Below are 41,326 nucleotides of genomic sequence, written 5' to 3' on the forward strand. Positions count from 1 at the left end.
CCATGTCTCTATTATATCACATTTTGGCTCGTTTGGCAATTGTGCGGTGTTGCCTACCGTATTTTTGCTGACTTTCAGTTCATTTGCCATGGTGCGGATCGGCGGCAGCGCCGTATTTTTGGGCAGCATACCGCAAAGAACATTCTGTCGGATGGACTCGTAGATTTGCAGATAGAGCGGTTTGGTATTGTCATTATCAATGTAAATCACACTGGTCACTCCTTGCTGAAATGATCTGGATGGGTACAATTCTGACGATTTTTTTGTAAAATTGTACCCATCGGACTTATTTGCTGAATAAAATTAAGCTGTCCTACCGAAAAGGTATGAAATATTGTCGCTTTGGCTTTGATTTATTATACAATATGATTCAATCGATTTTATCGCTTTTTTGTAAAATAAAAAATAACATAATTCGACAATCGCAGGATACTCCCGAAACCGGTGTCCGGGGATAGTCATGGTGTTCGGATGCTGCCTTGAAAAGTGTGAATGACAATCTGAAATTGTACCGTTCAGGCAATCGGCAATTGTATCTTTTCAAATGCCGGAAAATGCGGTATAATGTTATACATCAGAACGGCAATGCAAACGGAGGTGCTGTCAGATGAAGAACCAGGTGATCGCATGGGACAGTTTACTTGGAAATGCGCTGATCGAAGATCATTTCATCCACATGTGCGGACTGCATAAGGACAAGGCGGCTTTGCAGAAGAAAAAGGCATATGCCATGCAATGTCTGAAAAATGTGCTGGAGCAGTCTGTGATCTATACACTGGTCTCTTCGTATGACGCTTCCTGTATCTCCGGCAGAGAGATCCGCATTGCAGATCAGGTTTTTGTCTGTCCGGCACTGGAAACCGTTCCACCGGAGAGTGTGATTGCTCTGTATACGTTTGCGCTGACCTGCGGTGATGCTGAGGCGCCGGACTCCCGTGTACTCCAGCAGGCATATTATGATATCAGCGGTACGGCAATAGCAGATACTGCAAGAGATTTACTGCGGCATTGGATTCAAAAACAATACGAAGCAGAAAAGTACGTTGTTTCCGATGCCTTTGGCCCGGGATTTTACGGAATGCCGGCGGCAGATGTGGAGAAATTCTTTCAGTTCATGGATTGTGAGCGCATCCATCTGTCGCTGATGCCCAGCGGATTTATGCTGCCGGCAAAAAGCTGTGTCGGTTTTTTTCTGGTAACAAAGACTGTGGCAGACCTGCCGGTGCTGGACTGTACCCATTGCCTGGGGCACGGAAAGATGTGCAATTATTGCAAGGCAGGGCGCATGTAAAATAAAGGCAACACCGCACAAAGAGCGCCTAGCGGCTTTGCACGGTATTGCCTAAACAGACTCCGTATTTTATGGAGGTTTTATCGGAGAATATTATGGTACTGTCAAAGGCGATGGTGCAGAAACAGAAAGGAGGAGATTGCATGGGACTTGTGCATATTTATTGCGGAGATGGAAAGGGAAAAACCACATCGGCTGTGGGACTTGCCGTCCGCTGTGCCGGTTCAGGAAACCGGGTACTGTTCTACCAGTTCATGAAGCCCGGCACTTCCGGTGAGCGGAACGTATTGGAACAGATTCCGGAGGTGACAGTTCTGTCCGGGTATACCATTTCAAAGTTTTCCTTTGCCATGACGGACGAAGAAAAGGCAGAGGCGGCTGTCGGATATCAGAAGCAGTTTGATGATATCGTACAGCTGATGGAACGGGACGAATATCAGATGATCGTTCTCGATGAGATCATGTCTTGTATCAACTGCGGATTTTTACCGCTGGAAACTGTGCTGGACTGGCTTAGGAATCGTCCGGACGGATTGGAAGTCGTGATGACCGGACGGGATCCGGATCCGCTTCTGGTTGAATGTGCGGATTATGTTTCAGAGATCCGGAAACAGAAGCATCCCTTCGATCATGGCGTGGGCGCCAGAAAAGGGATCGAATTCTGATAGATTAGAAGAAGAGAAACGGCAGTGTGCCGGACTTGTACATCAATGGCGATGTACAGACCGATACGCTGTCGTTTTTTGATATTATAGGAGGCGATTTTATGGCAGTTAACAGCTATATTCTCGAGGAATTGTTTCCGGATCGGATTGCCGGAAAAATCACAAGCAGCAAATATCAGTATCCCATAAAATACGCTACCATTTACAATCCGCTGCTGCGGATCAAGCCGGATGCGGTTTATCTGGTGGTAAATCCGAAGGAATTCCCACGGGACTGTCAGAACGTCAGAAGTACCTTTGTGATCCTGGGACATCTGAAACCGGAGATACTGGAAGAAACCTGCCACGATGTGATCTGTGTCAGCAGCGACTGCGGTCTGGGAAAGATCTATGAGACTATTCTGGAACAGATCGACCTCTACGGACGCTGGGAAGAGGAAATGAACCGGATCCTGCTTCAGGGCGGCAGTGCAGAGGAGCTCTGCCAGACAGCAGTACCCTTTTTCGACAATCCCATGCTGATCGCAGCAAGTGATTTCAAGGTCATTGCAGTAGGAGAGTCCAAACTTCATCCGTTCTCCAAAAAGGTACAGGATGAAAACGGATATCTCAGCGAACCACGCATCGTCAGCCTGCTTTCGGGAACTGTCTCCGCACAGCGCAGCGAGAATGTGCACTTCAATATCACCTTTGACAATAAGATCAGCACCCTGCGCATGACCATTGAATCCCACCAGCAGGTGCTGGGTTATGTCTGTATTGACGATACTGCCCGCCCCTTTACCGATGCGGATTATACACGGCTCTGCATGATGGAACAGTATATCCGGAAATATGTGCAGATCTCTCCCAATTTCCGGAATGCTGCATTCCAGAACCTGAAAAGCTGTCTGTCGGAATCTCTTCATAGCGGTCAGGTCAATGCCTTTGAATTACGTTCTGCACTGAATGCCATGCAATGGAAAATGGAAGATACATACCTGTGCTGTACGCTTCGGGTACGTGACCGTCAGGCGAAACAGCATGTTGCCAATTATCTGTGCGGCTATATGGAACATCACGCCGGCGGTCTGGTGACCATCCGGCATAATGATAACGTCTATGCGCTCTGTAATCTGGAGCAGATGGAGCTGGGTCAGGAGCAGTGGCGTGTATATCTGGAGAAGCTCGGCACAGATTACGGCGTTTCTGCCGGACTGAGCACGCCCTTTGAAAATGCCGTATTCTTGTGCGATTATTTCCGCCAGGCAGAGGCAGCGTTGCAATTCTGTTCAGAACAGAAACGGCAGATGGGTGTGTTTTTCTTTGAGGAATGTCGGCTCCCTTATATTTTGCAGCACGGTCTCGGCTCGCTGCCCCTGAGAGTGCTGCTCACTCGGGAAATGCAGATGTTTCTGGAGACAGATGCGGAAAACAACTTCGAGAACTATAAGATACTTCGCTGTTATATCCGCAACAATTTGAACATTTCTGAGACAACGGCAGAGCTTTTCCTGCACCGCAGCTCGCTGATCTACCGGCTGGATAAGATCAAGAAAATGCTGGGATCTGACCTTTCTCAGAAGGAGGAACAGCTGTATCTCCGGCTGGTTTGTTACGGTATTGATGCGTGCTACCGGGAACAGCTTGAGTCAGGCGATGCAGCGGAAGAGACAGAGGATGCCTTGCTCCGGCAGAACCGTACCAGCGCATGAAAACAGCCTGTTTGTGAAAAATGACAGAAACGAATGCCGGTTTCGTCAAAAATAAGGAATGTACCGAGAAAACGTTGTCACCCATGACGAGGTTTGCTATAATAGAGACATCAAAAGGGAACAGCACCGGTTCGCTTTGGATATCAAAATGATGATTTGAGGAGGTTCTTACAATGAGCAAAGAAGAAATTTATGAAAAGCTCAAGAATGCGATCGTTGAGATGGATGAGGACATGGCAACAGAAGCTGCAAATGCAGCGCTGGAAGCTGGTCTGGATCCGCTGGATTGCATCTCTGGCGGTCTGTCCGCTGGTATGCAGGTCATGAGCGACCTGTTCGACGAGGGCGAGGCTTTCGTTCCGGAACTGCTGATGGCGTCTGAAGCATTTGACGCAGCAGTTACCATTCTGACAAGCGGCATGAGCGATGAACAGAAAAATTGCAGCTCTGCTGGTAAGGTTGTCATTCACACCGTTCAGGGTGATATTCATGATATCGGCAAAAACATCGTAAAGACCATGCTTTCTGCGAACAATTTCGAAGTGGTTGACATGGGCAGAGATGTTCCGGTGGAGGACGTTGTTGCAAAGGCAAAGGAGATCGGCGCAGACCTGATCGTAGGTTCTGCTTTGATGACCACCACTATGCCGGCACAGAGAGATATCATCAACCTGCTGAAGGAGGACGGTGTGCGTGACGACTACATTTGTATGTTCGGCGGCGCTCCGGTTTCGGAGAGCTGGTGTGAGCAGATCGGCGCAGACGGTTATTCTGAGACTGCAACCGATGCTGTTACCGTTGCCAAAGAACTGATTGCAAAGAAGAAGGGAGCATAAGGAAACATGAATGCAGTTGGAAAAAATGTCACTGTTTTCGATGTGTATGACCGTGCAAAAAGCGGCCCGAAGATGGACGAGAAGGAGTGGGACTTCAAAGTTATCCCGCAGACTGCCCGTGCTCTGAAGAAAAAGTACAACATCAAAATGGACAAGTCCGTGATCGTTCCGGAAGATAAGGAACTGATCAACAATCTGTTCCAGGCTGGTCTGGAAATGCTGGAGACCTGCGGTGTATACTGCATTGATACCGGCAGAGTCATCAAGTATACCAGAGATGAAATCCTGCACGCTATTGCATCCGCACCGGATCATTTCCAGTACGGCGAGGGTCAGGAGGCGATCCAGGTAGTACCTCGTTCCTATGACAGTGCAAAGGCGCCTGTCATCCAGGGCGGTCCGACTGGTTCTCCGTGCTCGGAACAGCTGTTCCTGCCGATTCACCAGGCATATGCACAGGAACCCATTGTGGATACTATCGTTGACGGTGTTATGCAGACCGTCATGGGTAAGGATCCGGTCCCGGGTTCTCCGTGGGAACTGATGGCAGTTCGCTCCGAGGCTCTGCAGGTACGTGAAGCGCAGATGAGAGCCGGCCGCAGCGGCATGGGATTGTAGGGGAACGAGACTTCCCTCAGCGCAGCTGGTGTAATTGAAGCAGACTTCCCGGGCGGCATGAGAACCAATGACTCCCACGAAGTTTCCCAGCTGAATGAGCTGAAAATCGACGTTAGTGCTCTTTGTGTAGGTGCGCATTATGCAATGGAAGGTGCTTGTGTCATGGTCGAGCAGATGCCGATCTATGGCGGCTATTCCGGCGGCCTGGAAGAGACAACCATCGTCGATGTTGCAACAACTCTGAACTCTTTTGTCATGATGCAGGGTTCCTGGCATCTGGACGGCCCGGTACATGTCCGCTGGGGCATTACCACTGCAAGAGAAGCGCTTGCAGTTGCCGGTCACGCAGCAAGAGCAATCGAGGAGAACACACACCTGATCCTGGGTAACCAGTACTACACATTGGCTGGTCCGTGCACAGTAATGTGCCTGCTGGAAACTGCAGCTCAGGCGATCACTGACACCATCAGCGGCCGTGAGATCCTGTCCGGTGTTGCGTCCAGAAAGGGCGTATTCACTGACCAGTTCACTGCAATGGAAGCCAGAATGATGGGTGAGGCAGCACATGCCGTTGCCGGTATGGATCTGCATGAGGTGAATGTTCTGCTGGATAAGCTGGTTGCGATGTATGAGAAGGATTACAAGACTGCGCCGGAAGGCAAGACTTTCCCGGAATGCTACGATGTTGTAAAACTCGTACCGACCGACGAGTACATTCAGGTGTATGATGAGGCAGTCAAGATCCTGACCGATCTGGGTCTGACCTACTGGAACAAATAACTGACGCTTGCATGAATACAGTGCTCCTGTGCCCGGATCTGCCTGCTCAGGGAAGTATGGGGATCTGATGGCATAGGAAACGCTTTGAAAACGAAATGAGAACGGTTGCTTTGTGCCCGATGGCTTGCCTGCTCAGGGAAGTACGGGAGTCATACGCACACTGCTTGCAGTCTCATTTCGTTCATGCGGAGGGTGAATCGAAGTGATTATATGGACTCTAAATCCGTACAGCCGGGTGCAACACCGGGACTCTTCGCCAAGAAACAGCAAGCATCTTCAGGTATTATCATGACGAAAGGAGAAGTATCAGAGGATGCTTCTCCTTTTTTCATAAGGAAGGTGAAGAAAATGGGAAATAAGATCATCTTTCAGCCCTTTGGCGTGCAGTGCACAGATGCTTCTCCGGAGGAAACACTGCTTCAGATCGCCCAGCGTGCAGGTGTTGGGATAGATGCTGCGTGCGGCGGTGCCGGCGCCTGCGGAAAATGTAAACTCCGGGTCGTTTCCGGAACATTTGAAGGATATGGCATCCGCAGTGACGAAACACATCTGACGGAAATGACAGCAGAGGAATACAAACTGCTTTCCGAAACGGAACGGCAGGATGGTATTCGGCTGGCTTGTATGACTTGTCCCAGAGGTGACCTTGTAATCGAAGTGCCGCAGAAAAGCCGCCTGGCACAGCAGGTTGTGCTTTCCGATGGAAAATCGAAAACGATTCCGTTACATCCGGCAGTGCAAACCTATTGTGTGACGCTGCCCAAGGCAACGTTGGAGGATCACCGGGATGATGCCAGACGGCTGTGCGATACCTTGCACAAAGCGTTCCCGGCACTGTCGGAAACGATGGAACTGGATCTTGCCGTGCTGCGGCAGTTGCCGCATGCAGTGCGCAAAGGACAATGGCGCGTCAGCGTGACAGTGTGGCAGAATCGGAAGATCATTGGTGTTCAGCCGGGAACAGAGAATGGATGCTACGGCGTGGCAATTGACATCGGAACCACCACCATTGCCACATATCTGTGCGACTGCAAAACCGGCGAGACGGTGCAAGTTGCCTCTATGATGAATCCCCAGGTGCGGTTCGGAGATGATGTGCTGGCACGTGTTTCCCATTGTATGCTGCAAGAAGATGGTTTGGAACAGCTGCATGAGATCCTCATAGACGGGCTGAACAAGCTGACCAGAGAAATGGCAGAGAAACAAGGTATCTCCCCGGAACAGATCGGGGAATTTGTACTGGTGTGCAATCCGGTAATGCACCACATTGCGCTGAATATTCCGCCGGATTCTTTGGGCGCATCGCCCTTTGCGGCGGTTTCCAATGCCGCCATGGATGTACCAGCAAGGGAAATCGGACTTGTTGGCATGGCTGGCGCCAATGTGCATGTGCTGCCCCTGGCGGCAGGCTTTGTGGGGGCAGATCATTTGGCGGTACTGATCGCTGAGGAACCCCATGGGCAGGAAGAAATGCAGCTGATCATTGATATCGGCACAAACAGCGAGATCTGCTTCGGAAATCGGGAGCATCTTTATGTCACATCCTGCGCCACAGGTCCGGCACTGGAGGGAGCCCATATTCAGTGCGGTATGCGTGCGGCATACGGTGCCATTGAACGGGTGACCATCGACCCGGAAACTCTGGAGCCAACGCTGCAGCTGATCGGAAATCAGAGGATTCCCCAGGGCATCTGCGGTTCGGGGATATTGGATGCAGTTGCCCAGATGGCACGTACCGGGATCCTGGAACCCAATGGCAGATTTTCCAGGACGCTGCAATCCGGACGTATCCGAATGGACGCAAAGGGAAAACCGGAATATGTACTGTATTTTGCCCGGTCTCCCCGGGAGCATGATATTGTGGTCACGGCGAAGGATGTCCGTGCTGTACAGCTTGCAAAAGCGGCGCTCTATGCTGGTGCAAAAGCACTTATGCAGCAGTGCGGCGTGGAGCAGATCTCCGCAGTGACTCTCGCCGGAGCCTTCGGCAGCTATATCGACCGGAATTCCGCACTGCAGCTGGGTATGTTTCCCGATTGTCCTGCGGAGCAGATCTTTGTATCGGGCAATGCAGCCGGCGTTGGCGCACGATATGCGCTCCTGAATGTGGAGAAACGGCAGGAAGCACAATGGCTTGCGGAACACGTGACCTTTGTGGAGACAGCTATGGATGCAGAATTCCAGATGATGTTCTCCGATGCTATGTGGATTCCCCATAAAAAGGATCATTTTACAAATGCATAAGGCAACACCGCACAAAGAGCGCCTGTGGGCTTTGCACGTCATATGCTTGCATATTTTTCGTCAGATGAAACCAAAATGCTCGTAGAGTACATCTGACGCACAATCTTTGTACGGTATTACCATAAGCCGGACAGGCACTCACAAGAAAAGAGGAACAAAACCATGATAGAAACTATATTGAATCAATACGAAAATGGAATGCATACGCTGACTGATATGGAAATTGCAGAGCTGTTGTCCGCACAGGGGTCAGACCGGGACGCCGTTTTTGCAGCAGCAAGGCGTGCACGTGCTGCACATTTCGGCAACAATGTGTTTTTATATGGTTTTGTCTATTTCAGCACATATTGCCGGAATAACTGCAATTTCTGCTATTTTCGCAGGGAAAACAACCATCCGCCCCGTTATCGCAAATCCCCAGAGGAGATCATTGAGACAGCGGTGCAGTTGAGAAATTCCGGCGTGCATCTCATTGATTTGACCATGGGTGAGGATCCGTATTATACTGACCACCCGGAACGGCTGGCGGAATTGGTGCGCATGGTAAAACAGGAGACCGGTCTGGCGGTCATGGTCTCGCCAGGTGTTGTCTCCGATGACTGCATCCGCCAGCTCGCCGAAGCCGGTGCGGATTGGTACGCTTTGTATCAGGAAACACACGATCCCGAATTGTTCCGGACACTCCGGGCTGACCAGTCCTATGAAGAACGGATGCACTGCAAGACATTGGCACGGTCTCTGGGAATGTGTATAGAAGAGGGACTGCTCACCGGAGTTGGTGAGACAGTTTCCGACCGGATCCACTCGTTCCGGGAAATGGAACACATGGGTGCCATGCAGGTGCGTACCATGACCTTTGTTCCTCAGGAAGGCACACCAATGATGGCACGGCAGCAGTCGGAATTCTCCGATGAACTGCTGAATATTGCAATAATGCGGCTGCTGTTTCCGGAACGCCTGATTCCGGCGTCCCTGGATGTGGATGGACTGCATGGTCTGGAATCCCGGCTTATGGCAGGTGCCAATGTGATCACATCGATTATTCCGCCCCGGGAGGGCTACGCTGGCGTGGCACATGCCAGTCAGGATATCGACGAGGGATATCGAACCGTGGCAGGTGTACAGGATACGGTTCTGGCGTGTGGATTACAGCCGGCATCGGCTGAACAATATCAGGCATGGCTGAGGGGGATACGGAAATGAAACTGTTGGTAGTGGGATGCAAATTGCAGGGCACAGAAGCCATTTATCTGGCAAAACAGGCAGGTTTTTTTGTGACAGCAGTAGATCATCGGGCAGATGCCTGCGGCAGCGGTCTGGCTGATCGGTTTGTGCAGGCAGATGTTTATGACGAGGAAATCATGCTGCCCCTATTCCGGGAAAATGATGCAGTTCTGCCGGTCATCGAAGATCTGGAAGTATGCCGGACGCTGGAGAGATACGGCAGACAGACAGAAACTCCTGTAATATTCGACACAGCTGCCTATGCCGTTTCTTCTTCCAAAAGGCGTTCCAATGCGCTGTTTCGGCAGCTGGGACTGCCTCTGCCAGAATCCTATCCGGTGTGTGGATTCCCTGTGATCCTGAAGCCGGACGACCAGAGCGGCAGCGCAGCAGTACAGCGTGCAGAGTCACAAGCTGAAGTAGATACATATCTTGCCAGGGCAAATGGAAATGTGGTGATACAGCAGTATCTGGAGGGAAGATCGTTTTCTCTGGAGGTACTCTCCATGAACGGTGAGATATGTTGTCCCATGATCACAGAAGTGTGCATGGACAGCAGCTATGATTGCAGCCGGATCGTTGCGCCTGCAAAGGTGACTGCATATGAGGCGCAGCAATTGTATAAGATAGCGGAAAAGCTGGCGGCAGCGCTGCATATGAACGGTATTTTTGATATTGAAGTGATCAGTCATCATGGGAAGCTGAAGCTATTGGAAATTGATGCACGGCTGCCCAGTCAGACGCCCATTGCGGTCTATCATGCCAGCGGTTTTAATATGGTAGAGTGGTTGGTGCGCCATGGAGTAGGGCAATCCTACGATTTACAGCCTGTGCCGAAGCAAATTTGCTGGTATCAGCAGATACAGGTCTCACCCAGTGCAATCCGGGTGCTGGGAGAACATATTATGTCAGATTGTCCGCCTTTGCGCCATATGACTGGATTTTTCGGCGCAGAAGAAGCCATGACCGATTTCACGCCGGACTGCGGCGGCAGGTTTCGGGCAATCGTCATTCTCTACGGTAAGACCACCGAGGAAGTCCGACAGAAAATGCAGAGGGTGCTCCGGCGTATCCAGAAAGAATACAGTATCCCCAGAATAGAAGATGCTTATCTGACGGAAACATGCAAACAGACGGAAAGGAAGTATTATCATGTCAAGATTGATCCCAACAGACATTTCGCATATTCCAACCTCCATGCAGGCGTATGACGCTACGTTTCAGAAGCAGACCGGTATGACCATGGCGCAGACGGCTTGTCATGGACTGCATATCTCGGAGCATTCTCCAGTGAAAAAGACGGCAGTGATCCCCGTGACAAGCGGTCTGGGGGTGATCAGCAGATTTTCCGAATCAGTCTGTGCCATTTTGCAGCACATAGGTGCGGATGCCTTTGTCACCGAAAAAACAGATGTAGCCGGATTGCAGGAGGCATATGCTGCCGGAGCAGAAGTGATATTCCTGGCGGATGATGATGTTTATGCGGCATTTTCCACCGGCGGTGCATGGCAGTCCGACAATGGCTTTGCCACGGGAATTGCCTTTGCGGCGGCACTGGATGGTGCAGTTTCCTGCGCCGGAAAAAAAGTTCTGGTACTTGGCGCCGGTCCGGTGGGAAGTGCGGCGGCGAAATGGCTGGACAATGCCGGGGCGCAGGTGGCAGTGTATGACCCTTTGCTGGGAAAGGCGAAGGCTGCGGCGGAAAAATGTGTCCATGCCACTGTGCTGTGTGATACGCCGGATCTAAGACAATATGGCTATATCCTTGACGCTACACCCAACGGCGGATGGATCTCAGCGGAGGATGTGACAGAGGGAACTGTATTTTCCGTGCCGGGAATGCCTTTGAGCCTTACCTCTGAGGCGGCAGAGAAGGTGACGCTGATCCATAATCCTCTGGAGCTTGGGACGATTGCCATGTATTACGACTGCATCCGGCAGATGGAGGGATAAGGCTATGGGAAAAATGGAACAGATGATGAAAAACATCAAGCCGGCGCCCCGGCGTTTTATCTACAAAAAGCAGCGGCTGTCCCAGCTGGTGGGAAAGGTAAAGCTCTGGCCATCCCGGTCGGGCGTACTGCATGGCGTAAAGGATATTCAGTATCAGGGCAATATGCTGGTAATTACCACCCACTGCGGCGAACAGTTCACCTGTTGGGATTCCAAAAACAGCCGAAGCGCACGTTGGCTGCGGAATCGCTGGTGCAAGGTGCCCTGCAAAAAGTGCAAGATTCCCCAGTGGAAGCTGGAGAAATATTCTTCTACTATTTTTACAGATTCCAAAAAAGCATTGAAATAAGGGAGATGGGTATCATGACTGGATTGACCGAGTCGCAGAAAAACCGACTGACAGAGCTGGGACTTTCGGCAGAGGAACTTCCCGGAGACTTTGAGACGATCGCTGAACGGGAAAAATACTTCAAGCAAAGGGAAAAAGCGCTTGTGGCAAAGAATCGGCAGATCCTGAACCGTCTTCTGACAGAGACCCATCAGCCTGCGTTATGCCAGCTGCAATTCCAACTGGCGCAGACGCTCTGCGCAAACGGTTTTACGCAGGTGACGACGCCCACCATCATATCCCGGAAATTTCTCGACCGCATGACCATTGACGGAACGCATCCTCTGAATGAACAGGTGTTCTGGCTGGATTCCAAAAGCTGTCTGCGTCCCATGCTGGCGCCTAATTTGTACAGCGTATCCAAAGATCTGATGAATGTGGCAAAGCTGCCGCTGCGTATCTTTGAGATCGGTAGTTGCTTCCGAAAAGAATCGGAGGGAAAGTCTCATCTGAAAGAGTTCACCATGTTGAATTTGGTGGAGTGGGGCACACCCATGGAGGAGCGCCGCAAGCGTCTGGAAGAACTGGGACGCCTGGTGCTGGATGCCGCTGGAATCATGGACTATGCAACAGAGGCGGAAAATTCCGTGGTTTATGGTGACGGGCTGGATTTTGTGGGCGCAGACGGATTGGAACTGGCATCCACTTCCATGGGACCCCATCCGCTGGATGCCGCCTGGAAAATCAACTGTACCTGGGTGGGAATCGGTTTCGGACTGGAGCGGCTTTTGATGTACCGGGAACACCAGCAGGGCATCCATCGTCACTCTAGAAGCATTTCCTTCCTGGACGGCGCACGGCTGAATATTAAGTGATACTCCAGGACAACCATATTGTCACCTATAATTTTTTTAAAATTGGTACTTGCAAAAAAATAGAATATGTGGTATAGTAGAAAAAAGCAATACTGCACAATGCGGTATTGCCAAAGGAGAAATCTGTCATGATAGAAATGACAGTGTTTCCTTGAATAGGTGACAGGATAGTCCGCAGCAGATAACAGGGAAGCCGGGTGAGAATCCCGCACAGTTCCGCTACCGTATACCGGGGAGTTGAAATACAGATGCCACTGATATCATGTCGGGAAGGCGTATTTCCGTGATGATCCGAAAGTCGGGAGACCGGTCTGCATTGCGATTCTACGAGAATAGAGTGTACTATTTTGGCGTAAAGGTGCGCTTTGCAGGATTCTGCAAAGGCTTTCTTTTGGTACGCAAAAATCAGTTATCCCATGTTCTCGCAGACGAGTGTTCTCGCAGACGAGACATGGGATTTTTTGTATCAGGCAGAGGTGAATGTTTATGCAGCTGATGCTGATCCGGCATAGCTTAACTGCCGGGAATTTGGAGCACCGCTATGTGGGACGGCGTACAGACGAATGCCTTTGTCCGGCTGGGATACAGCTGGCACAGGAACAGGCAGCGTTGCTTTCAGACACGGTTCCGGACGTGGTTTTTGCAAGCCCCATGCGGCGGTGCCGGGAAACGGCTGAGATCCTATTCCCCAGTCAGCCGCAGATCATTCACCCAGACCTGGCGGAATGCGATTTCGGACAGTTTGAGGGGAAAAATTATCAGGAATTGACCGGCGCTCCGGCATACCAGGCTTGGATCGACAGCGGCGGTACGCTGCCTTTTCCGGGAGGAGAATCCCGGGAGGCGTTTATCGAACGGTGCTGCCGGGCGCTGGAGGAACTGGTGCTTAGTCATTCCTTTGAGACAGCAGCGGTGGTTGTCCACGGCGGCACTTGCATGGCGGTGCTGTCGGAACTGGAGGCATCTCATACGCCTTATTTTGACTGGAAGATTCCGCACTGTGTACCGTTTTGCTGTCAGGTGACAAGGACGGTGCCTTTGCGTTTGAAATATGAGAAAAGGAAGTGATCATATGCCGCTTATCATGGCTGGACTGGATTATCGGACGACTCCTATTGCACTGCGGGAACGGTTTTCCTTTTCTGAGAAGAATGCGAAAGCGTTCATGACCAGGGTGCAGGAGATGGATGGTGTGCAGGGCTGTGTGCTTATGGCGACTTGCAACCGGACGGAACTGTACCTTTCCATCGAACCGGACTGTACGGTCTGTCCGGAACAACTGCTTTTGGATGCAGCCGGAGTGGATAAAACGGAAATGCGAGAACGTTTTTTCCGGAAAAGGGAATCTGAAGCAGTGCTGTATCTCATGGAAGTAGCCTGTGGACTGCACTCCCAGATTCTGCATGAGGAGCAGATCGTTACCCAGGTAGGACAGGCAATTGCATTGGCACGGAACTGTCATGCAGCAGATGCGGCACTGGATACCTTGTTCCGTACTGCCGTTTCTGCCGGGAAATATGCCCAGACTAATGTCAGTATAACAGCTGTGCCCCTTTCTATTTCCTATAGCGCAGTACAGATGCTGGAACAGAACTGCGGTGATCTCACCGGTAAAGTATGCGTCGTAGTGGGCAACGGCAAAATGGGACGGCTTGCGGCGGAACTGCTTGTGGAGCGTGGATGTCAGGTATATGTGACCCTGCGCACCTATCACCATGGGGAATCCATTGTGCCCTTTGGCACAACGCCAATTCCCTATGAGGAACGTTTTTCGAAAATTGATGGTGCAGACATCGTGCTCAGTGCAACCCGCAGCCCACATTACACAGTTACCGCAGAACAGCTGGAGGCATTGGAGAAAAAGCCGGCGTGGATCATGGATTTGGCACTGCCCAGAGATGTGGAAGAGTCATGCCGCCAGGTGCCGGGTGTGGAGTGCCGGAATCTGGATGACTTCGAAAACGGCACGGAGCCGGATAGGGCATCTATGGAGGCGCTGCATCAGACGGCAATGCGGTATGCAGAGGAATTCCGCATGTGGCGCAATTATCGGGATTCTGTGCCCTATATCCGTCAGCTGAAAACCTTATCTGCTGATCGGCTTATGCATAGTACGGCTCTGGATGCCTATCGGGAAAATGCCGAACTGGAAGAGATCGTCCGCCTGGTGACGGAGAAAACCATTGACATGATCCTGGGCGGTATCAAGCCGGAAGTGACACCGGATCTGATGCGCAATTGCTGCGAAAAAGTACACGATCGGGCTCGGTCGTTAAAGAGATAGAGGGACTGAAATATGGGCAAGAATATCATACGCATCGGCAGCCGTGCCAGTCGGCTGGCGGTCATACAGAGTGAACTCATTATGGCGCAGATTCGGCAGATCGCACCGGATGTGACACTGGAACTTGTGACCATGACTACCACCGGCGATCAGGTGCTGGACAAGACGCTGGACAAGATCGGCGGAAAGGGATTGTTTCTGAAAGAACTGGACGCTGCCTTAGGGGAACATCGAGTGGATCTTTGTGTGCACAGTCTGAAGGACGTGCCGGTTGAAGAAAATTCTGCAATGCCTGTGGGTGCCTATTCTGCGAGAGAAACGCCGGGGGATGTGCTGGTTCTGCCTCAGGGTGTTTCAGAACTGGATCCGGCTCTGCCCGTGGGATGCGCCAGCGCCAGACGGACGCTGCAATTTCACAAACTACATCCTGAACTGGAGATCAAGCCGGTGCGCGGCAATGTGCTGACCCGACTGGACAAACTGGATCGAGGAGAATACAGTGCGCTGATTCTGGCAGAAGCCGGACTGACACGGCTTGGGCTGGCACATCGGATCTCCTATCGCTTCACGCCGGAGGAAATGATCCCGGCGGCTGGACAGGGAATCATGGCTGTTCAGGGACGAGCCGGGGAGTATGCAGAGATTCTCGAACAGCTGAACGATCCGGAGGCGGCTTTGTGTGCAAGGACGGAACGGCTTTTATCCCGGGAACTTGGCGGCGATTGTTCCTCGCCCATAGGCTGCTTTGCTGTAACAGAAGGGGACAGTATGCTGCTGCGTGGTTTTTACGGCGTAGGTGCGACTCCGAAAAGCGGCAGTATCCGCGGTAAAAAAACAGACGCTGTGCAGCTGGCAAAAGAACTTGCAGCGCAGCTGAAAGCATAATATGACTGAAAGGAAGAATTGACATGAATCTGACAAATCGCCCACGCCGTCTGAGAAACGGCGCATTGCTCCGCAATATGGTACGGGAGACACGGATCTCTGCGGATACACTGATTTATCCCATGTTTGTTCAAGAGGGTACGGACATCAAGGAGGAGATCACATCCATGCCCGGGCAGTATCGCTGGAGTCTCGACCGTGTGGATGAACTGCTTCAGAATGTGGTAGATTCCGGCGTGAAAAGTGTGCTGCTCTTCGGAATTCCTGCGCATAAGGATGAGATCGGCAGCAGTGCCTGGGATGCAAATGGGATTGTTCAGCAGGCAGTGCGTCATATCAAGGCGAATTTCCCGCAGCTATATGTCATCACGGATGTTTGCATGTGTGAATATACATCTCACGGACACTGCGGCATTCTCTGCGGTCACGATGTGGACAATGACAAGACGCTGGAGGTTCTGGCGAAGACTGCTCTGTCCCACGTACAGGCTGGGGCAGATATGGTTGCGCCGTCAGATATGATGGACGGCAGAGTGAAACGGATCCGGGAAGTACTGGATGAAAACGGCTTTTTGAATACGCCCGTTATGTCCTATTCCGTGAAATATGCCTCGGCATTTTATGGACCGTTCCGGGATGCCGCCGGTTCTGCGCCGGCATTCGGTGACCGGAAAAGCTACCAGATGGATCCTCACAATGCCAGAGAAGCACTTCTGGAGGCAGAGCTGGATGTGCAGGAGGGTGCGGATATTCTCATGGTAAAGCCGGGAATGGCATATCTGGACGTGCTGAAAGCCCTGAAAGAACGGTTTCACCAGCCGGTGGCACTTTACAGCGTCAGCGGTGAATATGCCATGATAAAGGCGGCGGCAATGGCTGGCTATGTGGATGAGGCTGCGCTGATCTGTGAGTCTGCTGTCTGCATGTATCGTGCCGGAGCAGATCTGCTTATCACCTATTTTGCCATGGAACTGGCACAGTATATTCGGGAAGGGAGAATCGGATAATGAAGATCAGACAGTCGGAACAGTTATTTTCCCGGGCAAAGGAATTGATGCCGGGCGGTGTCAATTCGCCGGTGCGTGCCTTTCAGTCTGTGGGCGGTACACCTCGTTTTATCCATCGTGCGAAAGATCAGTATCTGTACGATGAGGATGGAAACGCCTATATTGATTATATCGGCTCCTGGGGTCCCATGATCCTGGGACACAATCCGGATTTCGTACTGGATGCTGTGCGAGATCAGCTGCAATATGGTCTCAGCTATGGCGCAGCGACAGCGCTGGAAGTGGAAATGGCAGAGCTGATTACGGAAATGGTGCCATGTGTGGAGATGATTCGTATGGTGAATTCCGGCACAGAAGCAGTGATGAGCGCTGTCCGTGCTGCAAGAGGTTTCACCGGACGGGATAAAATCGTGAAATTTGAGGGCTGTTACCACGGACATGCGGACGCTATGCTGGTAAAGGCAGGCTCCGGCGTCATGACTGCCGGGATTCCCGATTCCAGCGGCGTGCCCCGGGGCTGTACGGCGGATACCCTTTCTGCGGTATACAACGATCTGGACAGCGTGCAGCAGCTGTTTGAACAGTATCCGGAGGAGATCGCCTGCGTTATCGTAGAACCAGTCGCGGCAAATATGGGCGTGGTCGTACCAAAGGAAGGCTTCTTGCAGGGACTGCGCCAGATGTGCGACAAGTATGGTGCACTGCTGATTTTTGATGAGGTCATTACTGGGTTCCGGCTTCAGGCAGACGGAGCTGTGGGGTACTTCGGAATTACACCGGATCTGGTGACCTATGGAAAGATCATTGGCGGCGGTATGCCCGTAGGTGCTTACGGCGGCAGACGGGATATCATGCAGCTGGTGGCACCCCTGGGGTCGGTATATCAGGCAGGCACTCTCAGCGGCAACCCAGTGGCAATGCGTGCTGGTATCACGCAGCTGCGATATTTAAAGGAACATCCGGAGGTCTATCAGCAGGTGGACAGCCTGTCCAATCGTCTGCGCAGCGGTCTGACAGAAATCATCCAGCGGCATCACGCAGCATGTACAGTCAATGGCGTGGGTTCTCTGTCCTGTCTGTATTTCACCGCAGAACCGGTGACGGATTATGCCAGCGCAAAACAGGCGGATATTGCAGCATTCCGGCAGTATTTCCACTTTATGCTGGATCATGGCAGCTATTTTGGTCCCAGCCAGTTCGAGGCAATTTTTGTTTCCAATGCGCATACCATGCGTGATATTGAGAAAACCCTGTCGGATGCAGAGGATTATTTTTCCGGCAAATAAGAAAGAGGAGTGATCTCACATGAAAAAAATCTATAGTCTGATCGGCGGTGCAGCAGGATGCCGCACCAAAACCAAAGGATTGTTGGGATGTCAGATCCTGGTATCTGTTCTTGCAGTTTGTCTGCTGCTGTCCGATATGGCATCCAGCGGCAGCTTCGGCGCATCTGCCATGCACATTATGGAAGGATATCTTCCGGCAGGCTGGTGTATTGCCTGGGGTGCGCTGTGTCTGCCGTTCCTGGCGGCAGGTGCAATCAGCCTGAAAAAGAAAATCGCCTATGACGGCAAGGTAAAGCTTCTGATCGCCTTGTCTGCGGCATTCGTATTTATCATTTCTTCTCTGAAAATCCCCTCGGTTGCCGGAAGCTGTTCCCATCCCACAGGTACAGGATTGGGTGCAATTCTGTTCGGCCCGTCTATTATGTCCATTCTGGGTATTGTTGTGCTGTTGTTCCAGGCAATTCTGCTTGCACACGGCGGTCTGACGACACTGGGTGCCAATACATTTTCCATGGCGATTTTCGGTCCCTTTGTCTCCTATGGTATTTTCCGCCTGATGAAAAAATGCAAAGCACCGGCGAGCCTGGCAGTATTCCTGTCGGCAACACTGGGGGATATGGCAACTTATATTCTGACTTCTGTTCAGCTGGCGGCGGCATATCCGGGGGACAATTTCTGGGTATCTGTGGGGAAATTCCTCATGGTATTTGCACCCACCCAGCTGCCCATCGCCATTGCGGAGGGTGTCCTGACTGTCATTGTCTATGGCGTCATCCAGAAGAACTGCACGAAGGAACTGAAAGCCCTGTCTGTTGTAACAGAGGCAAAGCCGATGCGCGGTGCACTCTGGGTGAGAAATCTGGTGCTGACTTTCGGTATCATTTTGCTGGTGACCATTCCTCTGGCACTGCTGGGCGGCAGCGCAGAATTCGGCGGCACAGACGATGCAGCATCCGGTGTTGTTGAGGAAATTACCGGCGGCTACTCCACCTGGATGGATTCTATCTGGGAACCGCCTTCGGGTGAGATCGAATCCCTGCTGTTCTGCGTACAGGCGGCGATCGGTGCCGGGGTATGCGGTTTTGTGCTGGGACGTATCAGCAAAAAGCCCAAAAAAGAGGAAGAAGATACCATTGCCATTACGCCCCAGGAGAGCAGCGTATAAAGGGATGATCTCATGAAGCATGTACATCACCATTCCCATTCCCACGGGGAACGGATTCTCATTGACCAGATTGCCTATGCCTCATCACTTCGCAAGGTGTCGCCCTTTTTGAAGATTTTTGTATCACTTTACAGCTTGGTGCTGTGTCTTGTCTCCAAGACATATCTTGTGAGCATATTGATCCTGATCTGTATGCTGCTTGCCATGACTGCCGTGGGAAAAACACGGTGGCACCATGTGATGCAGCTGATGAAGATTCCTCTTACCTTTATTGTACTGGGTAGTGTTATGGTACTGATTCAGATCACCAGGACGCCGCAGGATATGCTATATGCGCTGACTCTGGGACACTGGCACATTGGTATTACGTCTGCCAGCCTGGATCAGTTCGGACACTTGTTTGTCCAATGTCTGGCGGCAGTCAGCTGTATGTATTTTCTGTCTGTCACAACACCCATGACAGAGCTGTTTACTGCTCTGCGGCGAATGCATGTGCCGGCATTTCTGGTGGAGATCATGGAACTGGTGTATCGGTACATCTTCGTGCTCATGGAAATATCCTCCCAGATACGCAATGCTCAGGAGTGCCGGCTGGGATACAGTACACTAAAAACCGGATTCTATTCCACCGGGCAGCTGATTTCGAACTTGTTTATCCGTGCATACCGGCAGGCAGAGCGTACCTATATGGCGATGGAATCTCGCGGTTATACAGGTGACCTGACCACATTGGGACTGGCATATGAAACGAAACCGCAGCTGCTGATCGGTTCTGTTGTGTACGGTGTTATAATGACGGTGGTCGTCATTGCTTTAAAAATCTATAATATGTGAATTTTATTGTCAGTTGGAGTGCAGTCCCTCCACTATCAAAATCGAATTGTCACAAAAAGGAGGTTTTCTATGGGTGCAATTTTAGAAGCAAAGCACTTGACCTATGGTTATGAAGAGGGCACACATGCCATTGAAGATCTTTCTCTGACAATTGAGGAGGGAAAGACTACGGCATTGCTCGGCGCCAATGGTGCCGGAAAATCCACGCTCTTTCTCCATTTTAATGGCATTTTACAGCCAGAACACGGGGAAGTGCTGTTTCACGGAGAACCCATCTCCTATAAAAAAGAAGGATTACGGAAGCTGCGGTCAAAGGTGGGAATTGTCTTTCAGAACCCCGATGACCAGCTGTTCTCCGCTTCGGTCTATCAGGACATTTCCTTTGGTGCTGTCAATATGGGACTGCCGAAGGAAGAGGTACATCGCCGGGTAGAGGCAGTAATGGAACAGATTGGTATTACAGATTTGCGTGACCGTTCCACCCATTCCCTCAGCTTCGGGCAGAAAAAACGTGTTTCCTTTGCCGGTATTATGGTAATGCAGCCGGAAGTGATTATTCTGGACGAGCCGACAGCTGGTCTTGACCCGGTGGGCGTCAGCGAACTGATGCATCTGCTCAAACGGGTCTGTAAGGAACAGCATACTACCATTTTGCTTTCCACGCATGATATTGACGTTATTCCTGTCTATGCGGATATGATTTATCTCATCGACAAGGGAAAGATTCTGACCCATGGCACACCAAAGGAGATTTTTTTGCAGCCGGAGCTTCTGCGCAGTCATCATCTCCGTCTGCCGAGACTCTCACACTTGCTGGAGGTATTGCAAAAGGAAGACGGTCTTGATGTGGATTTTTCCGAGGCAACCATTTCCGGCGCAAGAAAGCAGATTTTGCAATGTCTGGACGCACTGAAAGGGGAGGATGCAATATGAAACAGGGAAAAGTCTATTTGCTTGGGGCAGGGCCGGGTGACCCGGAACTGCTGACACGAAAGGGCGAGCGCTGTCTCCGGGAGGCAGATGTTATTGTCTATGATGCGCTGGCGTGCCCGTCTGTTCTTAATCTGGCGAAGCCTGGATGTGAGCTGATTTTTGCGGGAAAAGTTGCCGGGCATCATTATAAAAAGCAGTATGAAACCAATCTTCTTCTGGCAGAACTGGCGAAAAAGGGGAAAACGGTCGTGCGGCTCAAGGGCGGCGATCCCTTTATTTTCGGACGCGGCGGCGAAGAGGCACAGGTACTTCTGGCACATGGTGTGGATTTTGAAATCGTACCGGGGATTTCATCCTGTTACAGTGCACCGGCATATGCCGGGATTCCTGTGACCCACCGGGATTATGCTTCCTCTTTTCATGTCATTACCGGGCACAAAAAAATAGGAAACCAGCCGGAATTGGACTATGCGACTCTGACAAAGCTGGACGGCACGCTGGTATTTCTCATGAGCCTGACCAATCTGCCCCATATTGCCGCTGCACTAATAGAAAATGGAAAATCCCCGGATACTCCGGCGGCAGTTATTCAGCAGGGGACAACTGCCCATCAGAAAACCGCTGTGGGTACGCTTTCCACCATTGCAGAGGAGGTACAACGGCAGCAGATCCACACGCCGGCAATGACTGTCATTGGGAATGTAGTTTCCCTGCGGCAGGAACTGAACTGGTTCGAGCGTGGTTCCTTGTTCGGGAAAAAGGTGATCGCTACGGGCACACCCCAACATGCACGGCTTCTGGCAGAGCATCTGCGGCAATACGGCGCTGAAACGGAAGAGATCAGTCTGATTGATACCACCAAACCAGTTCCCGGACTGCTGCGTAATGTGGATTGGAACGCATACAGCTGGATTGTCCTGACCAGCGGAAATGGTGTGCAGCTGTTCTTTGATGCATTGGTGCAAGATGAGGTGGATCTGCGTCAGCTGTCGCACCTGAAGTTTGCCGCCATCGGAACGGGAACTGCCAAGGCACTAGCAGAAAAGGGCATCTATGTGGATTGTGTGCCCCAGCAGTTCGAAAGCCGCTATCTGGCGGAAGCACTCATTCCACAGTTATCCGACTATGACCGGGTTCTGCTCATGCGTGCGGAGAATGGTTCTACGGTGCTACCGGATCTGCTCCAGAATGCCGGAAAATCCTTTGATGCAGTGTCACTGTATCGGACGGAAACAAATCTGCAAAAGGAGACCCTGCTGCGTATGGCGTTACAGGATGCAGATTATCTGGTATTTGCCAGTTCCTCGGCTGTGCGTGCTTATGGGCAGATGCGTGACCCGGAAGCGGCATGTCCGGCAAAGGTGATCTCCATCGGTGCAGTGACCACCAGAACAGCAGAAGCACTGGGAATTCCTGTAGCATATACCGCAGAAAATGCCACCATAGAAGGAATCACGGACTGTATTTTGCAGGATGCACTGAGTGAGAAAGAGGTATGAAATGTATCCGGTTTTTTTGGAAGTAAAAGGCAGAAAATGTACGGTGATTGGTGCTGGAACGGTGGCGCAGCGCCGGATCCTGACGTTGTTGGAACAAAGCGCTGCGGTAACAGTAATTGCACCGGAACCCATTCCGGCACAGTTGACAAAGCATAAACTGACATATGTACAAAGCCGGTATACGCCGGAACTGCTGGCCGAGAGTATGCTGGTATTCGCCGCCACAAATGATTCGGCACTGAATGCCGCCATCGTGCGGGATGCCCAGGAGATGAAAATTCTTTCCTCCTCTGTGACAGACTGCGCTGAAGTAACACCGGATTTCAGCGTGCCTGCCCAGCGGCATCGGGGCAAAATCACTGCGGCGGTTTCCACGGAAGGCTCTTCTCCTGGTCTGGCGGCGGCGATCTGCCGGGAGCTTGAACCGAAGCTGGAGGAATATGCCGGACTTTGCAGCATATTAGAGGAACTCCGGGAAGAATGGAAAACGACTGTGCCCGATGCATATCGGCGCCGTCAGATGCTGAACAGGCTCACGTCGCCGGGAGTGCTCCAGCTGTATCGGGATGAAGGCAGACAGGCATTTCTGGAATATGCGGCAAAGCTGAGTGATGGGACACTGCCACTGAAAAAGACGGCGATTCTGGCGGTCAGCTTTGGCACCAGCTATGAAAATACCCGGGAAAAAACCATTGGTGCCGTAGAGCGTGCCATCCAGGCAGCGTTCCCGGAGGCAGATGTATTCCGTGCGTTTACCAGCGGCATGATCATTCGCAAAATGCGCCGCAGCGGCATCGAGATTGACACAGTTCCCGAAGCCCTGGAACGTCTGAAAAAGGCAGGATATACCCATGTGTACTGTCAGCCGACCCATGTGATTCCCGGTGAGGAATATGACGATCTTTGCCGTGATGCGGCGCAGTTTGCCCATAGCATTTCTGTTTTGCAGATCGGCAGACCGCTTCTGACGGATACCCCGGATTATCCGGCACTGATACATGCGCTGAAAGAATCCATTTCCATGTCGGATTCCAAGGCGTATGTGCTCATGGGACACGGTACTACTCATATAGCAAATCAGGCGTATCCGGCGTTTGATTATTGGCTGAAACGTTCCGGCTATTCCAATGTATTTGTGGGAACAGTGGAGGGCTATCCCACACTGGACACAGTATTGGAACAGCTGGAGGAAACGGCATATCATGAAGTGGTTTTATTGCCCATGATGCTGGTGGCCGGGGATCATGCCCAGAATGATATGGCTGGAGAGGGTGAGGATTCCTGGAAGTCCATTCTGACCAGACATGGTTATCATGTTACGGCACTGCTCCGGGGATTGGGTGAATATCCAGCTGTTCAGGCACTGTATGCCGCCCATGTGGGGGAAATGCTGTGCACAGAGGAATTTGATACAGAAACGAACTAAAATAAAAGAAGCAAGCGCCTGGTAATTTGTCCGAACGCTTGCTTTTTTTAGCGATTTACTTATAGTGCAGCATCTCCGGTTTCATCGGTGCGAATGCGGATACATTCATCCACTGTGGAGATAAATATTTTGCCATCGCCCACATTTCCGGTATAGACAATCTCCTTGATGAGGTGTAGGATATGCTCCACCTCGTCATCTTTGACAACGGTCATCAGGTATACTTTCGGCAGGGTGTTCATCATTACCTCATTGCCCCGATGATAGGCGATCCAGCCATGTTGGTTGCCGCAGCCGCTAACCTGAAAGATCGTCACGCCCTGTATTCCGGCTTCCAGAAGCTTTTCTTTCAAAGGCTCCAGTTTTTCCGGGCGAAAAATTACTTCAATTTTTTTCATTTCATGTCACCTCGTTAGTCCAGACCGTTAAAGGCAGGATAGGCACGCTCGCCGTGTTCGATGAGATCCAGCCCCTGTGCTTCTTCCATATCGGATACCCGGATGCCGCCGCATTTTTTCAGAACAAGCAGGATCAGGGATGTCATGACAACTGCCACTGCAATGGAGATGGCAACAGCGCCGAGCTGTGCCAGAAACAGCTGATAGTCTCCGTAGAGCAAGCCCTCGTGAGGCACTGCATCGTTCATTTCCTTTGTGGCGAAAATACCGGTGACAATGCCGCCCCAGATACCGCCCACACCATGACAACCGAATGCGTCCAATGCATCGTCATAGCCGAACTTCTTCTTGATTTTCGAAATTGCCAGATAGCAGATGGGAGCGGTAGTTGCACCGATGATCAGTGCGGACCAGAGCGGTACATAGCCTGCGCCGGGTGTAATACCTACCAGACCGACAATACCGCCGGTTACTGCACCCATGACCGTGCATTTTTTCTGCACCAGAGTTTCGATGCCCATCCAGACAAGCATACTTGTAGCAGAGGAAAGGGCAGTGTTACAGAATGCCAGCAGTGCAGTTTTGTCGGCAGCACCGGCACAGCCGCAGTTGAATCCGAACCATCCAGCCCACAGAATTGCTGCGCCCAACAGGAACAGGGGGATATTGTGGGGGTGGTAGGACATGGCACCATAGCCCTTTCGCTTGCCCAGAAACAGACATGCCACCAGACCGGAAACGCCGGTGCTGATATGGATAACATTTCCGCCTGCAAAATCAATGGAGCCGATCATTTCCAGCAGTCCGCCGCCCCACGCCATGTGCGCCAGGGGATAATAAACCAGAAATGACCAGATCACAACAAAAATCATCATTTTGGAAAATTTCATGCGTTCTGCCAATGCGCCAAGAATGATAGCAGGCGAGATCACCGCAAACATCATATTGAACATGGCAAGCAGAATTTCCGGCGTTTCTCCGTTTTCACCGGATGCAAAAGAGACGTCACGGAGGAACACATGCTTCAGGTCACCGATGATACCAAAGTGATCTTCCCCGAAGCTGAGAGAATAGCCCACCAAAATCCAGAGTACCATGCCGATACCGAACATGGCAAAGCAAAACATCATGGTATTCAGCGCATTTTTTCTGCGCACCATACCGCCGTAAAAAAACGCCAGTCCCGGCGTCATGAGAAACACCAGAATCGTGCATAAAAACATAAAAGCAACATTACCAGTCATTCAGATTACTCCTGTCTCATTATCTTGTTTTCGGATTTGTGATTGTACCTGTTTTATCTGCATGTCGGTCTGTTTTGTCACTATTTCAAGCCAGCTTGTGTATTGCAATATCACGCTAACCTTATTATACAGAAAAAACGGTTGGTTCAAAAGATACAATTCCAAAATAAAAATACAAGACAATTTTCTGCACTGTTCCGGTGGCATTCTCAGAAGTGCGGACGGTCCTGCGGAATCTGTACAATTGGTTCTTGACTTTTTTGCCCGGACAGGGTATAATATTACCATAGTTGACAACCACCGCTGGAGTCCAGGTGCTGCGGCGGTTCTTTTTATGGTACTTTGATAGAAATGAGTATAGAGAGGAAGAACGCTTTTATGATGGATCATATTCGCAATTTTTGTATTATTGCCCATATTGACCATGGAAAATCCACCCTTGCGGACCGGATTCTGGAGCAGACTTATACTGTTGCCAAACGGGATATGGAGGATCAGATCCTGGATAATATGGATATCGAACGGGAACGGGGCATTACCATCAAGGCACGTGCCGTTCGTCTGAACTATCGTGCCAAGGACGGCGAGACCTATGTCTTTAATCTGATCGATACGCCGGGGCATGTGGACTTCAACTATGAGGTTTCCCGAAGCCTTGCTGCATGTGAAGGCGCCATTCTGGTGGTTGACGCTTCTCAGGGCATCGAGGCACAGACTCTGGCGAATACTTACCTTGCCATCGAGCACGATCTGGAAGTTGTTCCGGTGATCAATAAAATTGACCTGCCGGCTGCAGATCCTGAGCGTGTCTGTGAGGAAATCGAAACTGTCATTGGCATTCCTGCAATGGATGCCCCCCGAATCTCTGCAAAGGCAGGCATCAACATTGAAGCGGTTATGGAACAGATCGTGACGGAAATTCCTGCACCAAAGGGCGATCCTGATGCGCCTTTGCAGGCACTGATCTTCGACAGCTATTACGATGCCTATAAGGGTGTTGTCATTTATGTGCGTGTAAAAGAGGGAACTGTCAAGGTTGGTGATACCATCCGGCTCATGGCAACAGGCGCCGAGTTTACGGTAGTAGAAGCCGGCTATATGACCACCAATACGCTGGTCAATGACGGTCAGCTCCGTGCCGGTGAGGTTGGCTATCTGTCCGCATCCATCAAAAGCATCGGTGACACCCAGGTGGGTGATACGGTAACCCATGCTGACCGACCCTGTGCAGAACCTCTGCCCGGATACCGGAAAGTCAATCCCATGGTGTTCTCCGGTATTTATCCGGCAGACGGTGCACGCTATGGGGATCTCAGGGAGGCATTGGAGAAATTACAGCTGAACGATGCGTCCCTGTCCTTTGAACCGGAGACATCCATTGCCCTGGGTTTCGGATTCCGGTGCGGATTCCTGGGACTATTGCACATGGAAATCATCCAGGAGCGTCTGGAACGGGAATACAATCTGGATCTTATTACCACAGCGCCGTCGGTTATTTATCGTGTCACCCTGACAAACGGCGAGGTTCAGTATATTGACAACCCGACCAATTATCCGGATCCGGCTGTGATCCAGATGGCGGAAGAGCCTATGGTAAAGGCGGAGATCCTGACACCCTCGGATTTCGTGGGCAATGTCATGGAACTGTGTCAGAACCGGCGTGGCGTATTTGAGAATATGCAATACCTGGATGATACACGTGTATCTCTGCACTACACATTACCCCTGAATGAAATTGTCTATGATTTCTTTGATGTGCTGAAATCCCGGACGAGAGGATATGCGTCCTTTGACTATGAGCTGAGTGACTATATGGCGTCGAAGCTGGTGAAACTGGATGTATTGCTGAACGGTGAAATCGTGGATGCCCTGTCCTTTATCATTCATGCGGACAAGGCATATGAGCGTGGCAGAAAAATCGTGGAAAAGCTGAAAGAGAATATTCCACGCCAGCTCTTTGAAGTCCCGGTACAGGCTGCCATCGGCGGCAAGATCATTGCCAGAGAGACCATCAAGGCAATGCGCAAGGATGTTCTTGCGAAGTGCTACGGCGGCGATATTACCCGAAAGAAAAAGCTGTTGGAGAAGCAGAAAGAAGGCAAAAAGCGGATGCGTCAGCTTGGTTCCGTAGAAGTGCCTCAGGAGGCATTTATGAGCGTGCTGAAGCTGGACAGCGATTCGTAATTTTTTAGGGCAACACCGCACAAAGAGCGCCTAGCGGCTTTGCACGTCATATTTCACAAAAATGCTCGTAGAGTACATCTGACGCACAATCTTTATGCGGTATTGCCTTAGAAACAGAAAAACCCGGTGGAGATACAAAAGAGTATCTTCATCGGGTTTTTGATTTCTGAGAAATTATGCTTCGTCTGTTTTTTTGTTCAGAACATCATAGGGAACGGGCTTGGAGAAGTAATAGCCCTGGGTATACTCAATGTTGACCGATTCTACCGTTTCTTGTTCGTCGCTATTTTCCACGTGCTCTGCGATCAGCTCAGCATCAATGCCCCGGGCAATGTCTGTAATTGCCTGGAGACAGATCTTTTTTACGGGATCCTTGTCGCAGTTGATGATCAGGTCGCCGTCAATCTTGATGAAATCCGGATTGACACGGATGATGGCGGTAAAATTGGAAAAACCTGCGCCGAAATCGTCAATGGCGATCTTTACGCCAAACTTCCGGATGTCATTGAGAAATTCCACCATCTCCTGGAAGTCTCGTACCTTTTCGGATTCAAGTATTTCAAAGGTGATACGTTCACATGCTTCCGGCGGCAGTTCGCTGAGCAGATCATACAAGAACGAACGGTTGGACTTGGAACCGATGTCATATGCCGAGAGATTCAGAAAGACGCATTCCTTCCGGTCACGGAACAGCTCCAGCACTTTGCGGATCATAAGCTGAGAAAGCTGGAGATAAAGGTGATAATCCTTTGCGATTTCCAGGAACTGACCAGGCGCATAGATATTTCTGTCTTTGTCTGAAAGACGCATTAAAGCTTCGTACTTTGTAATTTCCTTGGTACGGTTGTCGCGGATGGGCTGGAAATAGGGGACGATGCGGTCATAGAGAATGGCATCGCTGATGACGTTTGTCATGAACAGCTTTTCGTCCATCTGCTTGATCATTTCCGCATTGTCTTTGTTGTAGATGAAGAAGCGTGCGTTATGATCTGTCTGAGAAGACATGCAAAGCTGCACTTTTTCCAGAAGATTGGTCTCACCGATAACAACGTGGAAATTGTTTACAGCTGTAATGTCATATTCACTGCAAAAACAATAGCCGCATTCCCGGAATACTTCCTCCGCCTTCTGCAAAAATAGTTCATCCGGATAGTCTTTTCCGGCTGTGAAGAAGAAAGACCAGGTGTCGTTGCAGTACAGATGCAGTGCATCGTCATGGAGTGTATTTTTCACTTGCTGGATATTTTCCTGCATCAGACGGTTCCAGACCTTTGTGCCGCGGCGACCGGAGATGAGGATTCCTTTTTCAATCGAGATCATGCAGATCTTATCGTATTGATTTTTCATATCATCATATTTGTATTTCACCAGATTTTCCAGCCTCGTTTCCTTATCAACAAACATACTGTGGCGCAAATTATCTTCCTTGCGCTGAATCATTGCAGAGACTGCCAGATCTTTTTCATACAGCTGTTCATTCTGAATTCTAAGAATATATTGATGGATATCCTGCCAGTCCTCGTCCAGACATTGGAGATTTTCCAGAAGCGTGCGGTCGATTGGCAAATAGTCTGAATCGGATTCAGAAAGTCCGAAGAGACTGTGGGAACCGATGTAAAGGGCATTGCGCTGTTCAGCCATGTTAATCTCGCCGTACATAAATGTACCGCAAATCCGGCCGCTCCGGAACATGCGAAGTTCCCATTCAGTACAGTTGCTAAGGTAATTCCGGCGGAAAATGCATGGATATGTGAAAATGGTCTGGCAGGGGGTCGTTTCCAGCGTACGGCAGATTTGTTTCAGTTCTGCCGCTGCGGTCAAAGGACTGAGATAGCCCAGACGAAACTTCATGCCAGGCTCAATCTCAGTGGAGTAAGCCTCCATTTGATCACGCGGCTCACAATAGCGAACCAACCGGCTTGCATGGCTTTCGTCAGTACGTATCAATGGAAAACGAAGAAGCAGATCAGAACAAAGTGCAGGTGTATCAGAATCACCGATGCTGCTGACACCGAGTTTATCGCAAAACCAAGCGACTGCCGGCGTGTTTTCCACCTCTAAAATATCACTGCCTTTGGCAGAAGTGATTGTATATGCGTCGCTGAAGGCCTCATGACCGTTTATGACACCGTGATAACAGCGCAAGACATCACTGTGCATTGCCGCAAGCATAAGCATGTTCTGATAAGCGCCGTTTTCATCGAAGGTATATGTTCCGTAGAGATTGGGGCTGACGAGTCCGCCTCCCATGGGAACATCCACGCCCTGGTTGTGCAGATGGTCGAGGTATTCCTGTGCCTGCAAATACTGATCTGAAAAAAAGCCCAAAATTGCTTTTGTGTTGTTGCGGATCACCTCACGGCATGTGCATTCTGCCAGCTTTCTGGGCGTAAGACTTTCATAGGAAAGCCGATGCACCGTAATATCTGTGTGGTCAAATCGCGTGAACAGAAGAAGACAGCTGTCTTCATACACAGTGCCGCGGGCAATAACAGCAGAAGCACTTGTACCGATGATTTTGGCATTGGGAAGCAGTTTTGAAACATGCTTCGCTATGGCAACAGAGCCAAGCTGTGTGTGGCAGCATGTATGGATACAGACAAGCCACTGGGAAGTCTGTGCATTATTTGTGATACAGTTTTTTTGAATAAAGGCTTCTAGACCTGCCTGATCGTCATATAGAAAAGAAATGGTAGAGAGTGTCCCATGTTTCAATGTCATCACCTCGTATAAACTAGGGAACCACTGATTCAATCACGCCTGCGACTTGGCACGCATCAGTGTTTCCCTAGGAATCTGTTTGCAAAAGAATTATGCTGTAGAAAATGCGCAAATATCGATGCAAATAGTTTTCCGTTATCGTCTGGCTTTTTTTCGCTGTACCTTGTTTTCATACATGCGGTCATCTGCGATTTTAATCATCTGATCCAGGTCGATCTCCTTGCTGAGCGGCATAATGCAAAAACCGATGCTGGATTCCACCTGGTATGGCTTTCTGGAAACAGAATTGTACTGTTCCAGATAGGTATAAAACCGCTTTAAGAATCCATCGAAATAGGTCTGATCGGCATCTGAGATAATACCGGCAACAGTGAATTCATCACCGCCAAACCGGGAGCAGACTTCGCCCTGAATGGCACTTGTCATGAGTGCATGTCCCACTGTGGTGATCGCATTATCACCCTCGATATGGCCAAACGTATCGTTAATGTATTTCAATCCGTCCAGATCGGCAGAAATCAGGATAATGCTTAGATCCTTTCCTGTGCTGTCGTCCATCTGCTGTCGGATCTGTCGGTAGAATCCCCGACGATTCAGCAGTCCCGTCATATGATCATGCACATAGAGCCGTTCCAGCTCATTATTTGCACTTTTGAGCTGTAGATTGATGGATTTTGTATGCATTTGTGAATGATATATGCCAAGAGAAGAGTTAATGGCATTCATGAAACTATTTATTTTTTCGTATTCGTCGCTGTCAATATCTGGCTGAAAAGCACAATAGCCCAGGATTAGATCCATAAAGTGTATGGGACAAAATACAATGGGATTCTCCCGCTTCAGCATTTCCAGGAGCCGCGGCGCAAGCTCTGTACAGCGGATGATGCATGGTTCGCCGGGATTCCAGAAATTGCGGTGATAGAGGATATTGACGCTTTCTCCGAATGCATTGTCTCCCCGATGATTCTGCCCGAAATCCGGTGCGCGGAAAATATCATCATTGATGGCAAAGACGATTGTATGAAAAATAAAAATATTTGTGAGAATGGAAGGCAGTTCAGAAAGGGACGACATACTGGTAACCGAAGATTGCAATTGACAGGTCTGCTCCTGTCTTTCCTGGGAAAGGCGAAGGCGATCTAGTATATCCTGCATAGCATCGTTGACATTTCGTGCGTCTGTTTCTTCGCATCCGCAGGATTGAGAATGGATGATGTGGAAATCAACAACGTGATTTCCTTTTGGCGAACAGCCATTCCGGATGTCCTCAATGGTCTGCACCAGAACACGTCCCATTTCATCGTAATCTTGGGTACAGGTCGTCAGATGAGGAATATGATAGCCTGCCTGCATGATTCCATCAAAACCAGTGACAATACAGTCCTCCGGAATCCGAAATCCACGCTTTTGCAGGAAATTGCTGACCACAATCGCCATTGAGTCGTTGGCACAAATAATTGCATCTGGCACTTTCAGCTTCTGCAAATCGAACCAGTTTTCCATGGTTTCTCGCGTAGGTTTTTCCCAGAAATCGCCATAGCCAACTTGATTTTCCTCAAGGGAAAGATTGTTTTCTTTCAGCACCTGACGAAAAGCCTCCACACGTTCTTCTGAAAAACGATTATCTTTCAATCCCGCTACCATAAACACACGCTTGACATGATGGTCATTGATTACGTGGCGGCAAAGCAATTCAAATGTATTGGAATAGTCAAAGGAGAAATTGATGCAGCCTTCCAGATGGGAATCAATAGACATGACCGGAATACCGTGCTCCTTGCATCTACGTAAAATAGCGTCTGTGACAAATTCGTTTTTGAGCGTTTCTGCAAAAAAAACCATGGCGTCAAGTTTGTCATATGGGATCAGCTGGAAAACAGAAGCCTCTCCGATATCATTTGCATTATCTTTATAATACAAATCTGTACTGGTATTGAAAACCAACAGACGATATCCAGATTTGCGGGCATAATGATTTAGTGCCCGGATGCAGTTAATGCGATATTCTTCCTGGATCCTGGATATACATACGCCAATCAGCTTGTAATCTTCTATCATAATTTGTTTCCCACTTTCCATTTCAAGTTCAGACAATACTGCGCAATGATTGTACGTCATATGCACAGTCAGGTGCAGCGAATGGTACAACATTTGTATTGTGATAAATAACATATTCCGATTCTTCAAATTTAAAATTCTATTCGATTTGCACAATAATTCGCTTTCTAATATTATATCATATTTTACAGTGCTTGTGAAGTATCTGTTTTGCACAAATTTCGGGAGGTAAAAATGTGGATTCTGTTTGAAAAAACCTGCATTTCCGTGGAAAACTGCTGTTTTTTTAGCTGAGAATCAATTTCAAAGGCGGCATTTCTGGAAGTATTAGACGTGGCAATGGCTGTTTCAATTTTCGTAGAATCATTGAATCGTGAATTTACGAAAATGAAACATACGAAAGTACTATGTATATTTTTTGTGAAATTCTTGACAACTTGCTTGCACCATGTTATACTAAAATAAGTATAACTTTTTTTCTGGAACATAGTTGTTTTGGGATAATTCGTGAAAAAAAGATATATTTTGAGTGAATATAAAACTACAGCTTGCGGAGGAATTCAAGCTGGAAAGGGATTGAGACTATGAAAATTCGAGAAATTCAAGAGGAAATACTGCGTTTGAAAAAAGAACGTGATTTCTGTATCCTGGCGCACAGCTATCAGACCAGCGATATTGCAGAAATCGCAGATTTTACAGGAGATTCCTATGCTCTCAGCGTCAAGGCGAAAAATACACCCCAGAAAAATATTCTCATGTGCGGTGTGCGTTTTATGGCAGAGACGGTGAAGATTCTGTCGCCGGAAAAGAATGTCTTTCTGTCCAGCCCGGTTGCCGGCTGTCCTATGGCGGAACAGATGGACAAGGAACTGATCCACGCAGTGAAAATGAAGCATCCGGATTATACTGTGGTTGCCTACATCAACACGACAGCGGAACTGAAAACCATCTGTGATGTCTGCGTGACCTCCTCTTCGGCAGTAAAGATCGTGTCCCAGCTGAGTAACGATAAGATCTTATTTATTCCCGACTGCAATCTGGGGGCTTATGTCCAGGCACAGCTGCCGGAAAAGAATATCAAGCTTCTCCAGGGCGGATGCCCCATCCACGCAGCTGTTACAGCAAAGGATGTTCAGGCGGCAAAGAGTGCCCACCCGGATGCGCTGCTGCTGGTTCATCCTGAGTGCCGTCCGGCTGTCTGCGAACAGGCGGATTATATCGGTTCTACATCCGGTATTGTTCAGTATGCCGTGGAATCCCCCGCAAAGGAGTTCATTATCGGTACAGAGATCAGCATTGCGGAGACATTGCAGAACACCTGCCCGGAAAAACGGTTCTATCCCTTGGCAAAGAAACTGATTTGCGAAAATATGAAGGCAACAACCCTCATGGACGTGTATCATATCCTGAAAGACGGTGAGGGAACGGAGATCACCCTGGACAGCCGTACCATTGCAAAAGCACGCCTTTGCATTGACCGGATGATCGCACTGGGAGGCTGAGATATGGGCTTTGCACCGAATACCTGCACACATATTCTCTTTGATCTGGACGGAACTCTGACGGATTCCCGGGAAGGAATTCTGCGGTGTGTGCAATATGCCCTGGAACAGTGCGGTATGCCGGAATCGGATGAGACGAAGCTGTATCCTTTTATAGGACCGCCCCTGCTGACTTCTTTTCAGGAATTCTGCGGTATGCCGCCGGAACAGGCGTCTTTTGCAGTGGAACAGTATCGTGTGCGATTTTCGAAAATCGGCATGTTTGAAAACGCTGTATATGACGGCATCCCGGAATTGCTTGGCGAGCTCAGGGCAAAGGGTTACATCCTGGCGGTAGCAACTTCCAAGCCAGAGGTGTATACGCTGCAAATTCTGGAGCATTTTCACTTGACGGAATATTTCCAGGTCATTGCCGGAAGCGATATTCACCGGGAAGGTGAAACGAAGGAGGATATCATTCGTCTGGCACTGCGCCGTCTGGGACTCCTGGAACAGGAACCGTCTCATGTGGTCATGGTGGGTGACCGGAAACACGATCTCATCGGGGCACATGCATGCGGTATTCCTTGTATCGGTGTGGGCTATGGCTATGCACCAAAGGGAGAGATGGAGGCATATCATGCGGATGCAGTGGCAGCGGATGTGACTGCTCTGAGAAAACTCTTTGCAAAACCGGAAAATCGTGTGTCATCGTGAAAAATGCACAAATCATTTGCTTTTCTGATTGACAATGATAGATAAATTGTGCTATAATAGATACAATAGAAAGTCTATATTCTGCTCTGAGTTGCTGGTATAATTACGGAGGAATGGTATATGATAGATGGGCACAAGGTTGCGGCATTGTGTGTTTCAGAGATTCAGAACGAAAACACACAGAGTATGGTTATGCCGCTTTATCAGGCGCTGTCCGCACAGGATTGGAAATGTGTGATCTTCAACAGTGCCTCGGATCTGTTTCGGGATACACCTTTTGATCGGGGCGAAGCGAGTATTTTTCAGCTGATTGATTCTGTTTCAGCGGATGTCATTGTGATTTTTGCCCAGTGTCTGAAAAATCGGGACATTCTGGAGGACATCATTGCAGAAGCTCGTGTTCACGATATTCCTGTGTTTGTGATAGAAGCCACAGAGACGATTTCGAATTGCATTCGTGTCTCTTTTGATGAGGTGGATGCGTTCCGTCAGCTGGTGACCCATTTGGTGGAGGATCATCATTTTACAAAGCTGGCTTGCATTGCCGGATTCCAAGGGAATCCGGCTTCTGAAAATCGTGTACAGGCATTCCGGGAGGTGTTGGAAGAGCATCATATTCCGTTTCCGGAAAAGTGGTTCGGCTATGGCAATTTCTATTCTGTGCCCACCCGGGAAGTTATGGAACGGTTCCTGGCAGATCCGGAAGGACTGCCCGAGGCAATCGTGTGCATTAACGATTCTATGGCGATCGCCGCCTGTGAGATACTGGAAGAACATGGTCTGCATGTGCCGAAGGACGTGGTTGTGACGGGCTTTGATGGTATTGTGCAGGAAAAATACCATTATCCCAGGATCACCACCTGCCGCCGGGATCTGAACCAGTTTGCCGCGTTTCTGACCGAGTTAATGGAACAGGCTTTTGACGGACAGAAGATGGAACAGGAGTATTTATTCCCATATACACTGGACATTGCGGAATCCTGCGGCTGCCGTGCGTGTTCCATGGAATCCGTAAGCCGTGCTGTGAATTCGATTTATTCGAAAATGAATGACAATGCGCAGTATGACCGCTCCATGAACAATATGCTGACAAAGCTGACCTTTGAACAGGATGCCTGTGAGATTCAGAGCATTTTGAAATATTACATCCGGTCAGATTCCTACATCTGCATGAATTCCGACTTTGATGAGGTATCCCCTCTGGAGCACAGTTATTATAAGAATCCTTATACGCCGGTGCGAAAGAGCTATCGTTTTTTCTATGGTGAGGAAAATATCCACATCGAAAATTGTATGGAGAAGCAGCTCTTGCCGGATTGGAAGGATTTTTTGGAAAAGCCCGATCCCGTGGTCATTTATGCCATCCATAATCAGCAGATCGTCTATGGCTATATGGTTTGTTTTGCGAACAATTTCAGCTATACCGTGCAGCGGATGCACCAGTTTGTCATGACTCTGGACAGCTGTATCAGCATGTACGTGCAGCAGGCATATCTACGCAATTCCAACCGCAGATTAAAGGAAATCCAGAACAAGATTATCGTTAGTTTTGCCGATCTGGTGGAATCGAGAGATGACTTTACGGGGCAGCATGTCAAGCGCACCAGTGAATATCTGAAAATTCTGGTGAAGCATCTTGCCGTACTCCCGCAGTTTGCCAATGTACTGACACCAGATGTTCAGGAACGGATGTGCAAGGCTGCGCCGCTTCATGATATCGGAAAGATCAAGATCTCCGATGTGGTACTCAATAAGCCGGGTCGCCTTACCAATGAGGAGTTTGAGATCATCAAGACCCACACGCTGGAAGGCGGCGATATCATTGAAAGAACGCTGACAGATATCGAGAGTGAGGACTATCTGAAAGTCGCCAGCGAAATGGCATTGTATCACCATGAAAAATGGGACGGCAGCGGCTATCCGTATCACCTTGCCGGGGAGGAGATTCCCCTTTGCGCCCGGATCATGGCAGTAGTGGACGTGTTCGATGCACTGACCAGCAAACGTGTATATAAAGATGCTTTTTCCATTGAGAAGGCATTTCAAATTCTGGAAGAATCCAGCGGATCCCATTTTGACCCCATCATTGTGGGGACGTTCCTTTCCATCCGGGATGAGGTGGAGATGGTGCTCAATACTCATCGGGACGCAATGTGATCTGCACATAGCATAGGAGAGAGGTATCAGGTGGAGACATTTTCAAGAACGGAATTACTCTTTGGCGCAGATGCCATGCAGAAACTTGCTGCATCCCGTGTGGCAGTGTTCGGCATTGGCGGCGTGGGCGGCTATGTGGTGGAGGCACTGGCACGCAGCGGCATTGGCGCTCTGGATCTCGTCGACAATGACCAGGTGTGCCTGTCCAATCTGAACCGCCAGATCATTGCTACCCATGAGACCATTGGGCAATATAAAGTAGATGCTGCCAGGGAACGTATCCACCAGATCCATCCGGACTGTCAGGTGACAACTCATCCCTTGTTTTATATGCCGGAAACGGCAGCGCAGTTTGATTTTCGGCAGTATGACTATGTGGTGGACGCCATTGACACGGTGACAGGAAAGCTGGAACTGGCAGAACAGGCATATCGCTGCGGTACACCTATCATCAGCTCCATGGGCGCTGGAAATAAGGTTGACCCCACTGCGTTTGAGGTGACGGATATTTTCAAGACATCGGTCTGCCCTCTGGCAAAGGTGATGCGCCATGAACTGAAAAAACGGGGAATCCCGAAGCTGAAGGTGGTCTATTCCAAGGAGAAACCCATTACGCCTCAGGGATGCAATATGCAGGATTCCCACCGCCGTCAAGTACCGGGCAGCAATGCCTTTGTGCCGTCTGTGGCTGGGCTGATTCTTGCGGGAGAGGTCATCAAGGATCTCACTGGCATCCGGGCGGAATTTTAAAGGAGAGATCAGATGTTGCTACCCGAGGAATTGCAGCGCTATTCCCGGCAGATTCAAATGCCGGAGCTTGGCGAAATCGGTCAGGAAAAACTGGCACAGAGCCAGGTGCTTATCATCGGGGCAGGTGGTCTTGGCAGTCCGGTCGCCATGTATCTTGCTGCGGCAGGCGTGGGAACGATTGGCATTGCAGACGGTGACAGGGTGGAAGTGTCCAACCTGCAGCGGCAGATTCTCCATAACCAAAGCCGTATCGGCAGAAAAAAGGCGGAATCTGCGTCAGAAACTCTCTCGGCACTCAATCCTCATATTCATATCGAGACATATCCGTATTTTGCCGATGACACGAATATTCTGCAACTCATAGCGCATTATGATTTCGTGGTGGATGCATCCGATCAGCTGAAAAATAAATTTCTCATCAATGACGCCTGTGTACTGGGGCAGAAGCCTTTTGTACACGGCGGCATCACCGGATTTGGCGGACAGGTTATGACATACGTTCCCAATAAAGGCCCTTGTTATCGCTGCATTTTCGGCGATTTGCCGGAAGATCCGCCGCCATCGCCGATACCGGTCATAGGTATGACTGCTGGCATTATTGGCTCTATCCAGGCAATGGAAGTGGTAAAATTTCTGCTGGGTATGGATTCCTTGCTTGTGGGAAAACTGCTTGTGTTCGACGGACTTTCCATGCAGTTTCGAACAGTGACGTTCCCGAATCGCTCGGCGCATTGCCGTGTCTGCGGTGCATCGGCGGATATTTACGACCTTTCCTGGTATGCAAAAGTTTAGATTATCTAATACGAATTTCTCAAACTCCTTAAGGGATTAGTATAAGAATGCGGCAATGTCCGCATTTTTTTATTCTATCATGGTAGAATTCATATTTTTTTGTTTATTTTTGGAGAAATTTATGTTATACTAAGAGAAACTGCGCATTTTTGCGTGGGTGATTTTGGAAAGGAGGCGTATGATCCGTTATAAACAACGGGTCATATCAAAAAATTGTATGGAATCAAATATGGTTTGTATCCTGATTACCATTGTGGCGTATCTCATCATGATGGTGACCATCGGCTTGGTATGTTCTAAAAAGAACAACAACGTCGGTGACTTTTATCTGGGCGGCAGAAAGCTTGGTCCACTTGTCACTGCTATGAGTGCGGAGGCTTCGGACATGAGCAGCTGGCTTCTCATGGGTCTGCCGGGCGTGGCATATCTGAGTGGTGTTGCCGATGCCGGATGGACCGCCATCGGTCTGGCGATTGGTACATATCTTAACTGGCTTATTGTGGCGAAGCGGCTTCGCGTTTATTCCCACACCTGTCGGAACTCCATTACCATCCCGGACTTTTTCTCCAATCGTTACCGGGACGACAAACATATCCTCATGGGAATTGCCGCTTTTATTATTCTGATTTTCTTCGTGCCGTATACGGCATCGGGTTTTGCTGCCTGCGGCAAGCTGTTCCAGTCCCTCTTCGGCATTGATTATCACGTTGTCATGGTTCTGAGCGCAGTGGTAATTATCATTTACACCAGTATCGGCGGGTTTCTGGCAGCAAGCACTACCGATCTGATCCAGAGTATTGTTATGACAGTTGCGCTACTGCTCTTGGTTGGATTTGGTATCAGCACAGCCGGCGGTCTGGATGCCGTTGTGGAAAATGCCAAATCCCTTTCCGGTTATTTGTCGCTGACAAAACTCCACGATGCAGCTACCGGTTCATCTACCAATTATAGTTTCCTCTCGATTGTTTCCACCATGGCATGGGGGCTCGGCTACTTCGGTATGCCTCACATTTTACTTCGCTTTATGGCAATCGAGGATACCCGCAAGATCAAAACTTCCCGGCGGATCGCATCCATCTGGGTGGTGATTTCCATGGGCGTTGCCATCCTCATAGGTGTGATCGGCAATACCCTGAGCGCACACGGTAATATTGCACAGCTGGAAGGTAGCTCTCAGGCAGAGACGGTTGTCATTAAAATTGCCACACTCATGAGCGAAAATGGTATTGTTGCAGCACTTTTCGCTGGTCTGATTTTTGCAGGCATTCTGGCATGTACCATGTCCACATCCGATTCCCAGCTGCTGGCAGCTTCGTCCAGTATGTCCGAGAATTTGCTGCGCGGCGTATTCCGTGTAAACCTTTCCGCAAAGGCTTCCATGCTGGCAGCACGTGTGGTACTGCTGGTCATTGCAGCTTTGTCGGTGATCATCGCCTGGAACCCGGACAGCTCCGTATTCCAGATCGTATCCTTTGCATGGGCTGGCTTTGGTGCAACCTTTGGTCCGGTTATGCTGACTGCACTGTTCTGGAAGCGCTCCAACAAGTGGGGTGCACTGGCTGGTCTGATTGCAGGCGGCGTAATGGTATTCGTATGGAAGTTCCTTGTTCGTCCTTTGGGCGGTGCGTGGAATATCTACGAGCTGCTGCCAGCATTCCTGGTGGCTCTGGCAGCAATTGTAATCGTTTCTCTGCTGACTGCTGCGCCGGAACAGGAAGTGCAGGATGAATTCGAAGAAGTTAAGCAGAAGATGCGTGCATAATTTTCCGAGAAATGGAGGCGTGTTTCTATGATGAATCCAAAAATGATGATCCAGATGAAATCCCTGTTTGAGCGGTTCCGTCAGAATCACCCGAAAGTGCCCATGTTCTTCTCCGCAGCAGCTGGTGCAATTGACGAGGGAAGTGTGATCGAGATTCAACTCACCACTTCCGATGGCAAAAACCTCTGCACCAATATGCGTGTGACAGCCGATGATCTGGAAATGGTTAAGGTATTGCAGGGAATGGTGACAAATAAATAATATATGTTTCGGACTCCGGCACTGTTTGATATAGCTGCCGGAGTTTTGGTTTTCTGTTGCATTTCGAATGTCCATCTTGCCTTTCTGTTTCTATTATTTGAAAATAACCGCCTTTTTCTTTTTCGCGTTGACAAATACCTACCGTTATGCTATACTATCTCTGGGAAGGTGAGTGTCATGAAGCAACCGATGATTGGCGTTATTCCACTATTTGATAGCAAAAAAAACAGTATCTGGATGATTCCGGGATATCTGAATGGACTGCGTCATGCCGGAGGAATTCCAGTGATGCTGCCACTGGAAGCAACGTCAAAAGAACTAGAACAACTGGATTCTTATCTGGATGGTTATCTGTTCCCCGGCGGTCACGATGTTGATCCGGCATATTATGGTGCGAAGCAGTCGGCGAATTGCGGCGAGACATGCCCCTATCGGGATACGCTGGAGAAGCATGTCTACGGGCTGGCATGGGAGGCAGACAAGCCGGTGCTGGGAATATGCCGGGGCTTACAGCTGTTCAATGTGCTTCACGGCGGTACCTTGTATCAGGATCTTCCCACGGATTTTGACACGGCAAAGGAGATCGACCATCACATGACGCCGCCCTATGAACGGGCAGTGCATGAGGTTGAGCTGACTGCAAACAGTCCGCTGCACGAGTTGCTCCGGAAAGAGAAGCTTGCGGTCAATAGTTATCATCATCAAGGTATCTGCTGCCTGGGAAAGGGACTTTCGGTTATGGCACGGGCAGAGGATGGTCTGGCAGAGGCTGTCTGTGTGCCGGAAAAGAAATGGATCTGGGCAGTGCAGTGGCATCCTGAGTGGATGTACAGCTGGGATGCAGATCAGGAAAAAATATTTACTGCCTTCGTGAAGGCATGTCAACAATAAACAAAAACGCCGCTGTACGGGAATACTTCGTACAGCGGCGTTAGTATTGCTAAGGAAGCACTGATTAAATCACGCCTTGCGGC

General features: G+C 49.8%; 34 protein-coding genes, 2 pseudogenes and 1 riboswitch. Of the genes and pseudogenes, 31 read left to right on the plus strand and 5 right to left on the minus strand.

Features of this window, described 5'->3' with window-relative positions:
• On the minus strand, positions 1-210 hold a 210-nt coding region (locus tag Q0418_RS09470), incomplete at its 3' end, for a GntR family transcriptional regulator (RefSeq protein WP_298483892.1).
• A gap of 397 nt (positions 211-607) precedes the next feature.
• Between Q0418_RS09470 and Q0418_RS09475 the strand changes: the two genes are divergently transcribed.
• From Q0418_RS09475 to Q0418_RS09580, 22 genes and pseudogenes are all read left to right on the plus strand, one after another.
• Positions 608-1,291, plus strand: coding sequence for a hypothetical protein (locus Q0418_RS09475; protein ID WP_298483893.1), 684 nt, complete (start codon positions 608-610; stop codon positions 1,289-1,291).
• 143 nt (positions 1,292-1,434) lie between these two features.
• The gene (locus tag Q0418_RS09480) at positions 1,435-1,956 is read left to right on the plus strand and encodes a cob(I)yrinic acid a,c-diamide adenosyltransferase (RefSeq protein WP_298483894.1); all 522 of its coding nucleotides are present in this window, start codon (positions 1,435-1,437) and stop codon (positions 1,954-1,956) included.
• Positions 1,957-2,057: 101 nt separating this feature from the next.
• On the plus strand, positions 2,058-3,650 hold the full coding sequence (locus Q0418_RS09485) for a CdaR family transcriptional regulator (RefSeq protein ID WP_298483895.1): 1,593 nt from the start codon (positions 2,058-2,060) through the stop codon (positions 3,648-3,650).
• Positions 3,651-3,823: 173 nt separating this feature from the next.
• A complete protein-coding gene (locus Q0418_RS09490) occupies positions 3,824-4,486 on the plus strand; it encodes a B12-binding domain-containing protein (protein WP_295214870.1) in 663 nt (220 codons plus the stop codon).
• A 6-nt stretch (positions 4,487-4,492) separates the two neighbouring features.
• A pseudogene (locus tag Q0418_RS09495) lies at positions 4,493-5,884 on the plus strand (monomethylamine:corrinoid methyltransferase).
• A gap of 348 nt (positions 5,885-6,232) precedes the next feature.
• Positions 6,233-8,128, plus strand: coding sequence for an ASKHA domain-containing protein (locus Q0418_RS09500; RefSeq protein ID WP_298483896.1), 1,896 nt, complete (start codon positions 6,233-6,235; stop codon positions 8,126-8,128).
• A 162-nt stretch (positions 8,129-8,290) separates the two neighbouring features.
• Positions 8,291-9,331, plus strand: a complete 1,041-nt coding sequence (gene pylB / locus Q0418_RS09505) for a methylornithine synthase PylB (RefSeq protein WP_298483897.1) — start codon at positions 8,291-8,293, stop codon at positions 9,329-9,331.
• Entirely contained in the window at positions 9,328-10,563 is a 1,236-nt protein-coding gene (pylC, locus tag Q0418_RS09510; protein ID WP_298483898.1) for a 3-methylornithine--L-lysine ligase PylC, read from the plus strand. Before pylB ends, pylC begins: the two co-directional genes overlap by 4 nt.
• Positions 10,505-11,305, plus strand: coding sequence for a 3-methylornithyl-N6-L-lysine dehydrogenase PylD (gene pylD / locus Q0418_RS09515; protein WP_298483899.1), 801 nt, complete (start codon positions 10,505-10,507; stop codon positions 11,303-11,305). Before pylC ends, pylD begins: the two co-directional genes overlap by 59 nt.
• A 4-nt stretch (positions 11,306-11,309) precedes the next feature.
• Complete coding sequence (gene pylSn / locus Q0418_RS09520; RefSeq protein ID WP_298483900.1) at positions 11,310-11,654, plus strand: pyrrolysine--tRNA(Pyl) ligase small subunit; 345 nt, start codon at positions 11,310-11,312, stop codon at positions 11,652-11,654.
• 14 nt (positions 11,655-11,668) lie between these two features.
• On the plus strand, positions 11,669-12,508 hold the full coding sequence (gene pylSc / locus Q0418_RS09525) for a pyrrolysine--tRNA(Pyl) ligase large subunit (protein ID WP_298483901.1): 840 nt from the start codon (positions 11,669-11,671) through the stop codon (positions 12,506-12,508).
• 140 nt (positions 12,509-12,648) lie between these two features.
• Positions 12,649-12,838: riboswitch (cobalamin riboswitch) on the plus strand.
• A 156-nt stretch (positions 12,839-12,994) separates the two neighbouring features.
• On the plus strand, positions 12,995-13,576 hold the full coding sequence (locus tag Q0418_RS09530; RefSeq protein ID WP_298483902.1) for a histidine phosphatase family protein: 582 nt from the start codon (positions 12,995-12,997) through the stop codon (positions 13,574-13,576).
• Between the two features lie 4 nt (positions 13,577-13,580).
• The gene (gene hemA / locus Q0418_RS09535; protein WP_298483903.1) at positions 13,581-14,792 is read left to right on the plus strand and encodes a glutamyl-tRNA reductase; all 1,212 of its coding nucleotides are present in this window, start codon (positions 13,581-13,583) and stop codon (positions 14,790-14,792) included.
• A gap of 12 nt (positions 14,793-14,804) precedes the next feature.
• A complete protein-coding gene (hemC, locus tag Q0418_RS09540) occupies positions 14,805-15,677 on the plus strand; it encodes a hydroxymethylbilane synthase (protein WP_298483904.1) in 873 nt (290 codons plus the stop codon).
• Positions 15,678-15,700: 23 nt separating this feature from the next.
• On the plus strand, positions 15,701-16,684 hold the full coding sequence (gene hemB, locus Q0418_RS09545; RefSeq protein WP_298483905.1) for a porphobilinogen synthase: 984 nt from the start codon (positions 15,701-15,703) through the stop codon (positions 16,682-16,684).
• Positions 16,684-17,970 (plus strand): glutamate-1-semialdehyde 2,1-aminomutase, encoded by a 1,287-nt coding sequence (hemL, locus tag Q0418_RS09550; RefSeq protein WP_367276262.1) that lies wholly within the window; start codon positions 16,684-16,686, stop codon positions 17,968-17,970. The genes hemB and hemL overlap by 1 nt, the downstream gene beginning before the upstream one ends.
• A gap of 136 nt (positions 17,971-18,106) precedes the next feature.
• Positions 18,107-18,787: pseudogene (locus tag Q0418_RS09555) on the plus strand (energy-coupling factor ABC transporter permease); the annotation flags it as partial.
• A 15-nt stretch (positions 18,788-18,802) separates the two neighbouring features.
• Entirely contained in the window at positions 18,803-19,135 is a 333-nt protein-coding gene (locus tag Q0418_RS09560; RefSeq protein ID WP_298483923.1) for an energy-coupling factor ABC transporter substrate-binding protein, read from the plus strand.
• Positions 19,136-19,147: 12 nt separating this feature from the next.
• The gene (cbiQ, locus tag Q0418_RS09565) at positions 19,148-19,969 is read left to right on the plus strand and encodes a cobalt ECF transporter T component CbiQ (RefSeq protein ID WP_298483906.1); all 822 of its coding nucleotides are present in this window, start codon (positions 19,148-19,150) and stop codon (positions 19,967-19,969) included.
• Between the two features lie 69 nt (positions 19,970-20,038).
• Positions 20,039-20,902, plus strand: coding sequence for an ATP-binding cassette domain-containing protein (locus Q0418_RS09570; protein WP_298483907.1), 864 nt, complete (start codon positions 20,039-20,041; stop codon positions 20,900-20,902).
• The gene (cobA, locus tag Q0418_RS09575) at positions 20,899-22,401 is read left to right on the plus strand and encodes a uroporphyrinogen-III C-methyltransferase (RefSeq protein WP_298483908.1); all 1,503 of its coding nucleotides are present in this window, start codon (positions 20,899-20,901) and stop codon (positions 22,399-22,401) included. The genes Q0418_RS09570 and cobA overlap by 4 nt, the downstream gene beginning before the upstream one ends.
• A gap of 1 nt (position 22,402) precedes the next feature.
• Positions 22,403-23,827: a sirohydrochlorin cobaltochelatase gene (locus Q0418_RS09580; protein WP_298483909.1), complete on the plus strand. Its 1,425-nt coding sequence runs from the start codon at positions 22,403-22,405 to the stop codon at positions 23,825-23,827.
• A 59-nt stretch (positions 23,828-23,886) separates the two neighbouring features.
• On the opposite strand, the gene Q0418_RS09585 is transcribed toward Q0418_RS09580, so the two are convergent.
• On the minus strand, positions 23,887-24,225 hold the full coding sequence (locus Q0418_RS09585; protein WP_298483910.1) for a P-II family nitrogen regulator: 339 nt from the start codon (positions 24,223-24,225) through the stop codon (positions 23,887-23,889).
• 14 nt (positions 24,226-24,239) lie between these two features.
• Positions 24,240-25,469, minus strand: coding sequence for an ammonium transporter (locus Q0418_RS09590; protein ID WP_298483911.1), 1,230 nt, complete (start codon positions 25,467-25,469; stop codon positions 24,240-24,242).
• Positions 25,470-25,850: 381 nt separating this feature from the next.
• Here Q0418_RS09590 and lepA point away from each other — a divergent pair, with 381 nt between their 5' ends.
• Positions 25,851-27,653, plus strand: coding sequence for a translation elongation factor 4 (gene lepA, locus Q0418_RS09595; RefSeq protein ID WP_298483924.1), 1,803 nt, complete (start codon positions 25,851-25,853; stop codon positions 27,651-27,653).
• A 174-nt stretch (positions 27,654-27,827) separates the two neighbouring features.
• On the opposite strand, the gene Q0418_RS09600 is transcribed toward lepA, so the two are convergent.
• Entirely contained in the window at positions 27,828-30,368 is a 2,541-nt protein-coding gene (locus Q0418_RS09600; RefSeq protein ID WP_298483912.1) for an EAL domain-containing protein, read from the minus strand.
• Between the two features lie 141 nt (positions 30,369-30,509).
• Complete coding sequence (locus Q0418_RS09605; protein ID WP_298483913.1) at positions 30,510-32,432, minus strand: diguanylate cyclase domain-containing protein; 1,923 nt, start codon at positions 32,430-32,432, stop codon at positions 30,510-30,512.
• 584 nt (positions 32,433-33,016) lie between these two features.
• Here Q0418_RS09605 and nadA point away from each other — a divergent pair.
• The 8 genes from nadA (at position 33,017) to Q0418_RS09645 (ending at position 41,243) form a co-directional block, all read left to right on the plus strand.
• The gene (gene nadA, locus Q0418_RS09610) at positions 33,017-33,934 is read left to right on the plus strand and encodes a quinolinate synthase NadA (RefSeq protein ID WP_298483914.1); all 918 of its coding nucleotides are present in this window, start codon (positions 33,017-33,019) and stop codon (positions 33,932-33,934) included.
• A 3-nt stretch (positions 33,935-33,937) separates the two neighbouring features.
• Positions 33,938-34,630 (plus strand): HAD hydrolase-like protein, encoded by a 693-nt coding sequence (locus Q0418_RS09615; protein ID WP_298483915.1) that lies wholly within the window; start codon positions 33,938-33,940, stop codon positions 34,628-34,630.
• Positions 34,631-34,750: 120 nt separating this feature from the next.
• Positions 34,751-36,787 (plus strand): HD domain-containing phosphohydrolase, encoded by a 2,037-nt coding sequence (locus tag Q0418_RS09620; RefSeq protein WP_298483916.1) that lies wholly within the window; start codon positions 34,751-34,753, stop codon positions 36,785-36,787.
• Positions 36,788-36,817: 30 nt separating this feature from the next.
• Complete coding sequence (locus tag Q0418_RS09625) at positions 36,818-37,537, plus strand: tRNA threonylcarbamoyladenosine dehydratase (RefSeq protein ID WP_298483917.1); 720 nt, start codon at positions 36,818-36,820, stop codon at positions 37,535-37,537.
• Between the two features lie 12 nt (positions 37,538-37,549).
• Complete coding sequence (locus tag Q0418_RS09630) at positions 37,550-38,329, plus strand: HesA/MoeB/ThiF family protein (protein ID WP_298483918.1); 780 nt, start codon at positions 37,550-37,552, stop codon at positions 38,327-38,329.
• Positions 38,330-38,558: 229 nt separating this feature from the next.
• Positions 38,559-40,091: a sodium/proline symporter gene (locus Q0418_RS09635; RefSeq protein WP_298483919.1), complete on the plus strand. Its 1,533-nt coding sequence runs from the start codon at positions 38,559-38,561 to the stop codon at positions 40,089-40,091.
• 27 nt (positions 40,092-40,118) lie between these two features.
• Entirely contained in the window at positions 40,119-40,352 is a 234-nt protein-coding gene (locus tag Q0418_RS09640; RefSeq protein ID WP_298483920.1) for a hypothetical protein, read from the plus strand.
• Between the two features lie 177 nt (positions 40,353-40,529).
• The gene (locus tag Q0418_RS09645; RefSeq protein WP_298483921.1) at positions 40,530-41,243 is read left to right on the plus strand and encodes a gamma-glutamyl-gamma-aminobutyrate hydrolase family protein; all 714 of its coding nucleotides are present in this window, start codon (positions 40,530-40,532) and stop codon (positions 41,241-41,243) included.
• Positions 41,244-41,326 lie beyond the last annotated feature (83 nt).

The organism is uncultured Ruminococcus sp., assembly GCF_937915125.1.
Taxonomy (GTDB): Bacteria; Bacillota; Clostridia; order Oscillospirales; family Ruminococcaceae; genus Ruminococcus_C.

Excerpts from the sequence above, each read along its gene's own strand:
- hemL (WP_367276262.1), top strand. The coding sequence starts at position 16,684 with ATGAAGATCAGACAGTCGGAACAGTTATTTTCCCGGGCAAAGGAATTG.
- nadA (WP_298483914.1), top strand. The coding sequence starts at position 33,017 with ATGAAAATTCGAGAAATTCAAGAGGAAATACTGCGTTTGAAAAAAGAA.
- Q0418_RS09635 (WP_298483919.1), top strand. The coding sequence starts at position 38,559 with ATGGTTTGTATCCTGATTACCATTGTGGCGTATCTCATCATGATGGTG.
- Q0418_RS09605 (WP_298483913.1), bottom strand. The coding sequence starts at position 32,432 with ATGATAGAAGATTACAAGCTGATTGGCGTATGTATATCCAGGATCCAG.
- Q0418_RS09485 (WP_298483895.1), top strand. The coding sequence starts at position 2,058 with ATGGCAGTTAACAGCTATATTCTCGAGGAATTGTTTCCGGATCGGATT.
- pylSn (WP_298483900.1), top strand. The coding sequence starts at position 11,310 with ATGGGAAAAATGGAACAGATGATGAAAAACATCAAGCCGGCGCCCCGG.
- pylB (WP_298483897.1), top strand. The coding sequence starts at position 8,291 with ATGATAGAAACTATATTGAATCAATACGAAAATGGAATGCATACGCTG.
- Q0418_RS09560 (WP_298483923.1), top strand. The coding sequence starts at position 18,803 with ATGCGCGGTGCACTCTGGGTGAGAAATCTGGTGCTGACTTTCGGTATC.
- Q0418_RS09640 (WP_298483920.1), top strand. The coding sequence starts at position 40,119 with ATGATGAATCCAAAAATGATGATCCAGATGAAATCCCTGTTTGAGCGG.
- hemA (WP_298483903.1), top strand. The coding sequence starts at position 13,581 with ATGCCGCTTATCATGGCTGGACTGGATTATCGGACGACTCCTATTGCA.
- hemB (WP_298483905.1), top strand. The coding sequence starts at position 15,701 with ATGAATCTGACAAATCGCCCACGCCGTCTGAGAAACGGCGCATTGCTC.
- pylSc (WP_298483901.1), top strand. The coding sequence starts at position 11,669 with ATGACTGGATTGACCGAGTCGCAGAAAAACCGACTGACAGAGCTGGGA.
- hemC (WP_298483904.1), top strand. The coding sequence starts at position 14,805 with ATGGGCAAGAATATCATACGCATCGGCAGCCGTGCCAGTCGGCTGGCG.
- lepA (WP_298483924.1), top strand. The coding sequence starts at position 25,851 with ATGGATCATATTCGCAATTTTTGTATTATTGCCCATATTGACCATGGA.
- Q0418_RS09580 (WP_298483909.1), top strand. The coding sequence starts at position 22,403 with ATGTATCCGGTTTTTTTGGAAGTAAAAGGCAGAAAATGTACGGTGATT.
- Q0418_RS09585 (WP_298483910.1), bottom strand. The coding sequence starts at position 24,225 with ATGAAAAAAATTGAAGTAATTTTTCGCCCGGAAAAACTGGAGCCTTTG.
- Q0418_RS09500 (WP_298483896.1), top strand. The coding sequence starts at position 6,233 with ATGGGAAATAAGATCATCTTTCAGCCCTTTGGCGTGCAGTGCACAGAT.
- Q0418_RS09480 (WP_298483894.1), top strand. The coding sequence starts at position 1,435 with ATGGGACTTGTGCATATTTATTGCGGAGATGGAAAGGGAAAAACCACA.
- pylD (WP_298483899.1), top strand. The coding sequence starts at position 10,505 with ATGTCAAGATTGATCCCAACAGACATTTCGCATATTCCAACCTCCATG.
- Q0418_RS09630 (WP_298483918.1), top strand. The coding sequence starts at position 37,550 with ATGTTGCTACCCGAGGAATTGCAGCGCTATTCCCGGCAGATTCAAATG.
- Q0418_RS09615 (WP_298483915.1), top strand. The coding sequence starts at position 33,938 with ATGGGCTTTGCACCGAATACCTGCACACATATTCTCTTTGATCTGGAC.
- Q0418_RS09570 (WP_298483907.1), top strand. The coding sequence starts at position 20,039 with ATGGGTGCAATTTTAGAAGCAAAGCACTTGACCTATGGTTATGAAGAG.
- Q0418_RS09475 (WP_298483893.1), top strand. The coding sequence starts at position 608 with ATGAAGAACCAGGTGATCGCATGGGACAGTTTACTTGGAAATGCGCTG.
- Q0418_RS09590 (WP_298483911.1), bottom strand. The coding sequence starts at position 25,469 with ATGACTGGTAATGTTGCTTTTATGTTTTTATGCACGATTCTGGTGTTT.
- cobA (WP_298483908.1), top strand. The coding sequence starts at position 20,899 with ATGAAACAGGGAAAAGTCTATTTGCTTGGGGCAGGGCCGGGTGACCCG.
- Q0418_RS09530 (WP_298483902.1), top strand. The coding sequence starts at position 12,995 with ATGCAGCTGATGCTGATCCGGCATAGCTTAACTGCCGGGAATTTGGAG.
- pylC (WP_298483898.1), top strand. The coding sequence starts at position 9,328 with ATGAAACTGTTGGTAGTGGGATGCAAATTGCAGGGCACAGAAGCCATT.
- Q0418_RS09490 (WP_295214870.1), top strand. The coding sequence starts at position 3,824 with ATGAGCAAAGAAGAAATTTATGAAAAGCTCAAGAATGCGATCGTTGAG.
- Q0418_RS09620 (WP_298483916.1), top strand. The coding sequence starts at position 34,751 with ATGATAGATGGGCACAAGGTTGCGGCATTGTGTGTTTCAGAGATTCAG.
- Q0418_RS09645 (WP_298483921.1), top strand. The coding sequence starts at position 40,530 with ATGAAGCAACCGATGATTGGCGTTATTCCACTATTTGATAGCAAAAAA.
- cbiQ (WP_298483906.1), top strand. The coding sequence starts at position 19,148 with ATGAAGCATGTACATCACCATTCCCATTCCCACGGGGAACGGATTCTC.